The sequence below is a fragment of the Catellatospora paridis genome (genome assembly GCF_009720365.1).
In the GTDB taxonomy this organism is placed as follows: Bacteria; Actinomycetota; Actinomycetes; order Mycobacteriales; family Micromonosporaceae; genus Catellatospora; species Catellatospora paridis.
This window is the reverse complement of the sequence record NZ_WBZD01000016.1, coordinates 1-57274: the sequence shown is the minus strand read 5'-3', so window position 1 is coordinate 57274 and position 57274 is coordinate 1. Positions and strand designations below refer to the sequence as shown.

General features: G+C 72.3%; 55 protein-coding genes (1 of these 55 cut by a window edge). 45 read left to right on the top strand and 10 right to left on the bottom strand.

From position 1 onward, the window contains the following. Positions 1–1446 carry the 3' portion of an ATP-dependent DNA helicase RecG gene (gene recG, locus F9C41_RS29580; RefSeq protein WP_155390099.1) on the top strand. The gene continues 750 nt to the left of window position 1, outside the view, so 1446 of the gene's 2196 nt are visible here — the last part of the coding sequence; its start codon lies beyond the left edge, outside the window; its stop codon occupies positions 1444–1446. A 205-nt stretch (positions 1447–1651) separates the two neighbouring features. On the opposite strand, the gene F9C41_RS29575 is transcribed toward recG, so the two are convergent. Continuing rightward, positions 1652–3424 (bottom strand): LPXTG cell wall anchor domain-containing protein, encoded by a 1773-nt coding sequence (locus F9C41_RS29575; protein ID WP_155390098.1) that lies wholly within the window; start codon positions 3422–3424, stop codon positions 1652–1654. Positions 3425–3666: 242 nt separating this feature from the next. Between F9C41_RS29575 and rsmD the strand changes: the two genes are divergently transcribed. The 7 genes from rsmD (at position 3667) to mutM (ending at position 8331) form a co-directional block, all read left to right on the top strand. After that, entirely contained in the window at positions 3667–4263 is a 597-nt protein-coding gene (gene rsmD / locus F9C41_RS29570) for a 16S rRNA (guanine(966)-N(2))-methyltransferase RsmD (protein WP_155390097.1), read from the top strand. Positions 4264–4270: 7 nt separating this feature from the next. Continuing rightward, complete coding sequence (gene coaD / locus F9C41_RS29565; protein ID WP_155390096.1) at positions 4271–4759, top strand: pantetheine-phosphate adenylyltransferase; 489 nt, start codon at positions 4271–4273, stop codon at positions 4757–4759. 110 nt (positions 4760–4869) lie between these two features. After that, positions 4870–5364 (top strand): ATP synthase subunit B family protein, encoded by a 495-nt coding sequence (locus F9C41_RS29560; RefSeq protein WP_155390095.1) that lies wholly within the window; start codon positions 4870–4872, stop codon positions 5362–5364. Positions 5365–5543: 179 nt separating this feature from the next. Further along, the gene (locus F9C41_RS29555; protein ID WP_155390094.1) at positions 5544–6134 is read left to right on the top strand and encodes a YceD family protein; all 591 of its coding nucleotides are present in this window, start codon (positions 5544–5546) and stop codon (positions 6132–6134) included. Between the two features lie 115 nt (positions 6135–6249). After that, positions 6250–6423: a 50S ribosomal protein L32 gene (gene rpmF / locus F9C41_RS29550; protein ID WP_144120517.1), complete on the top strand. Its 174-nt coding sequence runs from the start codon at positions 6250–6252 to the stop codon at positions 6421–6423. A 122-nt stretch (positions 6424–6545) separates the two neighbouring features. Further along, positions 6546–7319 (top strand): ribonuclease III, encoded by a 774-nt coding sequence (gene rnc, locus F9C41_RS29545; protein ID WP_155390093.1) that lies wholly within the window; start codon positions 6546–6548, stop codon positions 7317–7319. Between the two features lie 154 nt (positions 7320–7473). Then, positions 7474–8331, top strand: coding sequence for a bifunctional DNA-formamidopyrimidine glycosylase/DNA-(apurinic or apyrimidinic site) lyase (gene mutM / locus F9C41_RS29540; RefSeq protein WP_155390092.1), 858 nt, complete (start codon positions 7474–7476; stop codon positions 8329–8331). Between the two features lie 3 nt (positions 8332–8334). Here the strand turns inward: mutM and F9C41_RS29535 are convergent, their stop codons facing one another. The 3 genes from F9C41_RS29535 to F9C41_RS41570 all read right to left on the bottom strand — a co-directional run bounded on the left by F9C41_RS29535 (position 8335) and on the right by F9C41_RS41570 (position 10378). Then, complete coding sequence (locus F9C41_RS29535) at positions 8335–8922, bottom strand: endo alpha-1,4 polygalactosaminidase (RefSeq protein WP_155390091.1); 588 nt, start codon at positions 8920–8922, stop codon at positions 8335–8337. Between the two features lie 4 nt (positions 8923–8926). Beyond that, positions 8927–9553, bottom strand: a complete 627-nt coding sequence (locus tag F9C41_RS29530) for a spherulation-specific family 4 protein (protein ID WP_196280009.1) — start codon at positions 9551–9553, stop codon at positions 8927–8929. A gap of 78 nt (positions 9554–9631) precedes the next feature. Further along, complete coding sequence (locus F9C41_RS41570) at positions 9632–10378, bottom strand: CAP domain-containing protein (RefSeq protein WP_230690116.1); 747 nt, start codon at positions 10376–10378, stop codon at positions 9632–9634. Between the two features lie 237 nt (positions 10379–10615). Here F9C41_RS41570 and F9C41_RS29520 point away from each other — a divergent pair, with 237 nt between their 5' ends. From F9C41_RS29520 to F9C41_RS29495, 7 genes are all read left to right on the top strand, one after another. After that, positions 10616–10810, top strand: a complete 195-nt coding sequence (locus F9C41_RS29520; RefSeq protein WP_155372087.1) for a hypothetical protein — start codon at positions 10616–10618, stop codon at positions 10808–10810. 292 nt (positions 10811–11102) lie between these two features. Further along, positions 11103–14642 (top strand): chromosome segregation protein SMC, encoded by a 3540-nt coding sequence (gene smc / locus F9C41_RS29515; RefSeq protein WP_155390089.1) that lies wholly within the window; start codon positions 11103–11105, stop codon positions 14640–14642. After that, positions 14639–15238 (top strand): HAD-IA family hydrolase, encoded by a 600-nt coding sequence (locus F9C41_RS29510; RefSeq protein WP_155390088.1) that lies wholly within the window; start codon positions 14639–14641, stop codon positions 15236–15238. Before smc ends, F9C41_RS29510 begins: the two co-directional genes overlap by 4 nt. A 186-nt stretch (positions 15239–15424) precedes the next feature. Next, positions 15425–16081 (top strand): ABC transporter ATP-binding protein, encoded by a 657-nt coding sequence (locus F9C41_RS29505; RefSeq protein ID WP_155390332.1) that lies wholly within the window; start codon positions 15425–15427, stop codon positions 16079–16081. Positions 16082–16164: 83 nt separating this feature from the next. Then, a complete protein-coding gene (locus F9C41_RS40875) occupies positions 16165–19170 on the top strand; it encodes an FtsX-like permease family protein (RefSeq protein WP_196280008.1) in 3006 nt (1001 codons plus the stop codon). Next, positions 19167–22130: an FtsX-like permease family protein gene (locus F9C41_RS29500; RefSeq protein ID WP_196280007.1), complete on the top strand. Its 2964-nt coding sequence runs from the start codon at positions 19167–19169 to the stop codon at positions 22128–22130. The genes F9C41_RS40875 and F9C41_RS29500 overlap by 4 nt, the downstream gene beginning before the upstream one ends. An 11-nt stretch (positions 22131–22141) precedes the next feature. After that, entirely contained in the window at positions 22142–23005 is an 864-nt protein-coding gene (locus tag F9C41_RS29495) for an ABC transporter ATP-binding protein (RefSeq protein WP_144119045.1), read from the top strand. Between the two features lie 53 nt (positions 23006–23058). Here F9C41_RS29495 and F9C41_RS29490 read toward each other — a convergent pair whose 3' ends face one another. Beyond that, positions 23059–24645 carry an alkaline phosphatase D family protein gene (locus F9C41_RS29490; protein WP_230690115.1) on the bottom strand — a complete coding sequence of 529 codons (1587 nt, stop codon included), beginning with the start codon at positions 24643–24645 and terminating at the stop codon, positions 23059–23061. 111 nt (positions 24646–24756) lie between these two features. Here F9C41_RS29490 and ftsY point away from each other — a divergent pair, with 111 nt between their 5' ends. From ftsY to proS, 8 genes are all read left to right on the top strand, one after another. Then, on the top strand, positions 24757–26010 hold the full coding sequence (ftsY, locus tag F9C41_RS29485; protein ID WP_155390086.1) for a signal recognition particle-docking protein FtsY: 1254 nt from the start codon (positions 24757–24759) through the stop codon (positions 26008–26010). A gap of 33 nt (positions 26011–26043) precedes the next feature. Beyond that, a complete protein-coding gene (locus tag F9C41_RS29480) occupies positions 26044–26850 on the top strand; it encodes an aminoglycoside phosphotransferase family protein (RefSeq protein ID WP_120318496.1) in 807 nt (268 codons plus the stop codon). Between the two features lie 248 nt (positions 26851–27098). Continuing rightward, complete coding sequence (locus F9C41_RS29475; protein WP_120318497.1) at positions 27099–28505, top strand: ammonium transporter; 1407 nt, start codon at positions 27099–27101, stop codon at positions 28503–28505. A gap of 24 nt (positions 28506–28529) precedes the next feature. Further along, on the top strand, positions 28530–28868 hold the full coding sequence (locus F9C41_RS29470; RefSeq protein WP_166386781.1) for a P-II family nitrogen regulator: 339 nt from the start codon (positions 28530–28532) through the stop codon (positions 28866–28868). Positions 28869–28901: 33 nt separating this feature from the next. Beyond that, on the top strand, positions 28902–31175 hold the full coding sequence (locus tag F9C41_RS29465; protein WP_155390085.1) for a [protein-PII] uridylyltransferase: 2274 nt from the start codon (positions 28902–28904) through the stop codon (positions 31173–31175). A gap of 311 nt (positions 31176–31486) precedes the next feature. Then, complete coding sequence (gene ffh / locus F9C41_RS29460) at positions 31487–33052, top strand: signal recognition particle protein (RefSeq protein WP_155390084.1); 1566 nt, start codon at positions 31487–31489, stop codon at positions 33050–33052. A 315-nt stretch (positions 33053–33367) separates the two neighbouring features. Beyond that, entirely contained in the window at positions 33368–34450 is a 1083-nt protein-coding gene (locus tag F9C41_RS29455) for an amidohydrolase family protein (protein ID WP_155390083.1), read from the top strand. A gap of 169 nt (positions 34451–34619) precedes the next feature. Then, positions 34620–36029 carry a proline--tRNA ligase gene (gene proS / locus F9C41_RS29450; RefSeq protein WP_155390082.1) on the top strand — a complete coding sequence of 470 codons (1410 nt, stop codon included), beginning with the start codon at positions 34620–34622 and terminating at the stop codon, positions 36027–36029. 55 nt (positions 36030–36084) lie between these two features. On the opposite strand, the gene F9C41_RS29445 is transcribed toward proS, so the two are convergent. Further along, a complete protein-coding gene (locus F9C41_RS29445) occupies positions 36085–36435 on the bottom strand; it encodes a hypothetical protein (RefSeq protein ID WP_155390081.1) in 351 nt (116 codons plus the stop codon). 198 nt (positions 36436–36633) lie between these two features. On the opposite strand from F9C41_RS29445, the gene F9C41_RS29440 reads away from it, so the two are divergent. The 14 genes from F9C41_RS29440 (at position 36634) to F9C41_RS29375 (ending at position 45487) form a co-directional block, all read left to right on the top strand. Continuing rightward, on the top strand, positions 36634–37284 hold the full coding sequence (locus F9C41_RS29440; RefSeq protein ID WP_155390080.1) for a ribonuclease FAU-1 family protein: 651 nt from the start codon (positions 36634–36636) through the stop codon (positions 37282–37284). 165 nt (positions 37285–37449) lie between these two features. Beyond that, positions 37450–38118, top strand: coding sequence for a DUF402 domain-containing protein (locus F9C41_RS29435; protein WP_155390079.1), 669 nt, complete (start codon positions 37450–37452; stop codon positions 38116–38118). A 121-nt stretch (positions 38119–38239) separates the two neighbouring features. Beyond that, entirely contained in the window at positions 38240–38710 is a 471-nt protein-coding gene (gene rpsP / locus F9C41_RS29430) for a 30S ribosomal protein S16 (RefSeq protein WP_155390078.1), read from the top strand. Next, positions 38682–38945, top strand: a complete 264-nt coding sequence (locus F9C41_RS29425) for an RNA-binding protein (RefSeq protein ID WP_155390077.1) — start codon at positions 38682–38684, stop codon at positions 38943–38945. Before rpsP ends, F9C41_RS29425 begins: the two co-directional genes overlap by 29 nt. Before the next feature lie 18 nt (positions 38946–38963). After that, positions 38964–39482: a ribosome maturation factor RimM gene (rimM, locus tag F9C41_RS29420; RefSeq protein ID WP_155390076.1), complete on the top strand. Its 519-nt coding sequence runs from the start codon at positions 38964–38966 to the stop codon at positions 39480–39482. 11 nt (positions 39483–39493) lie between these two features. Then, entirely contained in the window at positions 39494–40264 is a 771-nt protein-coding gene (gene trmD / locus F9C41_RS29415; protein WP_155390075.1) for a tRNA (guanosine(37)-N1)-methyltransferase TrmD, read from the top strand. A 160-nt stretch (positions 40265–40424) separates the two neighbouring features. Beyond that, positions 40425–40781: a 50S ribosomal protein L19 gene (gene rplS / locus F9C41_RS29410; protein ID WP_120318509.1), complete on the top strand. Its 357-nt coding sequence runs from the start codon at positions 40425–40427 to the stop codon at positions 40779–40781. Positions 40782–40955: 174 nt separating this feature from the next. Then, on the top strand, positions 40956–41840 hold the full coding sequence (lepB, locus tag F9C41_RS29405) for a signal peptidase I (RefSeq protein WP_230690114.1): 885 nt from the start codon (positions 40956–40958) through the stop codon (positions 41838–41840). Between the two features lie 35 nt (positions 41841–41875). Continuing rightward, the gene (gene lepB / locus F9C41_RS29400) at positions 41876–42511 is read left to right on the top strand and encodes a signal peptidase I (protein ID WP_155390074.1); all 636 of its coding nucleotides are present in this window, start codon (positions 41876–41878) and stop codon (positions 42509–42511) included. A gap of 54 nt (positions 42512–42565) precedes the next feature. Then, positions 42566–43207, top strand: a complete 642-nt coding sequence (lepB, locus tag F9C41_RS29395) for a signal peptidase I (protein WP_155390073.1) — start codon at positions 42566–42568, stop codon at positions 43205–43207. A gap of 53 nt (positions 43208–43260) precedes the next feature. Then, positions 43261–43725, top strand: a complete 465-nt coding sequence (locus F9C41_RS29390) for an NUDIX hydrolase (protein WP_155390072.1) — start codon at positions 43261–43263, stop codon at positions 43723–43725. Continuing rightward, on the top strand, positions 43719–44423 hold the full coding sequence (locus F9C41_RS29385) for a ribonuclease HII (RefSeq protein WP_155390071.1): 705 nt from the start codon (positions 43719–43721) through the stop codon (positions 44421–44423). Before F9C41_RS29390 ends, F9C41_RS29385 begins: the two co-directional genes overlap by 7 nt. A gap of 66 nt (positions 44424–44489) precedes the next feature. Further along, the gene (locus F9C41_RS29380) at positions 44490–44807 is read left to right on the top strand and encodes a DUF2469 domain-containing protein (RefSeq protein ID WP_020523399.1); all 318 of its coding nucleotides are present in this window, start codon (positions 44490–44492) and stop codon (positions 44805–44807) included. A 119-nt stretch (positions 44808–44926) separates the two neighbouring features. After that, positions 44927–45487: a murein hydrolase activator EnvC family protein gene (locus F9C41_RS29375; RefSeq protein WP_230690113.1), complete on the top strand. Its 561-nt coding sequence runs from the start codon at positions 44927–44929 to the stop codon at positions 45485–45487. A gap of 88 nt (positions 45488–45575) precedes the next feature. On the opposite strand, the gene F9C41_RS29370 is transcribed toward F9C41_RS29375, so the two are convergent. Genes F9C41_RS29370 through F9C41_RS29355 form a run of 4 tightly spaced genes read right to left on the bottom strand, consistent with a single transcriptional unit; the run spans position 45576 to position 49869 of the window. After that, a complete protein-coding gene (locus tag F9C41_RS29370; RefSeq protein WP_155390069.1) occupies positions 45576–46745 on the bottom strand; it encodes an aminotransferase class V-fold PLP-dependent enzyme in 1170 nt (389 codons plus the stop codon). Positions 46746–46756: 11 nt separating this feature from the next. After that, the gene (dprA, locus tag F9C41_RS29365) at positions 46757–47962 is read right to left on the bottom strand and encodes a DNA-processing protein DprA (RefSeq protein ID WP_230690112.1); all 1206 of its coding nucleotides are present in this window, start codon (positions 47960–47962) and stop codon (positions 46757–46759) included. Then, positions 47959–49479 (bottom strand): YifB family Mg chelatase-like AAA ATPase, encoded by a 1521-nt coding sequence (locus F9C41_RS29360; protein ID WP_155390068.1) that lies wholly within the window; start codon positions 49477–49479, stop codon positions 47959–47961. The genes dprA and F9C41_RS29360 overlap by 4 nt, the downstream gene beginning before the upstream one ends. A 30-nt stretch (positions 49480–49509) precedes the next feature. After that, positions 49510–49869, bottom strand: coding sequence for a YraN family protein (locus F9C41_RS29355; protein ID WP_155390067.1), 360 nt, complete (start codon positions 49867–49869; stop codon positions 49510–49512). A gap of 161 nt (positions 49870–50030) precedes the next feature. Between F9C41_RS29355 and F9C41_RS29350 the strand changes: the two genes are divergently transcribed. The 8 genes from F9C41_RS29350 to F9C41_RS29315 form a co-directional block, all read left to right on the top strand. Further along, entirely contained in the window at positions 50031–50885 is an 855-nt protein-coding gene (locus F9C41_RS29350; RefSeq protein ID WP_155390066.1) for a hypothetical protein, read from the top strand. A gap of 255 nt (positions 50886–51140) precedes the next feature. Further along, positions 51141–52022 (top strand): 30S ribosomal protein S2, encoded by an 882-nt coding sequence (gene rpsB, locus F9C41_RS29345; protein ID WP_155390065.1) that lies wholly within the window; start codon positions 51141–51143, stop codon positions 52020–52022. A gap of 78 nt (positions 52023–52100) precedes the next feature. Then, a complete protein-coding gene (gene tsf / locus F9C41_RS29340) occupies positions 52101–52928 on the top strand; it encodes a translation elongation factor Ts (RefSeq protein WP_155390064.1) in 828 nt (275 codons plus the stop codon). Positions 52929–53036: 108 nt separating this feature from the next. After that, positions 53037–53756 (top strand): UMP kinase, encoded by a 720-nt coding sequence (gene pyrH, locus F9C41_RS29335; RefSeq protein ID WP_155390063.1) that lies wholly within the window; start codon positions 53037–53039, stop codon positions 53754–53756. A gap of 331 nt (positions 53757–54087) precedes the next feature. Further along, the gene (gene frr / locus F9C41_RS29330) at positions 54088–54645 is read left to right on the top strand and encodes a ribosome recycling factor (RefSeq protein ID WP_120318523.1); all 558 of its coding nucleotides are present in this window, start codon (positions 54088–54090) and stop codon (positions 54643–54645) included. After that, positions 54645–55745 (top strand): phosphatidate cytidylyltransferase, encoded by a 1101-nt coding sequence (locus tag F9C41_RS29325; RefSeq protein WP_196280006.1) that lies wholly within the window; start codon positions 54645–54647, stop codon positions 55743–55745. The genes frr and F9C41_RS29325 overlap by 1 nt, the downstream gene beginning before the upstream one ends. A 108-nt stretch (positions 55746–55853) precedes the next feature. After that, positions 55854–56981 (top strand): dual-specificity RNA methyltransferase RlmN, encoded by a 1128-nt coding sequence (gene rlmN / locus F9C41_RS29320; RefSeq protein WP_155390062.1) that lies wholly within the window; start codon positions 55854–55856, stop codon positions 56979–56981. A 28-nt stretch (positions 56982–57009) separates the two neighbouring features. Continuing rightward, positions 57010–57274 (top strand): DivIVA domain-containing protein (locus F9C41_RS29315; RefSeq protein ID WP_155390061.1); only part of this gene is annotated, 265 nt, incomplete at its 3' end.

Genomic DNA, 57274 nt, shown 5'->3' with positions numbered 1-57274 from the left:
AGGCCCCGGCCGCGCCGCGACGGCGGCCTGCTGGCCGGATTCGACGGCACGCTGCCGTTCACGCTCACCGACGGGCAGCTCGCGGTCGGCGAGGAGATCGCCGCCGACCTGGCCGTGGCGCACCCCATGCACCGGCTGCTGCAGGGCGAGGTCGGCGCGGGCAAGACGCTGGTCGCGCTGCGGGCCATGCTCCAGGTGGTGGACGCGGGCGGGCAGGCCGCGCTGCTGGCCCCGACCGAGGTGCTGGCGACCCAGCACCACCGGGGCATCACCCGGATGCTCGGCCCGGCCGGGCGCGCCGACGAGCTCGACGGCGACCCGAACGGCACCCAGGTCGCCCTGGTCACCGGCTCGCAGGGGGCGGCCGCGCGGCGCAAGGTGCTGGCCAAGGTCGCCGACGGCAGTGCCGGACTGGTCATCGGCACCCATGCGCTGCTCTACGAGGGCGTCGACTTCGCCGACCTCGGCCTGGTCGTGGTCGACGAGCAGCACCGCTTCGGGGTGGAGCAGCGCGACGCGCTGCGGGCCAAGGCCGAACAGCCGCCGCACGTGCTGGTGATGACCGCGACCCCGATCCCGCGCACGGTCGCCATGACCGTCTACGGCGACCTGGAGGTGTCCACGCTGTCGCAGCTGCCCGGCGGGCGGTCGCCGATCGCCTCGCACGTGGTGCCGGTGGCGGAGAAGCCGGCGTTCCTGGAGCGGGCCTGGCGGCGCGTGGTCGAGGAGGTGCAGCAGGGCCATCAGGCGTACGTCGTCTGCCCGCGCATCGGTGACAACGCCACCGACGACGACACCCCGCCGCCCGACGACGCCGTCGAGGACGAGCGCCGCCCGCCGGTGGCCGTGCTGGACGTCGCCCCGCTGCTGGCCGAGGGGCCGTTGCGCGGCCTGCGGATCGGGGTGCTGCACGGCAGGCTGCCCGCCGACGAGAAGGACGCGATCATGCGCGCGTTCTCGGCCGGGCAGCTCGACGTGCTGGTCGCCACGACCGTGATCGAGGTCGGGGTGGACGTGCCCAACGCCACCGCGATGGTCATCCTCGACGCCGACCGGTTCGGCGTCTCGCAGTTGCACCAGCTGCGCGGCCGGGTCGGCCGGGGCAGCGCGCCGGGCCTGTGCCTGCTGGTCACCGAGGCCGTGGCGGGCACTCCCGCCCGCGAGCGGCTGGACGCGGTCGCCTCCACGCTCGACGGCTTCCGGCTCGCCGAACTCGACCTGGAGCAGCGCCGCGAGGGCGACGTGCTGGGCGCGGCCCAGTCCGGTCGGCGCTCGCACCTGCGCCTGCTGTCCCTGCTGCGCGACCGCGACCTGATCGGCGAGGCCCGAGCCGAGGCGGAGGCCCTGCTCGCCGACGACCCGGACCTGTCCGCACACCCGCTGCTGGCCGACCAGATCGCCCGCCTCGTCGACACCGACCGCGCCGAATTTCTCCAGAAGGGCTGACGCCCGACCCCGGCGAGGGCCGCACCCGGCGCTCCTCGAACGCCCGAGGCCGCCGGGCGCTCCTTGATCGTCCGACTTGCCGGGCACTTGTGCGAATCATGGGCAGCCATTGGACCGTCTGCCTGGCAAGTCGGACGATCAGGGCAGGTACGCAGAACGGGGCGGGTCCGTCAGGACCCGCCCCGTTCTCATGTGCCTATGGCTGTCAGACCTCGGTCATGTTCAGCCGGCGACGTCGCGCCAGCATGAACACCGCGAAGCCGACGGCGACCAGCAGCAGACCGGAGATCACGAAGATCGTGACGTTGGTACCGGTCTTCGGCAGGGTCGGCGGGGCCGACGGGGAGGGGGACGGCTTGTCGCAGTCCTTCGGCTTCTCCCAGACGATCTCGTCGACTACCTTGCCGTTGAGCGTGACCTTGACGGTCAGCTCCTTGTCGGCCTTGAACTCGACCTTCTTGGTCTCGCCCGGGTTGAGGGTGAAGCTGACGGCCTCGCCCTTGCTCGGGGTGAGCACCAGGTCGGTCTTGCTGCCGTCCTGCGGGTTCTTCAGGTCGAAGACCAGGCCGTCACAGGTGTCGGCGACCTCGCCGCCGATCGGCTCGCAGCCGGCCGGCTTCTTCCAGGTGATCGAACCGCGCTGCTCGCCGTTGACGGTCGTGTGGACCACCAGACCGGTCTCGCCGACCTCGAACTCGACGGTCTCCTTGGTGCCCGGAGCCACGGTCTTGGTGATGGCGTCGCTGCTCAGCGCCTTGACAGCCTGCTCGGTCTCGGCGGGGGCGGAGCCCTTGACCGGGGTCAGCACGACGGTCGCCGCGGCGCCGCCCGCCGGGTTGTTGATGGTGACGATGACCTTGTCGCAGGTCTGCTCGCTGGTGATGTCGACCGGGTGGCACTCGGTCTTGTCAGTCCAGGAGTAGGTGCCCTTCTCGATCGGGGTGCCGCTCTCCAGCACCGTGATCGACGAGGAGGCGCTCGCCGGGACGGTCACCGTGGCCGTACCGTCGGCCTCGACCTCGATCGGCTCGCTCGCCCAGTCGCCGGCGCCCTTGACCACGAACACGGCCTTCTTGGTGGCGCCCGCGATGTTCTTCAGGGTGACCGTGACCTCGCCGGAGCAGTCCGAGGCGAACGCGGCAGTCGGCTTAGGCGTGTTCTTGACGCAGGAGCCGTCGAACTCGACCACGCGAACCTGCGAGTCGGACTCGTTCTTCAGGAAGTTGGACTTCCACTCCAGCTGGACCTTCAGCCGCGCAGCCTTCGCGCTGCCTTCGACGACCTGGGTGGCGGTCTTCGCCTGACCGCCGTTGATCTTGTCGCCGTCCTTCAGGCCCACGATGACGTTCTCGTTTGCCAGGGTCACCCACTGGTTGTTGGCCTTCTTGATCGCAGACTTCTGCGAGTCGGGGCCGTCCTGCGTGATGATGTTGGCGGTCGCCTGGTCCGTGTAGTGCTTGTTGGCGACGGTCCAGGTCACGTTCCAGTTGCCGGTGTCGTAGTCGCACTTCGCCTTACCGAGGATGTCGACCTTTCGCTCGCCGCACTTGGAGCGGTCGAGCTTCACGATCTCCGGCTGCGCAGTGTGCTTGACGCCGTTGGACCAGGTGCCCTTCACGACGAGCTCGACCTTGTCGGTCGACAGCGGCACGCGCTGCTCGCCGACCAGCTCGCCCACAACCCACTTGCCGTTCTTCTTGCTCTTGCCCGGCAGGGTGGCGCCGTCGAGGTTGCTGCCGTCGACGATGCTCTTGATGGGAGTGTCGGGCTTGGCGACCAGGTCGACCGTGGCCGTCAGGTCCGTGTCCCAGTTCTTGATCGTCCAGGTGATGACCCACTCGGTCGGGGTGCACTGGGCGAAACCGCTGGGGTCGGTGTGGTGCGCCTGTGCGGGACTGGCCAGGGCCACCGCGCCCATGAGGCCGAGCGTCACGCTGCCGGTCACGGCAAGCAGGCGACGGAGGATGGGACGTTTCACACGTGCTCCAAGTAGGGGTGTTTTGGGACAGGAGATGAAGCTGTGAAGCGACCGCCTGACCCTAGTGAAGCCCGCGTTGGCGTACTAAGTCGTCGTCCAGCCAAAACATGAAAAGATGCTGAATCGTTATCGACTTTGGGTGACAGCGGTGATCCTCGTGGCGCTACGCAACCGCCCAGCTCAGATCCCGTCACCGTGGGCGTGACCCGGTCGGCCGCACGCGATGCCGTAGCGTCGAGATCGTGACCAGGATTGTGGCCGGCCGGTACGGCGGGCGCCGGCTCCATGCCCCCACCGGCCGCGACACCCGGCCCACCTCCGACCGCGTACGCGAGGCGCTGTTCTCGGCCCTGGAGGCCATGACGGACCTGTCCGGCGCGCGGGTGCTGGACCTGTTCGCCGGCTCGGGCGCGGTGGGCCTGGAGGCGCTGTCCCGCGGGGCGGCGCACGTGCTGCTGGTGGAGTCCGACGCCAAGGCCGTCCGGGTGATCCGGGAGAACATCGCCGTGCTGGGCGCGGGGGCCGCGGCCCGGGTGGCGGCGGCCAAGGCGACGACGGTGCTGGCCGGCGGGCCGGCCGACGGGGCCTACGACATCGTCTTCGCCGATCCGCCGTACGCGCTGGGCGAGGAGGACCTCACCGCGGTGCTGGCCGGACTCGCCGGCCACGGCTGGCTCGCCGACGACGCGGTGCTGGTCGTGGAGCGCTCCAGCCGGTCTCCGGAACCCGCCTGGGTGCAGGGCGTCACTGGTGAACGCGGCCGCCGTTACGGGGAGACCGCCCTTTGGTACGGTCGCGCCGTTGCGCAGAGTGGCGGAGCGGTCTTACCAGAAGGGTGAGCAGCTAGTGAGGCGTGCGGTCTGTCCCGGGTCCTTCGACCCGGTCACCCGGGGACATCTGGACATCATCGATCGGTCGTCGCGCCTGTTCGACGAGGTGATCGTCGCGGTGCTGGTGAACCAGAACAAGCAGGGCCTGTTCTCCGTCGAGGAGCGCATCGAGATACTGCGCGAGGTCACCAAGAATCTGCCCAATGTGCGGATCGAGTCGTTCCGCGGGCTGCTGGTCGACTACTGCCGGGACAACGACGCCCAGGTCGTGGTCAAGGGCATCCGCGCGGTCAGCGACTTCGACTACGAGCTGCAGATGGCGCAGATGAACTACGGCCTGTCCGGGGTGGAGACCCTGTTCATGCCGACCAACCCGCTCTACTCGTTCGTCGCGTCCAGCCTCGTCAAGGAGATCGCCAAGTGGGGCGGCGAGGTCTCCTCCTTCGTTCCCGAGCTGGTGGAGCGGCGTCTGCTGGAGAAGTTCCGGGACGTCGGAACCGACTGAACCGCAGGTCCGTCGCGGCGACGCGCCGCAGGGGTCCCCGGTCTGCCGTGAGGGTGGACGGGGGACGCATCATGGTGTGGACAACAACGCTGGACAAGGAGTGACCGTCGGTGGACCCACTCGACCGTATTGACGACATCATCGCGCTGGTGGAAGCCGCGCGATCGGTGCCGATGTCGCGTAACTGCATGGTCGACCGCGGTGAGCTCATCGGCGCGCTGGACCAGCTCCGGGCAGAGTTGCCCGGTGAGCTGCGGCGGTCCGCCGCCCTCCTGGAGGAGCGGGACAAGATCCTCGACTCCGGGCGGCGCGAGGCGGACCGCATCATCCACGAGGGTGAGCAGGAACACGCCCGGCTCGTCTCGGTGAACGAGATCACGGTCTCGGCCGAGCACGAGGGCTCGCGCATCGTCGGCGACGCCCGTGCCGAGGCGCAGCGCCTGCGCGAGGAGGTCGACGAGTACGTCGACACCGCGCTGGGCAACTTCGAGCAGTTCCTGACGCGTGCGCTGGCCTCCATCGAGCGCGGCCGGGACAAGATGCACGCACTGCGGGAGATCGGCTCGTTCGTCCCCGGCGACGACGACCGCCCGCTCCCGTTTTGACAGGAGCCCATCGGAGCGGCCGCTCGGTGTCATCCGTAGCACGGCGAAGGATGACACCGGTCAGGGCCGCGTAGCGGGTTCCGCATGCCGGAGCCGGTTCGACGGGGACCTGCCGCTTCAGGTAATCTTCTACGTCGGCCTGCGATAACGGCCTCCATCTAACTGCTCAGTGAAAGCTCATGCCTGCACACTCGACGAAACACCTCGACCCGCGCGCTCCGCTCGTCCTCGACACTCGGGACCTGCCGCGAGGCGCGGGGTCGATGCGTACCATCCAGCGAGTGGTGCCGGCACCGGCTGACCTGGGTCTCGCGCTGATCGGTGTGCCCGAGGGCGCGGACCTGACGCTGGATCTGCGGCTGGAGTCGGTGTCGGAGGGCGTGCTCGTCTCCGGGACCATCTCCGGCGAGGTGACGGGCGAGTGCGCTCGCTGCCTCACCGACATCGGCGAGCCGCTGACCGTGAACATCCAGGAGCTCTTCGCGTACGCGGACAGCGCCACGGACGAGACCACGGACGAGCACGAGGTGGGCCGGCTCCAGGACGACATGATCGACCTTGAGCCGACGCTGCGGGACGCGGTGGTGCTGGAGCTGCCGGTCAATCCGCTGTGCCGAGAGGACTGCCCAGGGTTGTGCCCCGATTGCGGGGTGCGCTGGGACGACCTGCCCGAGGGTCACACCCACGAGCAGATCGACCCGCGCTGGGCGAAGTTGAGCAAGCTGACCGGCTCTTCAGGGCCGGACGAGCCGGCTGAGCCGGCGCCCTAGATCGGCTGTTTGCCCGCCGCGTTCACCGCGGCGGGTGCCGAGACCCGGGTACGACGGCTGCGGCCGTACCGAGATAATGGTCGGCGACCGCCGACTACTACTGAGGAGTAAGACAGTGGCAGTCCCGAAGCGCAAGATGTCGCGCAGCAACACCCGTCACCGCCGGGCGCAGTGGAAGGCGACCGCGGTCGCGACCGTGGCCTGCCCGCAGTGCAAGTCGGCCAAGCTGCCGCACGCCGCGTGCAGCGTGTGCGGCACCTACAACGGCCGCCAGGTTCTCGAGGTCTGAGCATCAGGCTGATCCCGGTGCGTCCGGGAACCTGTGAAACGTCACGTCGCCGGCTGGTTCCCGCCAGCCGGCGACGTCGCCGTACCTGTGCTGCCCCTCAGCCGCCGGGAGGGGAGTGACTGATGGCCTCGAAGCCGTCGCAGGACACGCGGGCCGCCGAGCGGTCCGCGCAGCTCGCCGCGTCCGATCTCGCCGCGGCGTTCGGCGTGACGCTGGAGCCTGAGCTGCTGGAGCGGGCGCTGACCCACCGCTCGTACGCGTACGAGCACGGTGGCCTGCCCACCAACGAGCGGCTCGAGTTCCTCGGCGACGCCGTGCTGGGCGTCGTCATCACCGCCTCGCTCTACCAGGCGCACCCCGACCTGCCCGAGGGCCGGCTGGCGAAACTGCGGGCCAGCGTGGTCAATTCGCGCGCCCTGGCCGGGGTGGCCCGTTCCCTGGGCACCGCCGGCATCGGCCAGCACCTGCTGCTGGGCAAGGGCGAGGAGACCACCGGCGGGCGCGACAAGGAGTCGATCCTCGCCGACACGCTCGAGGCGCTGCTGGGCGCGATCTACCTCGAACACGGCATGGAGAAGGCCGCCGAGGTGATCCGCGCGCTGTTCGACCCGCTGATGGCGGAGTCCGCGCGCCGGGGCGCGTCGCTGGACTGGAAGACCAGCCTGCAGGAGCTGACCTCCGCGCACGGCTGGGGCGTGCCCGAGTACGCCATCGAGGAGCAGGGCCCCGACCACGCCAAGATGTTCACCGCCTGGGCGGTCGTCGGCGGCGAGCGGTTCGGCGGCGTGACCGGCCGCACCAAGAAGGACGCCGAGCAGCGTGCCGCGGAGGACGCCTGGCAGGTGCTGTCGCACCGGGCCGTGGACACCTCCCACCCGGAGGCCCGCGAGGCCTGACGGCGCTCGCCACCGCCCGCCTGAGGGGCTCGGGTGTCGGCGGGAACGTCGGTGGTGTTGTTCATGATGTGGAGTGCGCCCGGGCTCCGGCCCGCCGCGCACCCGATCACGTGTGGCCGGGCCGCCCGCGCGGCCGGCGAGGGAGGCTGGAGCCATGCCGGAGTTGCCCGAGGTCGAGACGGTCCGCAGCGGGCTGGCCCGCTGGGTGGTCGGCCGCACCATCGCCACCGTGGAGGTGCGGCACCCCCGTGCCGTGCGCCGCCATCCGGCCGGGGCGCAGGACTTCGCCGACGTGCTGGCCGGACGCACGATCACCGAGGCCCGCCGCCGGGGCAAGTACCTGTGGCTCCCGCTGGACAGCGGGGACGCGGTCGTCGGCCACCTCGGCATGTCCGGCCAGCTGCTGGTGCAGCCCGCCGAGGCGGCCGAGGAGAAGCACCTGCACATCCGGTTCGACTTCACCGACGGCGGCCCGCAGCTGCGCTTCGTCGACCAGCGCACCTTCGGCGGGCTGGCGGTCTCGCCGGGCGGCGCGACGCTGCCCGCGGAGATCGCGCACATCGCGCTGGACCCGATGGACGCCACGTTCGTCGCGGCGGACTTCCTGGCCGCGCTGCGGCGCCGGCGCACCGCGGTCAAACGGGCCCTGCTCGACCAGACCCTGATCTCGGGGGTCGGCAACATCTACGCCGACGAGGCGCTGTGGCGGGCCAAGCTGCACGGGGAGCGGCCCAGCGACGAGCTGACCAAGCCGGCCGCGTCGCGGCTGCTCGGGCACGTGCGCGACGTGCTCGGCGAGGCGATCGAGGTCGGCGGCACCACGTTCGACGCGCTGTACGTCAACGTCAACGGCGAGTCCGGCTACTTCGACCGCTCGCTCAACGCGTACGGCCGCGAGGGCGAGCCGTGCCCGAGGTGCGGCTCGCCGATCCGGCGCGAGCAGTTCATGAACCGCTCGTCGTACTCCTGCCCCCGCTGCCAGCCCCGCCCGCGCACGGTGGGCCGGGCCTGACCCTCAGCCCGGCGGCCGGTCCGGGAAGGCGGGCACGGTGAGGTCGGCGTCGTCGTGCACGGCGTCGAGCAGGCCGACCGGCAGCAACATCCGGTGCGCCTGGGTGACCAGGTCGTCGATGACGCTGCGCGGCGCGCCGGCCAGCTGGTCCAGCGCCGCGGCGTCGAAGCCCTTGTCCCGGCACAGCCGCAGCCGGTCGGTGAGGATCGGCGTGATCCGGGTGCGCAGCTCGGCCTCGGGCGCGTCCCAGCGCACCCGCCCGGCCGGGTCGGTCATCTCGGCGGGGAAGCGCGCGGCGTCGGGCCGGTCGCGCTCCACGGCGGCCAGCGGCAGGTAGCAGACCGCCCGGCGGCGGGCCCGGTGCAGGTCCTCGACGGTGGACGCGGCGGTGGTGAACCCGTCCAGCACGAACACGTCCGCAGCGGTCGGCTGCGGGGGCTCGGCCAGCGACCACTGCCAGCGCAGCCGCTCGGGCATCGCGGCCGGCGGCGGGGCGTCGTACCAGTGCGACGGCCGGGCCGGCGCGGCACAGGCGACGCAGCCCAGCACGACCAGCGCGCTGACCGGGACGCGCACCCCCGCGACACGCACGGCTCTACACCGGCACCGGCACGACCGCGGACGCGCCGTGGATGGAGGCCTCGTGGGTGGCCAGGCCGAACCGCGCGCCGCGGCCGCGCATCAACTCGTGGCAGGCCGAGATCTGGTCCAGCGGGACCGAGTGCACCAGGTGCGCGTCACCGGGCCGGACACCGGACTCGGTGCCGTGCCGGTAGCGGTCCCACGGGCCCTCGTAGGTGCACAGCACCGCGCCCAGGCCGCGGTAGATCGAGTCGGTGGGGCGGCCCGGGTTCACCAGCAGTGTGTCGAAGCCGATGCGGCGGGCCGCGCGCACGGCGACGGCGACCGGGCCGATCGAGTACGGGCTGGTCGGCGCCTGGTCGAAGAAGACGCCCCGGACCGGGTAGCCGGCCCAGCGGCCGAGCTCGGCCCGCACCTGCTCGGTCGGGCGCGCGCCGAAGGCCAGGTCGACGTAGCCGAGCAGGCCGGCCCCGGCGCGGACCAGCCGCGTGGTGGCCGCGGTCCAGGTCGGGTCGAGCCCGCTGCCGGGCCCGGCGTCGATGTTGAGCAGGACGGTGGCGCCGACGCCGGCAGCCTCGATCGTCGCCCACAGCTCCGGGTTCAGCTGGGGGTGTGCGGGAAGTGGCAGCAGGGGGGTCACGCTCGTACAACGACCGATATCGGTGCGCCGCGACTACCCGGAGGTGACTGTCGGCTAGCCGACCGACCCGGCCCGCGACTACTCGCGGCCGAACTCCTGTGTCCAGTACGCCGTGCGCCCCTGGTAGGACAGCCCCACCCCGGTCGCCTGCGCGTCGCAGTTCAGGATGTTGTTGCGGTGCCCGGTGCTGGCCATCCAGGCCTCGACGACGGACTCGGCGGTCGAGTAGCCGTAGGCGATGTTCTCGCCGGCCGCGTGCCGGCGCGGGTAGCCGGCGTCCTCCAGGCGGTCGACGAAGCTGCTGCCGTTGCGCCCGGTGTGGCTGAAGTAGTCGAGGTGGGCCATGTCGGTGCTGTGCCGGCGGGCCGCGACGCCCATGCGCTCGTCGGCGCGCATCCGGTGGCAGCCCGCCCGCTCCCGCTCCCGGTTGATCAGGATGGCGACCTGGTCCTCCAGGATGGTTATCCGGTCGCTTTCGGGGCTGGTGCGCGGGGCGGCGGCAGCCTGCGCGGCGGCGGGAGGGCTCGCGGCGAGCACGCCCGGCCCGGGGGCCCGCGCCGCGGCGGGCGCGGTCCGTGACACCTGCGGGGTGATCCGCGATGACGGAGTGTCACCGGAAAGGGAGACCGTGGTGTCACCCGTACCGGTGACATGGCCAGCGCCCGCGGTGGCGGCGGAGCCGGGCGCGGCGGAGATGGCGACCGGTCCGTCCAGGGCCAGCGCGCCGCCGAGCAGGGCGGCGACCAGCGCACCCGAGCCGACGAGCGCGGGCAACCACCACAGAGGCGCACGATGCCGGCCGGCGTAACGGCCACGAGGTGCCACCGCCTGACGCTAGCAAGCCGGGGCGGTTTGTCCCCTCTCGACACCTTCCGTGATGTGTGGCGCAGGGCAACTTGACGTGACGGTCGTATCGGCGGACTATGGATACGTCGCCAGTCGCGCCCGACCGCGCTCGCCAGCCATATCCGGAGAAACATTCCGGATGGCACGGGCCGGGAGCCGCGAATAACTGGGCGCGCGTTTGGCCGGCGAACCGGCAGCGCTTCACAAGGAGACGATATGGCGAAGGCCCTCTATGGCCACGTCACTGCTGCGCCAGATCGGCGTATGCTCGACGAGGTCACCCGGTTGCGTGCCACGGTGCGGGCACTGGAGTTCGAGGTAACCCGGTTGCGTGCGGAGAACGATCGGCTGGCGGCTGCTGCTGCCGAGGCCGACGAGTTCTTCCGAATTGCCGAACCGGCTCTCACCTGAGCGATCCCCGCGTCAGCGGGGCCGTGGCCATCCACATCATGTATGCGGGTCGCCACAGCGCACCAATCCTTATGCGCGCCTCCACTCCTGTGGCGGCGCGCTTCTTTCATGTCCCGGGCCGTTTTCGAGCCACCGGCCGTTTATCCGGTGGGCGGCGTAGGGCATACGACAGCCGCACCCGGCGGCGGCGTCTCCAGGGCCGATCTCCTCGCCGGGTACCCTGCTGCTTTGACCCGATAGCATGTGCCACCCGCCGACCGGCGGGATCGCTGATGATCATTTTCGGAGCGCCGTGCACCTCAAGAGCCTGACGGTGAAGGGCTTCAAGTCCTTCGCCTCCGCGACCACACTGCGGCTGGAGCCGGGCATCACCTGCGTGGTGGGCCCCAACGGCTCCGGCAAGTCCAACGTGGTGGACGCGATCTCCTGGGTGCTCGGCGAGCAGGGCGCCAAGGCGCTGCGCGGCGGCAAGATGGAAGACGTGATCTTCGCCGGCACGTCCGGCCGCCAGCCGCTGGGACGCGCCGAGGTCACTCTCACCATCGACAACGGCGACGGCGCGCTGCCGATCGACTACACCGAGGTCTCGATCACCCGCCGGATGTTCCGCTCCGGCGAGAGCGAGTACGAGATCAACGGCGACGCGTGCCGGCTGATGGACATCCAGGAACTGCTCTCCGACTCCGGCATCGGCCGCGAGATGCACGTGATCGTCGGCCAGGGTCAGCTCGACGCCGTGCTGCACGCCAAGCCCGAGGACCGCCGCGCGTTCATCGAGGAGGCCGCGGGCGTCCTCAAGCACCGCAAGCGCAAGGAGAAGGCGCTGCGCAAGCTGGACGCGATGCAGGCCAACCTGAACCGCGTCACCGACCTCACCGACGAGCTGCGCCGCCAGCTCAAGCCGCTGGGCCGGCAGGCCGAGGTGGCCCGCCGTGCCGCGACGATCCAGTCCGACCTGCGCGACGCCCGGCTGCGGCTGCTCGCCGACGACCTGTTCACGCTGCGTACGACCCTGGACAAGGAGGTCGCCGACGAGGCGGCCCTGCGCACCCGGCGCGAGCTGGTCGAGGAGGAGTACGAGCAGGTCCAGCTGCGGCTGTCGGCGCTGGAGTCGGCCCACGCCGCCGACGCGCCCGCGCTGACCCAGGCCCAGGATGTCTGGTACCAGCTGTCCGCGCTGCAGGAGCGCTTCCGCTCGACGGCCCAGCTGGCCGCCGAGCGCCACCGCCACCTGGCCGCGCCGACCGAGGACGAGCGGTCCGGCCGCGACCCCGACCGGCTGGAGGCCGAGGCCGAGGCGGTACGCGAGCAGGAGGAGTCCCTGCGCGAGGCGCTGACCGAGGACCAGGTGCGCCTGGCCGAGGCCGTCGAGCGCCGTCAGGAGCTGGAGCGCCAGCTCGCCGGAGCCGAGCGGGCGCTGGTCGCCGCGGTGAAGGCGATCGCGGACCGGCGCGAGGGCATGGCCAAGCTGTCCGGGCAGGTCAACGCGGCGCGCACGCGCACCGCGACCGCGTCGGAGGAGATCGAGCGCCTGTCCACGGCGTACGGCGACGCCGCGATGCGCGCCGAGGCCGCCCAGGAACAGGTCGACGCGGTTGCCGAGCAGACCTCCGACGCCGACCGGGACAACGCCGACCTGGACACCGCCCACGCTCTCGCGGTCGCCGCATACGACGAGGCCAACGCCGCGGTCAAGCGCGCGTCCGACGCCGAGCGCGCCGCCGAGAAGGAGGCCACGGGCTGGAAGGCCCGCGAGGAGGCGCTCGCGCTCGGCCTCAACCGCAAGGACGGCGCGGGCGCGCTGCTGGCCCGCGGCGGCGAGGTGCCCGGCCTGCTGGGCAGTGTCGCGTCGCTGCTGGCCGTCGAGCCCGGCTGCGAGGCGGCGCTGGCCGCCGCGCTGGGCGCGCTGGCCGACGCGGTCGCGGTGTCCGGCGTCGACGAGGCGGCCGAGGCGATGCGGCTGCTCAAGATCCAGGATGCGGGCCGCGCCGCGCTGCTGATCGGCACGTCCACCCCGCAGTCGCGGTCTGACGTGGCGCTGCCGCCGGGCGCGCGCTGGGTGCTCGACGTGGTGCGCTGCGCCGACACCATCCGCCCCGCGATCACCAGCGCGCTGCGCGACGTGGTGCTCGTCGCCGACCTGCGGGCCGCGTCCGCCCTGGTCGCGGCACACCCGTCGCTGCGCGCGGTGACCGCCGAGGGCGACCTGGTCGGCGCGTTCTCCGGGGCCGGCGGCTCGGCGAAGGCCCCCAGCTACATCGAGGTCCAGGCCGCCGTCGACGAGGCCCGTGCCAAGCGCGCCGCGGCCGAGGAGTCGATCGCCGTCCTGCGCGAGGAGATCGCCGAGACCCGCGAGGTCGCGACCGGCCGCAAGCGCGAGGTGGACGAGGCCGCCGCGGCCAAGCGTGCCGCCGAGGGCGAGCGCAACGCCGCCGCCCGCCGCCTGGCCGAGGTCAGCGCCGGGGCCCGCTCCGCGCAGGCCGAGGCGCAGCGCCTGGCCGCCTCCCGGGACAAGGCCGTCGCCGCCCGCGAGCAGGACCTCGTGCACCTGGCTGAACTCGAGGAGCGGCTGATGGCCGCGGAGTCGGTGCCGGTCGACGAGGACCCGTCCACCGGCGAGCGCGACCAGCTCGCCGCGCTGGTGCCGCAGGCCCGCCAGAACGAGGTCGAGGTGCGCCTCGCGGTGCGCACCGCCGAGGAGCGTGTCTCGCAGATCGCGGGCCGCGCCGACTCGCTGCTGCGCCAGGCCGCCGCCGAGCGCGCCGCCCGGGAGCGGGCCGCCGCCCGCCGGGCCGCTCGTGAGCGTGGCGCGGCCGTCGCCAAGGCCGTCGAGTCCGGCACCCGCGAGGTGCTGGCCAGGCTCACCGGTGCGCTGGAGGAGGCCGCGGAGCGCCGGGACACCATCGCCGAGGCGCGTACGGCCCGGGAGGCCGAGCTGGCCCAGGTGCGCAACGGCGCCAAGCGGCTCGGCGACGACCTGAACCGGCTCACCTCCGAGGTGCACCGCGACGAGGTGGCCCGTGCCGAGCAGCGCATGCGCATCGAGCAGTTGGAGACCCGCGCCGCCGAGGAGTTCTCGCTGGACGTGGAGACCCTGCTCGGCGAGTACGGCCCCGAGGTCCCGGTGCCGGTGGTCCTGCTCGGCTCCACCGAGTTCGCCGAGCCGGAGCCCTACGACCGGGCCATCCAGGAGAAGCGCGCCGCCAAGGCCGAGCGCGACCTGGGCCTGCTCGGCAAGGTCAACCCGCTGGCGCTGGAGGAGTTCGCGGCGCTGGAGGAGCGTTACAAGTTCCTCTCCGACCAGCTCGAAGACCTCAAGGCGACGCGCAAGGACCTGCTCACCGTGGTCAAGGACGTGGACGACCGCATCCTGGAGGTGTTCGCGACCGCGTTCGAGGACACCGCGCGCGAGTTCCAGGTGGTCTTCCCGATCCTGTTCCCGGGCGGCGAGGGCCGGCTGGTGCTGACCGACCCGGACAACATGCTCACCACCGGGGTCGAGGTCGAGGCGCGCCCGCCGGGCAAGAAGATCAAGCGGCTGTCGCTGCTGTCCGGTGGCGAGCGCTCGCTGACCGCGGTGGCGATGCTGTGCGCGATCTTCCGCGCCCGCCCCAGTCCCTTCTACATCATGGACGAGGTGGAGGCGGCGCTCGACGACGTCAACCTCGGCCGCCTGATCACCCTGTTCCAGGAGCTGCGCTCGCGCAGCCAGCTGATCATCATCACGCACCAGAAGCGCACCATGGAGGTCGCCGACGCCCTGTACGGCGTGACCATGCGCAACGGGGTGACCGAGGTGATCAGCCAGCGGCTGAAGGGCGAGGCCGCATGAGGCGCCGCCCGGCCGAGGCCCTGCTGATCGATTTCGACGGCGTGCTGCGCCACTTCGACGCGTCGGCGTACGGCGACTTCGAGGCCCGGCACGGCGTCGCGCCCGCGAAACTGCTGGAGTCCGGGCTGGAGTGGGCCCGTCAGCTGCTGGCCATCACCGGTCACTGGACCCGGCAGCAGTGGCTGGACGAGATCGCCGCGCACACCGGCGCCACCGCGGCCGCGCTGACCGAATGGGACGCGTACCGGGGTTACGTCGACCAGACCGTGCTGGCGTTCGTACGCGAGGTGCGCTCGTCCGGCCGCAAGGTCGGCCTGGCCACCAACGCCACTGACGACCTGCACGACGACCTGGCGCTGTTCGGCCTCAAGGACGACTTCGACGCGATCGTCTCCTCGGCGGAGCTGGGCGTGCACAAGCCGTCGAAGGAGTTCTTCAAGGCCGCCTGCCTGGCCCTGGAGACGCCCGCCGACCGCTGCCTGTTCCTCGACGACACCGACCGCAACATCCGCGGCGCCCGCGTGGCCGGCCTGTCCGCCCTGCGCTTCAGCGGTCCCGCCGACCTCCCCTACGCCCGTGCCGCCCTCGGTCTCTGACCGAGACCGCGGTGCGAATTTCTCTCGGGATGTGGAATCGGTAAGGGGCGGTGACAACCGGATCTCCATGCTGCGCGTGACTACTACCGGACTCTTGACGATCTCCAGGGCCGCCTCTCGCTGAGAGAGCGATCTCCGGTTGCCGCGAGGGTGCACATGACCCGATTCGGCGAGGGGAGCGCGGCGATGTCGTCGTCGCTGGTAGTGGACCGCGTGACGGTGGAGTACGCCGCCGGAGCGCCGGTGCTGCGTGACGTGTCCGTGACGGCCGTGGCCGGCCGGATGCTCGCGGTGACCGGCCCGTCCGGCGCGGGCAAGACCACGCTGCTGCGAGCCATGGCGGGCGTGCTGCGTCCGGTCAGCGGCGCGGTGGCGGTGGACGGCCTGGCGCTGCGCGACCGCGACGACGCGGTGTCCCGGCGGGTGGTGCTGATCCCGCAGGACAACGGCCTCGCGACCATCCTCACCGCGGGCGAGAACGTGCAGGTCGTGCTGGTGGCCAACGGGTTCTCCCCGGAGGACGCCCGCCGCGCGACTGCCGAGTCGCTGGAGCACGTGGGCCTGTCCGCGCAGGCCGGGCAGCTGGTCGAGGAGCTGTCCGGCGGCCAGCAGCAGCGTACGGCGATCGCGCGCGGCCTGGCGCTGTCCGGCGCGATCCTGCTGGCCGACGAGGTCACCAGCGAGCTGGACGCCGCCAACCGCGCCCGGGTGCTCGACCTGCTGCGCGCCGAGGCCGACCGGGGCGCGTGCGTCGTGCTGGCCACCCACGACCTGGAGGCGGCTGCGGCCTGCGACGCCGAACTGCACCTGCTCGACGGCGCTGCCGAGCTGGTCCGGGCCTGACGGCCGTCCGAGCCCACCTTTCGCCGACCGTGGAAGCGCTCCCCGCGCCGTTCCGGCAGCCGGACCCCCCGAAGAGGTAACACATGCTCCGCTTGGTGCTCGGCGTGCTGGCCAGCCGCCGCAGCCAGGTCGTGACCCTGGCTGTGCTGGCCGTGCTGGCGGTCGCCGCCGGCACCGCGGCTCCGCTCTACGCCTCCGCCGCCGACCGCGCCGTGGTCGCCGCGGAACTGCGCGCGGCCACCGCGGCCGAGCGCGCCATCACCTTCACCGCCGAGATCGCCGCGGCCAACGGGTATACCTCGCAGCTCGACAGCCTGCGCGGGCAGGTCGCCGAGCGCACCGACGGCAGCGGGCTGACCGAGGTCGTCGCGGTGCACGCGGACGGGCGGGTGCGCGGCGCGTCGCCGGTCGACGCTCCGCTGTCCATGCGCGCGGACGTGTGCGAGCACCTGGTGCTCACCGCCGGGACCTGCCCGGCCGCCGCGGGCGAGGTGGCGATCAGCGAACCCACCGCGCAGCGGCTCGGCGTCAGCACCGGCGGCGAGTTCGTCTACGAGGCCCACCGGGCCCCGGAGCCGGTGACGCTGCGCGTGGTCGCCGTGTACGACCCGGCGGGACCGCTGGCCGGCGGCGACCCGTACTGGGCCGGGCGGGCCGACTTCACGCCGCGGCCGCAGCGGGCGGGCAATCCGCTGTTCGTGGCCGCACCGACGGTGGCCGCGCTCGAAGCGAGCACCCTGATCGCGACCGTGGACATGATCGCCGGGGACGAGACCTTCACCTCCGGCAACCTCGACGGGCTGACCGAGGTCGTCAAGCCCGGCATGGGGCTGGTCGGCGTACGGATCGACAACGGCCTGCCGCGGCTGCTGCAGCGGATCGAGGACACCCGGGAGGTGCTGCGCCTGGCAGCCCCGCTCGGCGCGGTGCAGCTGCTGGTCGTGTGCTGGTTCGTGCTGCTGATGGCGATCGGCTACACCGCGTCGGAGCGGCGCAGCGAGCTGGCGCTGGGCCTGCTGCGCGGGGTGCCGCCACGGCACCGGGCGCTGCTCGCGCTGGGCCCCACCGCGCTCGTGCTGCTGGTCGCCGCGCCGTTCGGGGTGCTGCTGGGCTGGCTGCTGGTGCGCCTGCTGACCTGGGCGACGTTCGCGCGGGCCCAGGACGTCGTGCTCGACGACGGGGCGGTGGTGGCGGCCGGTGGCACGCTGCTCGTCGTCATGATCAGCGCGGCGATCGCCGAGCGCCGGGTGTTCTCCGGCTCACTCATGGAGGGGCTGCGGCAGGTGCCGACCCGGCGGCGGCGGCGCGTCGGGCTGGTCGAGCTGGCCGTGGCGGTCGTCGCCCTGGCCGCGATCGGGCAGTCGTACGCCTCCGACAGCCAGGAGGGCGGGCTGCCGCTGCTCGCGCCGCTGCTGCTGGCGATCGTGGTCGGCCTGCTCACCGCGCGGGTGGTGCGCTCCGCGGCGACCCGGTTCGGCGCGTCCCGCCTGCACCGCGGCAAGCTCGCGCACGGGCTCGCCGCGCTCCAGGTGGCCCGCCGTCCCGGCGCGGACCGCCTGGTCGCACTGACCGTCGTGGCGGTGGCCCTGGTCGGGTACACGGTGAGCGCGTGGGACGTGGCCGCGGGCGCGGCCCGGGAACGGGCCGAGCTGGCGCTCGGCGCGCCGCGGGCGCTGACCGTGTACGCGCAGTCGCGTACCGCGCTGCTGACCGCGGTCGCCAAGGCCGACCCGGCGGGGGACTGGGCCATGGCGGTGACCCGCCAGGACGACCCGGACATGACCCTGCTGGGGGTGGACAGCACCCGGCTGGCCGCCGTGGCGCTGTGGCCCGACGACGCGACCGTGTCCGCGGCCGACACGGCACGGCTGCTGCGCGCCCCCGCGGGCGATCCCGTGATGGTGGCCGGCAGCGGGCTGGAATTCGACGTGAGCACCACCGCGGACTTCGGCGGCCCCATGCGGCTGACCGCCGCCCTGGTCGGGCCGGACGGAGCGCCGGTCACCGGCATGGTCGAGATCGCGGACGGAGCCGGCCGCCGGCAGTACCGGCTGGACCTGCCGGCGTGCGCGGTCGCGCCCGGCTGCCGGCTGTTCTGGCTGAGCTTCCCCCAATCGCCTGACGGCTTCGGGCTGCACCGGCTGCGCCAGCTCGGCCCGGACCGCACCCTGCTGGAGGGCCGGGCCATCGGCGCGGCCTCGCGATGGCGGCCCGAACTGGGCGCCGAGCGAGAGGTCACGGTGCTCAACTTCGACGACGCGGTGGGCCTGCGCTACGTGCCCAGCGACCCGCGCCAGATCAGCACCGACAACAGGCTGTACGTATCCGACGCGCCCGTGCCGCTGCCGGTGGTCGCGGCCGGGCCGCCGTGGCTGGCGCACACGGGTGAGCTGTCCGAGATCGAACCGCTGCAGGCGCTGCCGCGGCCGGTGGACCTGCGCTGGGTGTCGCCGGTGCTGCCGGGCGCGGGCACCGCCGGGGCGCTGTTCGACCTGCAGACCGCCGACCGGCTCAGCGGCAGCCGGGACAACGCGATCCAGCTGCAGGTATGGCTGAACGCCGACGCTCCGGCAGACGCCGTGGACCGGTTGCGCGCGGCGGGCCTGGTGCCGGTGCGCGACGAGGCGGTGCCGGAGCGCATCGACCGTTACCGCGAGCAGGGTGCCGGGCTGGCGTTGCGGCTGCACCTGGCGGCGGCGGTGCTCAGCGTGCTGCTGGTGGCGCTGGCTGTGCTCGTGCTAGCGGCGACGGACCGGCGCAACCGGTCGGCCGAGCTGGCCGCCCTGCGCCTGCAGGGACTGCCCGCCGGTGCGGCCGCCCGCGCGGGCCGCCTCGGCAACCTCGCCATGATCGGAATCGCCGCGCCGGTGGGCGCGCTGACCGCCACCGCGGCCTGGGCTGTCAGCGGCCCGGCCCGGCAGATGTTGACCGCCAGCGGGGGGCTCGCGCCGCCGGGACCGGGTCTGCCGGTCGTCGCGGCAGCGGTCGTCGCGGCCACCGCGGTGCTGCTGGCGGCCGCCCTCACGGCCGGACGTTCGCTGGCCAGGGCCACCACCGGTCGCCCCGGCAGTCAGGAGGGACAGCGATGACGGCGCTGCTGTGGGCGATGGTGCGGGCCCGGCGCGGGTTGGCGGTCATCACGCTGCTGCTGACGGCCCTGGCCGCGGCCGCCGCCGCCGCGGGACCGCTCTACCAGGACGCGGCCGCCGAGTCGCTGCGCGGGGTCGAGGTCGCGGCGGCCAGTGTGGACGAGCGGGTGGTCACCGCGCAGACTTCGGACGACCCGCGCGGCGGCGACCAGCCGCTGCGCCCGTACGTGCCCGGCATGATCACGCTCAGCGGCACCTCGGCGCAGGTCGTCGTCACCGGGGAGCAGGGCGAGGAGAACGAGCAGGGCATGTTCCTGGCCACCCGGACCGGGATCTGCGAGCACCTGACGATCGTCCGGGGGCGGTGTGCCACCGGCGAGCGCGAGGTCGTGCTGCGCGAGGACGCCGGCCGCGACCTCGACGTGCAGCCCGGACAGGACCTGGAGTTCCGGGTGCCGCCGACCGGATCGCGGGAGGAGGAGCGCGCCCCGGTGCGCCTCACCGTCGTCGGCTTCTACCAGGCGGTCCGGCTCGACGACCCCTACTGGGGTGATCGCGAGATCCTCACCGGGCTCGACCAGCCCGCCGCGTTCGCCACCGAGCGCACCGTGGCGGCCGTCGAGGGCAGCCGGATGCGCATGGTGGACCTCCTGGTCACCCCCGCGGCGTTCGAAGACATGGACCGGCTGCGCGACGATCTGGACGCCGCCGAGTCCGAGCTGGACGCGGGCGGCTTCGGCGTCGACAGCGAACTGAACAAGCTCATCGCCCGGATCAAGGACGGCGAGTCGCAGCTCGCGTCGAGCCTGCTGCTGGCGGCCGTGCCGCTGGTGATGCTGTGCTGGCTGGTCCTGTTCATCGCGGTGGCCGGCGGGGTCGAGCAGCGGCGCGGCGAGCTGGGCCTGACCGCACTGCGCGGCGTGCCCGCCCGCACCCGGTGGTGGCTGGCCACCGCCGAGACGTCCGTGCCGGTGCTGCTCGCCGTGATCCCCGGCTACCTGCTCGGATACGCGGCGACCGCGCTGCTGGCGACGATCGCGCTGCCCGGCTCGCCGCCGGTGTACCTGAACCCGACGTCGGCGCTGTACACCGCCGCGGCGGTGCTCGGCGCGCTGCTGGCCGGGCTGCTCGCGCAGGTGCGCGCGCTCACCACGCCGGTGCTGGGCCTGCTGCGCCGGGCCCGGGTGCGCCGCCGCGGCGGGCTCGTCGGCGGCGTCGAGGCGATGGTCGGCGCGCTCGCGCTGGTCGCCGGCTACCAGGTCGCGGCGGGCGAGGACAACGGCGCGGGTGGCATCGGGCTGCTCGCGCCGCTGTGTATCGCGCTGGGCCTGGGCCTGGTCGCGGCCCGTGCGATCGGCGTGCCTGCCGAGCGGCTGGGCCGCCGGGCGCTGCGCCGCGGGCGGCTGCGTACCGGCCTGGCCGCGCTGACGCTGGCCCGGGGCGGCGGCACGCACTGGGTCGTGGTGCTGCTGACCGTCGTGTTCGGCCTGCTCGGGTTCGCGCTGTCGGCTCGGGATGTGGCCGCGCAGGCCTGGCACGAGCGGTCCGAGGTGCAGGTCGGTGCGGCCCGGGTGCTGCAGGTCGAGGGGCTGCCCGCGGCCAGCCTGCTGCACGCGGTGCGCGCCGCGGACCCCTCCGGCCGGTACGCGATGGCGGCCATGCGGGTGAACGTGAACAGCGAGACGAAGCTGCTGGCCGTGGACAGCTCCCGGTTCGCGGCGGTGGCGCTGTGGCCCGACGCGTACGGCGCCACGGCCCCGGCCGAGGTGGCGAGGCAGCTGCGACCCACCGAGGTGACCCCGCTGTCGCTGACCGCGGCCGAGATCGAGATCACCGTGACGCTGGACCGGATCGAGCCGGGCGCCAAGGCGGGCCTCACCCTGCGCCTGGTGGGCACCGGCGGGGCCCAGTCCACTGTCCGGGTGGACAAACTGCTGCCGGGCACGCATGCGTACCGGGTTGCCACGCCCCCCTGCGCGGCCGGTCCGTGCCAGGTCAGGCAGCTGCTGGTGGACCTGTTCACGCCCAAGCGCTACCTGGTCGACCTGACCGTCGGCGACCTGCGCGACCTCACCGGCAAGACGTTGCTGACCGGCGCGGAGCTGGCCGGACACCACTGGCGGCTGCCGCAGACGAGCGCCGCGCGGCCCGTGCCGGAGATGGCCCCCGCCGCCGGCGGCCTGCGGGTGTGGGTGGACAGCGTGCTCACGCCGGACATGCGTGCCGCGGCCGATCCCGCGCCCGACCCGCTGCCCCTGGTCGCCGCCGGTGAGCTGCCCCCCGAGCTGCTCGGCGCCGGCGGCACGGTGCGGGTCCCGATCGTCCGGGCGGGCACGCTGCCGCTGGTGCCCCGCAACGGCTCGCAGGGCGCGCTGGTCGACCTGCAGTACGCCGACCTGCGGGTGGGCGGCGAATCGGACGCGCAGGAGCCCGAGGTCTGGCTGTCCGCCGACGCGCCCGCCGACCTCGTCAAGCGCCTGGAGGCCAACGGGCTGAAGATGCTCGGGGAGCGCAACGCCGCCGGGCAGCTGCGCCTCTACGAGGAGCAGGCCCCCGCGCTGGCGATGCTGTTCCTGGCCGCGGCCGCGCTCGTCGGCGTGCTCTTCGCCGCGGGCGGCCTGCTGGTCACCGCGGTGCTCGAACGCGGCCGGACCGACGGCGGGCTGGCGACGCTGCGCGGGCAGGGCGTCAGCGAGCGGGTGCTGCGCAGCGCGGACCTGGGCGGCCGGTTCGCCCTGGTGCTCGCGGGCACCGTGATCGGCCTGCTGGCCGCGGTGCTGTCGTGGGCGCTGGCCCGCGGCGTGTTGCCGGTGTTCGGCGACGGGGGCACGGCCGTGCCCCCGCCCGACCTGCCCGGGCCGCTGGTCGCCGCCCCGATCGCGGCGGCCCTGCTGGTGCTGTTGACAACCTGCCTGCTCGCCACGAGGGTGGCCCGCGGGAGCGAGGGAGCGACGTCGTGAAGAACTCCAGCCTGACCGGCCTGGCCGTGGTGTGCCGCCGGGTGGTGCACATCTACCGTGCCGAGGGCGGCGACGTGGTGGCGCTGGCCGGCGTCGACCTGGACATCGCTCCGGGGGAGCGGGTGGCCCTGGTCGGGCCGTCCGGCTCGGGCAAGTCGACGCTGATCGCGCTGCTGGCCGGGCTGATGCGGCCGAGCGCCGGCCGGGTGCAGATCGGCCTGGTCGACATCGGCCGGATCAGCGAGGCCGAGCTGGCCCGGCTGCGCGGCACGGACCTCGGCGTGGTGCTGCAGGGGGCCCGGCGCAACCTGCTGCCGTACGCCACCGTGCTCAGCAACGTGTGGCTGGCGCAGCGCCGTGCGGCGCACGTGCGCCCCGCCGACCTGGAGCCGCCGGAGCGCATCCTGTCCCTGCTCGGCCTGACCGGGCTGGGCCACCGCAAGGTGCAGGACCTGCCGCCCGGCGCGGCACAGCGGGCCGCCATCGCGGTCGGCATGGCCGCCTCGCCCGGCCTGCTGCTGGTGGACGAGCCGACCAGCCAGCTCGACCGGACCGCGCGCGACGAGGTGCTGGCGGCGCTGGAGGCGGTCAACACCGAGCGCGGCACCACCATCGTCGCGGTCACGCACGACCCCGACGTGGGCGCGCGGCTGGGCCGGGCGGTGACCATCCGCGACGGCCGGGTCGGCTCCGAGGGCCGCGACGGCCGCGAGTTCGCGGTCATCGCCGGGGACGGCACCGTGCAGCTGCCACCGGACGTGCTGGACGTGCTGCCGCCCGGCACGCTGCTCTCGGTCGAGCACGCCAACGGCAAGGTCACCCTGGTCACCGACGACCACTCCGTGTCCGTGCCGGTCGCGTCCGAGCACGTCTGAGACCTCCCGCGGGGTGCACGTGTCGGAATGACGACACGAGCACCCCGCGGGCCTCAGGCGGTGAGGTCGTAGCGCAGCACGGGGGACAGGCTGGTCCCGGTGGCGGTGCCCTCGATGACCACCGAGGCGGCGCGGCCACGGTGGGTCAGCGTGGCCACGGCGCTGCCGAAGTACGGCCGGTCGTAGGCCTTCCAGCGCACGCCCGGCCTGGGTACGCGGAAGAGGCGCGCGACCAGTGCCGCGGGGCCGGACAGTGCCCGCCACCAGCCCACCCGCAGCAGGGTGCGCATGACGCCCTGGATGCTCTGGTGCAGTGGCGAGCAGGTGATCTGGTGCACGACCGCGGTCGCGCCCGGGATCGCGGCGCGGGCGACGTACGAGTGGTGCACGTCGCCGCCGAGCACGCTCACCGTGGCCGGTCCTCGTACGCCCGCGATCAGGGCGGTGAGCTCGTCGAAGGAGTGCCCCACTGCGGCCCAGTGCTCCAGGTCGTACTTCTGGCGCAGGCGCTCCATGCCGGGGCGCTTCGCGGCCAGCACCTCGATCACGGCCTCGCCGTGGTGGATCGCGGGCGCGAGCAGCCACGGCAGGGAGCAGGCCAGCACGAGGTGGTCGCAGTCGGCACGGGCCTGCTCGGCCAGTTCGTCCCAGTGCTCCTGGGGCCACATCCGGCGCTCGGGCCCGTCGATCACCCGGTTGCCGCGGCAGTCGAGCATGACCAGCCGGGTCCGGCCGACGTCGACGGTGTACCCCCACGGGTAGGGGTTCGGACCGGCGGGCGTGGCGACCCGGGTCGCGAACTCCGTGAGCACTGCGGTGGCGTCCTCGCCGGCCTGGATGCGCGCCCACACCGGGTCGCGGCGGAGCTGGGCGGGGGTCAGGTTGCCGAGGTGCTGGAACAGCCAGTAGGAGGCGATGCCGGAGGTGCTGCGCTCGTCCCACCAGGGCTCGCGGCGCACCTGTGCGAGCCAGGCGGCCGAGGAGTTCCAGTCATCCATGATCTCGTGGTCGTCGAAGATCATCACACTGGGCACGGTGGACAGCAGCCAGCGGACCGGCTTCTCGTTCCACGACTCGTGGTAGAGGTGCACGTACTCGGCGAAGGTCACCACGTGCCCGTCCGGCGCGGACCGCGGCCGGGTCTGCTCGGCCAGCCAGCCGCGGGTGGGCGCGGAGAGGCCGTCGGCGTAGATCTGGTCGCCGATCAGCGCCAGCAGGTCGGGTAGCTCGGCCTGCCCGGTCCGGGCCTGCGCCAGCAGCCGGTGCCCGAGCGCCTCCAGGGCGTCCGGGTCGTGCCCGGCCTCGGTATGCGTCGACGCGCTGGCCTCACGGCAGGAGCCGAACGCGATCACCGCGTCGGCCCGCCCCGGATCGCGGATGGTGATCACAGAATCGGGGTATCCGGACAGCGGCCACACGGCCGCGCCGTCGAGTTCGACGGCGTACGCGGTCGCGCCGGCGGGCAGCCCGGCCAGCACCACCAGCCCCACATGCACTCCGAACGCCTCGAACGTGTCCGACGTCACGGTGCTGTCACCGGCTCGCACGCGCACCCGCGCGGGTTGGTCGGTCTGTACCCAGATGACCGCCTGGTCACCGTCGACGCGGCGCAGGAGCGGGCCGAGGAGGAGGTTCGCCACGCGGACATCCTCCGGGATCGGCGCGGCCGGGGCCAGGGCGGAGGCTGTCGTATCGGCGCGCGCGGCCTCCGGTGTGCGCCGGACGGCCCCAGGTTTGAGAGGATGCCGAGCATGAAAGACGCGCTCGTCCCCGTACTCGTGGTCATCGGCCTGCTGCTGCTGGCCGGGCTGACGCTGTTCCTCGTCCGCCGGCCGCGCCGCGGCGCGCTGCCGCCCACCGAGCAGCAGCGCCCGGGGATCGAGCGCGGGGAGCAGATCCCGCCGAGCGTGATCACGGCCCCCGCGCCGGAGAAGCCCGCGCCCGAGAAGGCGCCGGAGAAGGCGGCGCCGGGCAAGCCGGCCGTCGTGCCCGCGCCGGCCCCGCCCGCGCCGGGAGAGACGGCCCCGCCGGTCGAGGTCGCGCCGCCGAAGCCGGCCGAGCCGGAGATCGAGACGCCGGAGCCGACCGCGGGCCGCCTGGTGCGGCTGCGCGCCCGGCTGTCGCGCTCGCAGAACGTCTTCGGCAAGGGCCTGCTCGGCCTGCTCTCCCGTGACCACCTCGACGACGACGCGTGGGACGAGGTGGAGGAGAGCCTGATCAGCGCCGACGTGGGCGTGCAGGCGACCACCGAGATCGTGGCGAAGCTGCGCGAGCGCACCCGCGTGCTCGGCACCCGGACGGCTGGGGACCTGCGGGCGCTGCTGACCGAGGAGCTGACCGAGGCGCTGGACCCGAAGCTGGACCGCTCGCTGCACACCGGGGTCGTCGACGGCAAGCCGTCGGTGATCCTGGTCGTCGGCGTGAACGGCGCCGGCAAGACCACCAGCTGCGGCAAGATCGCCCGGGTGCTGGTGGCCGACGGTCACACCGTGGTGCTGGGCGCGGCCGACACCTTCCGCGCGGCCGCCGCCGAGCAGCTGGCCACCTGGGCCAGCCGGGTCGGCGCGCAGGTCGTTCGCGGTCCGGAGGGCGGTGACCCGGCCGCCGTCGCCTTCGACGCGGTCAAGAAGGGCATCGACGCGGGCGTCGACACCGTGCTCATCGACACCGCCGGCCGGCTGCAGAACAAGGTCGGCCTGATGGACGAGCTCGGCAAGATCAAGCGGGTGGTGGAGAAGCACGGCCCGGTCTCGGAGACCCTGCTGGTGCTCGACGCCACCGCGGGACAGAATGGGTTGAGCCAGGCTCGGGTCTTCACCGAGGTCGCCGACGTCACCGGCGTGGTGCTCACTAAATTGGACGGCACGGCGAAGGGCGGTATCGTGATCGCGGTGCAGCGTGCTCTCGGCATTCCGGTGAAGCTGGTCGGCCTTGGCGAGGGTCCCGACGATCTCGCACCCTTCGACCCAGCTCAGTTCGTCTCCGCCCTGCTGGGCGACGAGTGACGAGCCGACGAGCGACGAGCAGCTGACGAGTCCATGGTGACAGCCCCTTTCCAGGATCCCACCGAGATCCCGCTGCGTGGCGGAAACGTCAGCACGGTGGTGCGGGTCGGCGAGACGGTCCGGCGCAACGCCGGACCGTGGACCCCGACCGTGCATGCCCTGCTACGCCATCTCGAGTACGCCGGTTTCACCGGTTCCCCCCGTGCCCTGGGCATGGACGAGCACGGCCGTGAGGTGCTGTCCTACCTGCCGGGCGAGTGCGGGGAATACCCGCTGGCCCCGCACTGGGTCACCGACGAGGCGCTGGTCACCGTCGCCACCATGCTGCGCATGTTCCACGATGCGCAGGCGGGTTTCCGCACGCCGCCTGGTGGGGTGTGGCGCTCGTTCGGGCCGCCGCCGCCGGACGCGGAGATCATCTGCCACCACGACGCCGCCCCGCACAACGTCATCTGGCGGCCGGACGGCACCCTCGCGATGATCGACTTCGACCTCGCCTCGCCCGGCTCGCGCATCTACGACGTGGCATACGCCGCCTGGACCTGGGTGCCGATCTTCAGCGACCGCGACTCGATCACGCTCGGCTGGCACCGGCCCGACCGGCCCCGCCGGCTGCGCCTGTTCGCCGACGCGTACGGGCTGATCCCGCGCGACCGGCACCGTCTCGTGCGGACCATCCGCAAGCGCATCGTGGACCACGTCGAGGGCATCCGCCGCCTCGCCACGGCGGGGGAGCCGGCGTTCGTACGTATCGTGCAGAAGGGCCACCTTCGTCGTCCGCTTCGCGACCTTCGGCTGATTGACTACGAGCGGTACACGCTGGAGCACGCGCTGCGCTGAAACGCGCCATGAATGGTCTCCTCACGTGTGAACATTTCTTCACACGTACGAAACAGATCGTGACGTGCCGGAAACCGAGCAGCGTCATTGCGCGAAACAGGGGTTGGCGATGCTGCCCCCCAACCAGCACCGATGGCACTGCGGCGATCGGTCGGGGATGACACGACGAGCGGCCCGCCGACACGGCGGCGCCACGACGGTCGACCTCGGGGCTGGCTGGGAGGAACCCACTCACTTAGGAGGGCAGCGTGCTGCTCGTCGAAGATCCACCGACGATCGACACCGGCAACACAGCGTGGCTGCTGGTCTCGTCCGCTCTGGTGCTGCTCATGACTCCGGGTCTGGCGCTGTTCTACGGCGGCCTGAACCGTGCCAAGGGCGTCCTCAACATGATGATCATGAGCTTCGCCTCGATCGGGCTCGTCTCCATCATCTGGGTCGTCTATGGCTTCACGGCCGCGTTCGGCACGAACGAGAACGCGGACCTGAACTCTTTCATCGGTAACTTCTCCACCTACCTGGGGATGCCGACCGACAAGACGGGCGAGATCTGGTTCCTGGCCGGCGCGTCGACGGGTATCCCGACGTACGTGTTCGCCATCTTCCAGATGATGTTCGCGATCATCACGGTCGCCCTGATCAGCGGCGCGATCTCGGACCGGGCGAAGTTCGCCGGCTGGCTGCTGTTCGCCTTCGGCTGGGTCACCCTGGTCTACATCCCGGTCGCGCACTGGGTCTGGGGCGGCGGCTTCATCGGCGCCAAGATCTTCGCGCTCGACTTCGCCGGTGGCACCGCGGTCCACATCAACGCGGGTGCCGCGGCACTCGGTGTGGCCCTGGTGCTCGGCAAGCGCATCGGCTGGCCGAAGGACAAGTTCAAGCCGCACAACGTGCCGTTCGTCGCCCTGGGCGCCGGTCTGCTGTGGTTCGGCTGGTTCGGGTTCAACGCGGGCTCGGAGCTGACGGTCGACGCCATCACGGGTGTCGCGTTCCTGAACACCCAGGTGGCCACGGCCGCCGGTCTGCTCGGCTGGATCATCGTCGAGTGGTTCCGTGACGGCAAGCCGACCCTGGTCGGCGCGTCCTCCGGCGCGGTCGCCGGCCTGGTCGCGATCACCCCGGCCTGTGGCTTCATCCCGACCCTGCCCGCGGTGCTGCTCGGCCTGGTGGCCGGCGCGGTCTGCGCGCTGGCGGTCGGCCTGAAGTACAAGCTCGGCTACGACGACTCGCTCGACGTGGTCGGCGTGCACTTCGTCGGTGGCTGGATCGGCTCGCTGTTCATCGGTCTGTTCGCCAGCACCGAGCTGAACTCCTTCATCACCACGCTGGGCGGCCAGGACGGCCTGTTCTACGGTGGCGGGGTCACCCAGCTCGGCCGGCAGGCGCTGGCCAGCGGCATCGTGACGGTCTTCTCGTTCGTCGTCGCGGCGCTGCTCGCGTTCGTCATCGACAAGACCATCGGCTTCCGGGTCAAGCCCGAGGCCGAGGTCGAGGGCATCGACGTGGCCGAGCACGCGGAGAGCGCGTACGAGCTGTCGTCCTCGGCGGGCGGCGGCAGCGCCGGCGCCTTCGCTCTGGCCGGTATCGGTACGCCCAAGGCCCCCAAGGCCGATGTGGAAGAGACGGCACCGGCCACCGAAAAGGTGTCCGGCTAAGGTTCCCAGATGGAGGGGTTGAGCATGAAGCTGGTCACCGCCGTCATCAAGCCGTACCAGTTGGACGCCGTGAAGGAGGCTCTGCACGCCATGGGCGTCGCCGGGCTGACGGTCAGCGAGGTCCAGGGTTACGGCCGGCAGAAGGGCCACACCGAGGTGTACCGGGGTGCCGAGTACACGGTGGAGTTCCTGCCGAAGATCCGGATCGAAGTGGTCACGGACGAGCTGGACGTGGAGAAGGTCGTCGACTCCATCGTCACCGCCGCCCGGACCGGCAAGATCGGGGACGGAAAGGTCTGGGTCACCGAGGTATCCGAGGTGGTCCGGGTCCGCACCGGCGAGCGCGGACTCGACGCGCTCTGAGGCAGTAGTCGCAACAACCTGAAAGAGGACCACATGGGCCCGGGGAACGTCGTAGCTTCCGCATCGGACAGCGCGGCGGGCCCCGGGCCCGACTATGCGCGGCTCGCGCTGCGGGAACAGTCCTCCATCGGCGCGGACGCCCGGCTCGCCCGGGCCGACGCGCTCGACGCCTGGCTGCGCCGGCTGCTGCCGGACACCCCCGGCGTCGCCCTGGTGGCCGTCGGCGGCTTGGGCCGCCGCGAGTGCACGCCGCACGGCGACCTGGACCTGATCCTGGTGCACGCCGGGGTGCCGCGGGTCGACGAGCTGGCCGCGTCACTGTGGTATCCGATCTGGGACGCCCGGATGGGCCTGGACCACTCCACCCGCACCGTCGCCGAGTCGCTCGACGCGGCGCACGACGACGTCAAGGTGGCCCTCGGGCTGCTCGACGCCCGCCACATCGCCGGTGACCCGGCGCTGTCCGCCCAGCTGGGCCGGGCCGCGGTGGACCAGTGGCGGCGCACCGCGCGCCGCCAGCTGCTGCGCCTGCGGGAGCTGGTCGAGGAGCGCCACGCGGCCCACGGCGAGCTGGCCTACCTGCTCGAAGGCGACGTGAAGGAGGCCGCGGGCGGCCTGCGCGACGTCGGCGTGCTGCGCGGCATCGGTGTCGCCGGGGTGGCCGACGCACTGCCGCCCCAGGTGCGCGCCGCCGCGACCCGGCTGCTCGACGTACGCGACGCGCTGCACGTCAGCATCGGCCGGCGCAACGACCGGCTGCGGGCCCAGGAGCGCCTGCAGGTGGCCGAACTGCTCGGGCTGGCCGACGGCGACATGCTGCTGCGCCGGATCGGGCTCGACGCCCGGGCCGTCTCGTGGTCGCTGACCGACGCCTGGCGCTCGGTGCAGCGCTGGACCGCGGCCGGGTCCCGCCACGGTGACCCGCGCACCCGCGAAGCGGTGACCGTACGCCGCCCGATCGCCCGCGACGTGGTCGCCGCCGACGGCGAGATCGTGCTGGCCCGGGCAGCGGTCGGCCCGCACCCCGACCCGTCGCTGTCGCTGCGGGTGGCCGCCGCCGCCGCCCAGCACCAGATGCCCATCGCGCGCGCCACCCTGGAGTGGCTGGCCCGGTTCTGCCCGCCGCTGCCGACCCCGTGGCCCGCCTCGGCCCGCACCGCCCTGCTGACCCTGCTCGGCGCGGGCACCGGCCTGGTCGCGGCCTGGGAGGCCTGCGACCGCTTCGGGCTCACCTCGGCCTGGCTGCCGCAGTGGACCCGGCTGCGCGGCACCCCGCAGCACCACCCCGTGCACCGCTTCACCCTCGACCGGCACCTGGTGCAGGCCGCCGCGAACGCCGCCACCTGGTCGCGCGAGGTGGCCCGGCCCGACCTCCTGGTGCTCGGCGCGCTGCTGCACGACGTGGGCAAGGGCCTGCCCGGTGACCACAGCGAGGTCGGCGCGGAGCTGGCCCGCGAGATCGCCACCGCGATCGGCCTGCCCCCGGCCGACGTGGACACCATCGCCACGCTGGTGCGATACCACCTGGTGCTGCCCGACACCGCGACCCGCCGCGACCTCGACGACCCGGCGACGATCAACCACGTCGCCAAGCTCGTCGGGGACACCGGCACGCTCGAACTGCTGCAGATGCTCGCCCGTGCCGACGCCCAGGCCACCGGCCCGGCCGCCTGGTCGGCCTGGAAGTCCAAGCTCATCGACGACCTGTGCGCGCGGGTGCGCAAGGTGCTCGGCGGCGGGCAGCTGCCCGAGCCGACCCTGCCCGACCCGGCGCTGCTGGCCGGGCCGCTGCCGGTGGTGCAGGTCGCCGACGACTGGGTGGCGCTGGCCGCGCACGACCGCGTCGGCCTGCTCGCCGCGGTCGCGGGCTGCCTGGCCACGCACAAACTGGAGATCGTCGCCGCGGGCACGTCCACGATCGGTGAGCGCGCGATCATCGAATGCGCCGTGAACAACCGCTACGGCGCCCCTCCGGACCGGGAGCTGCTGGCCGCGGACCTGCGCCGGGTCGGGCTGGACCAGCTGCCGCTGCCCCGCCGCCTGGGCAGCGCGGGTGGCCGCAAGCCGGTGACCGGCGCCGAGCCGCGGGTCATCTGGGGTGAGGCGACCGGCGCGACGCTGCTGGAACTGCGCGCCACGGACTCGCCCGGCCTGCTCTACCGGGTCACCTCGGCGCTGGCGGAGCTCGGCGTCGACGTGCGCACCGCCCGTGTCTCCACCCTCGGCGCCGACGTCGTCGACGCCTTCTACCTCGTCGGCGACGTCGACCGCGACACCGTCGAAGCCGCCGTCCTCGCCGCCGCCTGATCCCGCCGCGGTGCCCTACTCGGCCGTCGCGCGGGTGGTCCTTGATCATCCGACTTGCCTGGTACCTGTGCGTATCTTGAACCCGCTTTCGCCCATGTGCCAGGCAAGTCGGGCGACCTTGCGCGGCCGGTCGGCCGTCGGCGCGGCGGCGGGGGTCAGGGTCGCGCGGGTGGGCGGTTCGGGGGGTCGGCGGGGTGGGTATGCGTGACCGGGCGGCAGTGGGATCGGGCGGTGAGGGCAGCGGCTACCCTTACCAGGGCTGCCTGTAGCCGCTCATTCAGACGAACTCGACCAATTGGGGATGTTGCGCTGTGTTTGACACCCTGAGCGACCGGCTCTCCGGCATCTTCTCCAAGCTGCGGAGCAAGGGCCGGCTCACCGACGCCGACGTGGACGCCACCGCCCGGGAGATCCGGCTGGCGCTGCTGGAGGCGGATGTCGCCCTGCCGGTGGTGAAGGCCTTCATCTTCCGGCTCAAGGAGCGGGCGCGCGGCGCGCAGGTCTCGCAGGCGCTCAACCCGGCCCAGCAGATCATCAAGATCGTGCATGAGGAGCTGGTCGCGGTCCTCGGCGGGGAGGCTCGGCGGCTCCAGTTCGCCAAGCAGCCGCCCACCGTGATCATGCTGGCCGGTCTGCAGGGATCCGGTAAGACCACGCTCGCGGGCAAGCTCGCCCGCTGGCTCAAGGCCCAGGGCAACCAGCCGCTGCTGGTCGCCTGCGACCTCCAGCGCCCCAACGCGGTCAACCAGCTGCAGGTGCTCGGCCAGCGCGCGGGCGTCGAGGTGTACGCGCCGGAGCCCGGCAACGGCACCGGCGACCCGGTCCAGGTCGCCAAGGACTCGATCGAGCACGCGCGCCGCCACATGCGCGACATCGTGATCGTCGACACCGCGGGCCGCCTCGGCATCGACACCGAGATGATGGCGCAGGCCGCCGCGATCCGCGACGCGGTCAACCCCGACGAGATCATCTTCGTCATCGACGCGATGGTCGGCCAGGACGCCGTGGCCACCGCGGAGGCGTTCCGCGACGGCGTCGGCATCACCGGTGTCGTGCTCTCCAAGCTCGACGGCGACGCCCGCGGTGGCGCCGCGCTGTCCGTGCGCGAGGTCACCGGGCAGCCGATCCTGTTCGCGTCCACCGGCGAGAAGCTGGAGGACTTCGACGTCTTCCATCCCGACCGGATGGCCAGCCGCATCCTCGGCATGGGCGACGTGCTGACCCTCATCGAGCAGGCCGAGCAGGCCTTCGACGAGGAGCAGAAGGAGAAGATGACGGCGAAGCTGCTCGGGGGCGAGCAGTTCACGCTGGAGGACTTCCTGGACCAGCTCATCGCCGTACGCCGGATGGGTCCCATCGCGAACCTGCTCGGCATGATGCCGGGCATGGGCCAGATGAAGGACCAGCTGGCCGAGCTGGACGACAGCCACTTCGACAGGGTCACCGCGATCATCCGCTCGATGACCCCGGGCGAGCGCACCACGCCGAAGATCCTCAACGGCTCGCGCCGGGCCCGCATCGCCCGCGGCTCCGGAGTCACCGTCACCGACGTGAACCAGCTGCTCAACCGCTTCGAGCAGGCGCAGAAGATGATGAAGCAGATGGGCGGCATGATGGGCCTGCCCGGCGGCGGCCGCCGCAAGGCGACCAAGTCGCCCAAGAACAAGCGCAAGGGCACCAAGAGCGGCGGCGGTCCGCGCGGCGGTTTCCCGGCCGGTCTGCCCGGCATGGGCGGCGGCATGCCGCAACTGCCCCCGGGCATGGACCCGGCCGCGCTGGAGCAGCAGATGGGCATGGGCGGCGGCAGCCCGTTCAAGGCTCCGAAGCTCGACTTCGGCAAGCTGATGAAGGGCGACGACAAGGACAAGGACAAATAGGTCCGGTCCGTCCCGCACGGTTTTTGAAGATCGCCACCTCAGGGTCCGCTACCGGTCACCCCCCGACGCCGGGCCTGAGGTGGCGATCTTCGTCTGCATGGGATCGATGCATGCAGTCGGGGAGGCGCCGGCACAGTTGCTGACTGCCATCACTCAGCTGTGCCGACGCCCCGCGCCTGCATCCATTATCGAACATGTGTTCGAACAAAAGCAAGGGACCGTCCTCGATCCTGCGACGCACGACCCGTTCGGGTGGCGGCGGCGACCCGTCACGCCGCCGTCGCGGAGATCCAGTCGTATGGGACAGTGCGAGGCATGGCGACGGCGCTGCATGTGCGGGGCGTGGTGCTCCCCGACGACGAAGTCCGTGATCTGTGGCTGGTCGGCGACCGGGTGTCGCTGACCCCGGTGTCCGGGGCGCAGACGGTCTCCACCGGCGGCTACGTGCTGCCGGGACTGGTGGACGCGCACTGCCACATCGGCATCGCGCCCGGCGGGGCCCCGGTGACGAGCCTGGCGCAGGCGCGGGAGCTGGCCTTCGTCGACCGGGACGCCGGGGTGCTGGCGATCCGGGATGCGGGCTCGCCGTATCCGTACGCCGAGCTGGACGACGACCGCGACGTGCCGCGACTGGCCCGCGCGGGCCGGCATGTCGCGCCGCCGCGGCGGTACCTGCCCGAGATCGGGGTGGAGGTGCCCGCGGACCAGGTGGTGGCGGAGGTGACCCGGCAGGCGGCGGCGGGCACGGGCTGGGTGAAGCTGGTCGGCGACTGGATCGACCGCGACCGCGGCGACCTCGCGCCCGCCTGGGACGAGGCCACGCTCACCGCGGCCGTGGGCGCGGCGCACGCGGCCGGGGCGCGGATCACCGCGCACTGCTTCGAGGAGTCGAGCGTCGCGACGCTGGTGCGCGCGGGCATCGACTGCGTCGAGCACGGCACCGGGCTGTCGACCGACCTGCTCGACGAGATGGCGCGCCGGGGCACCGCCCTGGTCCCGACAATGATCAACATCGAGACGTTCGGGCACATCGCCGAACGGGCCGAGGCGAGGTTCCCCGGGTACGCCAAGCACATGCTCGCGCTGCGCGACCGGTTCCCGGCGGTGGTGTCCGCGGCGCACGAGGCCGGGGTGCCGATCTACGTCGGCTCCGACGCCGGCGGCGGCATCGCACACGGCCTGGCCGCACAGGAGATGCTGCGCCTGCACGCGGCCGGAATGTCCGCGTCCGACGTGCTCGCGGCCGGTTCCTGGCGCGCCCGCGACTGGCTCGGCTTCCCCGGCCTGACCGAGGGCGGCCTGGCCGACCTGGTCGTCTACGACGAAGACCCCCGCCGCGACCTGCGCACCCTGCTCGCCCCACAACGCATCGTCCTGCGCGGCCGCGTCATCCACTGACCGGTTCATGATCGCCGGACTTGCCGGGCACGTGTGCGTATCTTGGGCGCGCTTTCGCCCATGTGCCAGGCAAGTCGGGCGATCTTGAGCACTTCGGGCGGCGGGGTGGGGCGGGACACGGGCGGGCTGGGGGGAGCGGGCGCGGCGTGGGTCAGTAGGATGACCCGCTATGGCGCGTGTGCTCACTCCCCGGGCGGAAGACTTTCCCCGCTGGTATCAGGACCTGATCTCCAAGGCTCAGCTGGCCGACAACGGCCCGGTCCGGGGCACCATGGTCATCCGACCGACGGCCTACGCCATCTGGGAGCGGATGCAGGCCGACATGGACTCCCGGATCAAGGCGGCGGGCGCGGAGAACGCGTACTTCCCGCTGTTCATCCCGGAGAGCTACCTCAAGCGCGAGGCCGAGCACGTCGAGGGCTTCTCGCCCGAGCTCGCGGTGGTCACCCACGGCGGCGGCAAGCAGCTGGCCGAGCCGGTCGTGGTGCGTCCCACCAGCGAGACCGTCATCGGCGAGTTCATGGCCAAGTGGGTCGACTCCTACCGTGACCTGCCGCTGCTGCTCAACCAGTGGGCCAACGTGGTCCGCTGGGAGATGCGCCCGCGGATCTTCCTGCGCACGTCGGAGTTCCTGTGGCAGGAGGGGCACACTGCCCACGCCACCGAGGCCGACGCCAAGGCATACACCCTGAAGATCCACCACGAGGTGTACGAGCGCCACATGCGTGAGCTGCTCGCCATTCCCGTGGTGCTGGGCCGCAAGACCAACCGCGAGCGCTTCGCGGGCGCCACCAGCACGTACACGCTGGAAGCGATGATGGGCGACGGCAAGGCGCTGCAGATGGGCACCTCGCACGAGCTCGGCCAGAACTTCGCCAAGGCGTTCGACGTGGCGTACTCGTCGCAGGCGGGCACCCGCGAGCACGCCTGGACCACGTCCTGGGGCACCTCGACCCGCATGCTCGGCGGCCTGATCATGTGCCACGGCGACGACAACGGCATGCGCGTCCCGCCGGCGCTCGCGCCGATCCAGGCGATCGTCACCGTGGTCAAGGAGACCGACGGCTCGATCACCTCCGCCGCCCGCACGCTGGTCGAGGACCTGGCCGCGGCCGGTGTCCGGGTCAAGCTGGACGACCGGGTCGACACCCCGTTCGGCCGCCGCGCCGTCGACGCGGAGCTGAAGGGCTACCCGATCCGGATCGAGGTCGGCCCGCGCGACCTGGCCGAGGGCCGCGTCGTGCTGGTGCGCCGCATCGATGGCTCGAAGACCCCGATGCAGCTCGGTGAGGCGGTCGGCGCGGTCACCGCCGCGCTGGAGGCCGACCAGAAGGCGCTGTACGACGAGGCGCTGGCCCGCCGGGAGGCGAACACCGTCGAGGTGTCCACCCTGGACGAGGCCCTCGAAGCGGCCGGCACCGGCTGGGCCCGGGTGCCGTGGTCGGCGGTCGGCGTCGACGGCGAGGCGCTGGCCAACGAGCGCGCCATCACGGTGCGCTGCCTGTTCCGGGCGGACGGCTCGGTCCCGGCCTCGCAGGACGAGCCCGACCTGACCGCGATCCTGGCCCGCTCGTACTGACCCGAACGACACGAAAGCGGCCCCCGGCCAGGCTCCGGGGGCCGCTTTCGTCATCTCACGCGGCCGGTTGCTCCGGCAGCCGCGACAGGATCACCCCGAGCGTGTCCTTGATCAGCGACACGTCGGTCTTGAGCGTCGACACGTCGGTCTTCAGCCCGGCGACGTCGTCGTCCAGTGCCGAGAAACGGGTGTTCATCTCGGCGCGGGTGTCCTCCAGGTCGCGCCGCAGCCCGGTCAGGTCGGACCGGTGCTGCTGGTGGTACACGGTGTGCCGCTCGAGCATCGCGGTGTGCTTGCGCTGCGTTTCGGCGATCTCACCGACCTGCACGATGACCGTGGTCGCATCCTCGTCGATCTTCCGGATGCGCTGGTGCTCGACGTGGTGCTCTTCGACGGGAATCGACATTCCCACGTCCTCCTGAGTCTGACTGCAAAGGGACTACTCAGGAGCGGCCACACTCCCAATCCGGTCCGGTCGCCCGGTGTGAGCCGCCCGTTCCCGCTCTCCCATTAGCGGCCGGGGGTGGTGCTGTGGTGCTGTGGCGTCCGGTCGACTCTAGTGTCGTACGACTTGGTCAATCAAGTTCTTCGCTAGGGTTGGCACATGCGTTTCGAACCCGGACGGGTGATCCTGCACCGCCACTTCCACGGCCACCGGATCGGCCTGCTCAAGACCGCGGTGGTCGCCGCCGACGACGAGCAGGGCCTGCTGCTCTGGCTGCCCCGCGGCGCGCCGATGCTGGACCGGCTCGCGGTCGACCGGCGGGGGCTGCGGGCCATGCCGTTCGCGGAGTGGATCGAGACGGAGACGAAGCTCTGGGACGTCACCTGGTCGGGGCCGAGCCTGCTCAAGTGGCTGCCGCGCGGCGAGGACCACTCGGTCTGGTTCTTCCGCGACGACGCCGGCCGGTTCACCCGCTGGTACGTCAACCTCGAGGAGTCCGGGGTGCGCTGGGACGACGGTTCCGTCGCCGGCGTCGACATCGTGGACCAGGACCTCGACATCGTGGTCGCGCCCGACCTGTCCTGGCGCTGGAAGGACGAGGAGGAGTTCGCCGAGCGCCTGGCGCACCCGCAGCACTACTGGGTGGCCGACGGCGAGGCGGTGCGGGCCGAGGGCGAGCGGGTGGTGAAGCTGATCGAGGCGGGCGCCTTCCCGTTCGACGGCACCTGGTGCGACTTCCAGCCCGACCCGGCCTGGACGGTGCCCGCCGAAGTCCCGGCCGGCTGGGACCGCCCCCGCGCTCGGCCGTGACCGCCGTCCCGCGGCCGTGACCGCTGGGTTGCGGCCGTGATCGCTGTCTCGTGCCGAAAAGTCAGGTCAGGCCATCGGTCTTGGCGCCAGACGGTGATCATGAACCGGGGGCTGACGTCCAGGCGGGGCCGCGCGGGCTGCGCTAGGCCGGTAGCGTCGCGGCGCATGTACTTCGAGACGGGGCAGACCGTGCTGCGGCGGTGCTGGCGGGGTGGGCGGATCACGTTCCTCCAGGCGACCACGGTGGTCGAGGACGGCGAGCGGGGCCTGCTGCTGTGGCTGCCGGCGGGCACGACGTACTGGCGGATCATGACCGGGGACGGCCGCAGCCACCATGACGGCACCCTCGACGAGCTGGGGCCGGACGCGATCCTGCGCCCGCTGGTGTGGGCCGGCAACGATCTGCTGATGTGGCAGCGGCCTGGCGAGCCGTGGTCGGTGTGGTGGTTCTTCCCGGGCGGGCGGTTCGGCAGCTGGTACGGCAACCTGGAGGACCCTTTCGTCCGCTGGCGTGACGGGGACGTGTGCGGCGTCGACTTCGCCGACAACGCCCTCGACGTGCTGGTGGAGCCGGATCTGAGCTGGCGCTGGAAGGACGAGGGCGAGCTCGCCGCCAAGACCGGTCATGCGGACTACTGGGATGAGGCGGGCGCCGCCCGGATCCGGGCCGACGGGGCGCGGCTGATCGAGATCGCCGAGGCGGGGCGATTCCCGTTCGACGGGACCTGGTGTGATTTCCGTCCCGATCCCGCCTGGCCGGTGCCGCGGCGCACAGCGGGTTGGGACCGCCCGCGTGCGATCCGGCCCGTTCCGTCTGGCACAATGACTAGCTGATATTCGGTGCGTTTCCGGCTGCCCTCTAACTTCCGGGGCGCGGCGATGTCTCGAGCAACGGAGCCCGGCAACCCCACGCAGGGCGATGGCGCTCACCTCAAACCCACAGGAGTGTAAAACCGTGGCCGTTCGTATCCGGCTTCTGCGGATGGGCAAGATCCGCAACCCGCAGTACCGCATCGTCATCGCCGACTCGCGCACCAAGCGCGACGGCAAGGCGATCGAGTACGTCGGTATCTACCAGCCGAAGGAAGACCCTTCGGTCATCGAGGTCAAGTCGGACCGGGTGCAGCACTGGCTGTCGGTCGGCGCGCAGCCGAGCGAGTCCGTGATCGCCATCCTCTCCAAGACCGGCGACTGGCAGAAGTTCAAGGGCCTGCCGGCCCCGCCGCCGCTGCTGATGGCCGCGCCGAAGGCCGACCGCAAGGCGACCTACGAGGCCGCCGCGCAGGCTGCCGCGGGCCTCGAGCCCGCCAAGGCCGCCCCGGCCAAGAAGGCCGCGAAGGCGGAGAAGCCGGCGGCTGTCGAGCCGGTGGCCGAGGCCAAGGCTGAGGAGCAGACTGTTGCGGCCGGCGACGAGCAGCAGAGCTGACGCCGCGCTCCGGCCCGCGCTGGAGCACCTCGTCAAGGGCATCGTGGACCACCCGGACGACGTCCGGGTGCGTATGGTCGACAACCGCCGCGGGCCGCGGCTGGAGGTCCGGGTTCATCCCGAGGACCTCGGCACGGTCATCGGCCGTGGTGGTCGCACCGCGCGGGCCCTGCGCCAGGTGGTCGGCTCGGTCGGCGGCAAGGGCATCCGTGTCGACATCGTCGACGCGTTCTGACGGCGGATCAGCATTCCCATGCTTCTGATCGTCGGACATGTCATGCGCGCGCACGGCATCCGGGGCGAGGTCCTGGTGCATCCGCGCACTGACGAGCCCGCGTTGCGCTTCGCGGTGGGCTCGACGCTGGTCGTCGAGCCCACCGTGGCGGGACTGCCGGGCAAGCTCACGGTGGAGGAGGCGCGCCCGCACTCGGGCGAGCTGATCGTCACCTTCGCGGAGATCACCGACCGCAACACGGCCGAGCTGGCCAAGAGCGCGGTCCTCAACGTCGACTCCGCCGAGGTCCCCGCGCCGGAGGACCCGGACGAGTTCCTCGACCACCAGCTGGTAGGCCTCGACGTGTTCACCGTCGGCGGCGAGCCGCTGGGCAAGGTGGTCCGCATCGACCACGCGCCCGCGTCGGACCTGCTGGTGGTACGCATGCCCGACGGCCGCACCGGCCTCATCCCGTTCGTGAGCACGATCGTGCCCGAGGTGGACGTGCCCGGCGGCCGGATCGTCGTCGACCCGCCCGGCGGGCTGTTCGACCTGTGACGGGGCAGGGTTTGCGCGTCGACGTCGTCACCATCTTCCCGGAGTACTTCGCCCCGCTGGAGCTCTCGCTCATCGGCAAGGCGCGCACCACCGGGGTCCTCGACCTGCACCTGCACGATCTGCGCGGCTGGACGCACGACGTGCACCGCACCGTGGACGACACCCCGTACGGCGGGGGGCCGGGCATGGTGATGCGGCCGGAGCCGTGGGGCCAGGCCCTCGACGAGCTCGTGCCGCAGGGCACGCCGGCGCGGCTGGTGGTGCCGTCGCCGGCCGGCGCCCCGTTCACCCAGTCCACCGCGTACGCGCTGGCCGCCGAGCCGCACCTGGTCTTCGCGTGCGGCCGCTACGAGGGCATCGACCAGCGGGTGCTGGACCATGCCGCGGAGCGCATGCCGGTCAGCGAGGTGTCGCTGGGCGACTACGTGCTGTTCGGCGGCGAGGTCGCGGTGCTGGTGATGCTGGAGGCGATCACCCGGCTGATCCCCGGGGTGCTCGGCAACGCCGACTCGCTGGCCGACGAGTCGCACGCGCACGGCCTGCTGGAGACGCCGGTCTACACCAAGCCGCAGTCGTGGCGCGGGCATGACGTGCCCGACATCCTGCGCTCCGGCGACCACGGAAAGATCGCCCGCTGGCGGCGCGACCAGGCGCTGCTGCGCACCGCCGCCCGCCGCCCGGACCTGCTGGCCGCGCTGGACCGGGCCGCGCTGGACAAGCGTGACCTCGCTCTACTCGACGGGGCTGGATTTCCGGCCCACCCGGTCGATGTGGCAGAGTAGAGGGGTTGCCGTCCGCGGACGGTGACGTCTGCCGTCTGTCGGGCACGCCGTGCGCGACGACGAGGACTCAAGCCCACCCCGCCCCGTGCGGCGCCCGCCTGGGTCAGTATCGCCCACACGCGTATCGGCAGCCGATGCGCTGAGATTCAAGGATGCAGCGATGAACACGCTGGACGCACTTGACGCCGCCTCCCTGCGGACCGACCTCCCGATGTTCCGGGGCGGTGACACCGTCAAGGTGCACGCCCGGGTCGTCGAGGGCAACCGTTCCCGTGTGCAGGTCTTCCAGGGCGTCGTCATCCGCCGCCAGGGCTCGGGCCTGCGCGAGACCTTCACGGTCCGCAAGCTGAGCTTCGGCGTGGGTGTCGAGCGCACCTACCCGCTCCACGGGCCCGCCATCGACCGGGTCGAGGTCGTGACCCGTGGTGCCGTGCGCCGCGCCAAGCTCTACTACCTGCGCGACCTTCGCGGCAAGAAGGCGAAGATCAAGGAGCTGCGCGAGGCCAAGGTCGCCTGAGACCACGCTTACGCCGGAACGGGCGGTGACACCTTCGGGGGTCGCCGCCCGTTTCGTGTACCCACCGGTCTGTTAAAGCTCGTATCACTGACTGAACGGGACTCCCGAAAAGTTCTCCGTTCTTCTAGGCTTGCGGCCGACATCAAGTGGCGAACTTCACGAGCGGCGGCAGTTGTGGCACTCCTCCCCACCAACAGGGCATCCCACGACGACGGGTTCACGGGCGAGCAGTGGAAGAAGCGCCGCCGCCGCCGCCGCGGCCGCAAGGGCATGCCGCTGTGGCAGGAGCTCCCGCTGCTGCTGGTGGTGGCGTTCTGCCTGGCGGTCCTCATCCGCACCTTCCTGATGCAGGCGTTCTACATCCCCTCCGGCTCGATGGAGGACACCCTGCTGGTCGGCGACCGGGTGCTGGTCAACAAGGTGGTCTACGAGTTCCGCGACCCCACCCGCGGCGAGGTCATCGTCTTCAAGGGACCCGACAACTGGGCCCCGGAGAACGGCGCGGACCCGGACGCGGGCTTCTTCTCCAAGCTCGGCCGGACCGTGGGCGACCTGGTCGGCATCAGCCAGCCCGGCGAGAAGGACTTCATCAAGCGCGTCATCGGCCTGCCCGGCGACCGGGTGTCCTGCTGCGACGTCGAGGGTCGGATCTACGTCAACGGTGTTCCCATCGACGAGCCGTACGTGATCCGCAACTCCCCGCGCGGCGAGGCGGGCGACAAGACCTGCAACTCGCGTGACTTCGACGAGGTCATCGTCGAGCCCGGCATGCTGTTCGTGATGGGCGACCACCGCCTGGTGTCGCAGGATTCGCGCTGTCAGGGACAGGTGCCGATCGACGACGTCATCGGCAAGGCGATGGTCGTCGCGCTGCCGTTGAGCCGCTGGGGATCGGTGGCCCACCAGGAGGTCTTCGACAAGGTGCCGGACACGAATTCGGCTGCGGGCGCCGCCGCGCCGGACTCCGGCGCGTCGGTGTCGGTGGCCCTGCCGCTGCTGCTCGGGGCGGTCGTGGTGCGCCGCAGGCTTACACGCGACAGGGCAACACAGCACGGGTGATCGTCGTTTCCAGTTTCGCCGCGTAGGCTCCGTGCGTGATTGACGAGCAGACCAAAAGCAGCAAAGGGTCGTTCTGGCGTGAGCTGCCGATCCTGCTGGGTGTGGCCATCATCGTGGCATTCCTGGTGCGGCAGTTCGTGGTGCAGACGTTCTTCATCCCCTCCGGGTCGATGGAGCACACTCTGGACCTCGACGACCGGGTGCTCGTCAACAAGCTCGTCTACGACTTCCGCACGCCCGAGCGTGGCGAGATCATCGTGTTCGTGTCACCCGAAAGCTGGCGTAACACCCCCGAGCACGAGGATTACATCAAGCGGGTGATCGGCGTGCCCGGCGACCGCGTCGTGTGCTGCGACCCGCAGGGACGCATCCAGGTCAACGGCCACCCGCTCGACGAGCCGTACGTCTACCCGGGCAACAAGATGGCGCCCGAGGATTTCGACGTCACCATCCCCGAGGGCCGGCTGTGGGTGATGGGCGACCATCGCGAGGCCTCGGGCGACTCGCTGGCCAACTACAACAACCACGGCCAGAACATCGAGGAGGCCACGATTCCGCTGGACTCCGTGATCGGCCGGGCCTTCGTGCTGTTCTGGCCGTTCAGCAGGACCACCTGGCTCACGGTCCCCGACACGTTCGCGGGTGTGCCGGAGCCGACGTCCGGAGGCTGACACAGGGTAGAGGTGGGGTCACCGGACGCGCGCGTGCCGCGTAGGCTCCGGCGCATGATCGACGACGAGAAGAAGCCGCGTGCCGGCCGGGGATCCTTCTGGAAAGAACTGCCGGTCCTGCTGGTGGTGGCCCTCGTCGTCGCCCTGCTGGTGCGGCAGTTCGTGGTGCAGACCTTCTGGATCCCCACCGGCTCGATGGAGCAGACGCTGCTCATCGACAACCGGGTGCTGGTGAACAAGCTCGCCTTCGAGTTCGGCGAGCCGGCGCGCGGCGAGATCGTCGTCTTCGAGGCCCCGGAGAGCTGGCGCAGCTCCACCGAGCAGGAGGACTTCATCAAGCGGATCATCGGCCAGCCCGGTGACCACGTGGTCTGCTGCGACGCGCAGGGCCGGATCACCGTCAACGGGCAGCCGCTGGACGAGCCGTACGTCTTCCCGGGCAACAAGGCGGCTCCGGCGCCGTTCGACATCACGGTGCCCGCGGGCCGGGTGTGGGTGATGGGCGACCACCGCGAGGCCTCCGCGGACTCGCTGGCCAACTACAACGGCCACAACCAGGACATCATGCAGGCGACGATCCCGCTGGACGCGCTCGTCGGGCGGGCCTTCGTGCTGTTCTGGCCGTTCGACCGGGCCACCTGGCTGACCGTGCCGGAGACCTTCGACGCCGTGCCGGACCCGTCGCCCGGCAAGTGAGGCCCCCGCGCCCGGCGTGTGCCGGGCGGGTCGCACGAATTAGGCTGCATCACATGCAGGCAGAGCGCCGGTCGAGGCGGGCCGGACGGGTGCTGTTGGTGGACGCGGCGGAACGGGTGCTGCTGTTCCGTGGCAGCGACCCGACTCACCCGGACGTGTACTACTGGTTCACCCCCGGCGGCGGCCTCGACGACGGCGAGACGACCGCGCAGGCGGCCGCCCGTGAGCTGTACGAGGAGACCGGCCTGGCCGTGCCCGCGGCCGAGCTGGGTGCCGCAGTGCACTCCGAGGTCGCGCTGTTCTCGTTCGACGGCGTCGCCTACCGCCAGGAGCAGGACTTCTATCTGGTACGGGTGCCCGAGTGGCACGTCGACACCAGCGGCTTCGACGAGGTCGAGCGGCAGTGGGTGCACGCCCACCACTGGTGGAGCGTGCCGGAGCTGCGCGAGACCGGTGAACTGCTCTATCCGGCCGATCTCGTCACGGTGCTGGACGGCGCGGGGGTCGGCCCGTGCTGAGCCCGTCGCGCCCCGTGCTGCGCGTGGACGGCGGCGTGTACGCCCTGGAGCGCGCGCTGCAGCGGCGCGGGTTCGCGGTGGTGGCCGGAGCCGACGAGGCGGGTCGTGGGGCCTGTGCGGGGCCGCTGGTGGCCGCGGCGGTGGTGCTGCCCGACGCCAAGCGGGCCGAGATCGAGGGCCTGACCGATTCGAAGCTGCTCACCCCGGCCACCCGTGACCGGTTCTTCGACGTGGTGCAGGCGACCGCGCTGGCGTACGCGGTGGTGGTCGTCGGTCCCGACGAGATCGACGCGCGCGGGCTGCACGTGTGCAACGTGGCGGCGATGCGGCGCGCGCTGGCCGCGCTGTCGGCCCGCCCGTCGTACGTGCTGACCGACGGCTTCCCGGTGGACGGGCTCGGCGTGCCGAACCTCGCGGTGTGGAAGGGCGACCAGGTCGCGGCCTGTGTCGCGGCGGCCAGCGTGCTGGCGAAGGTGTCGCGCGACCGGATCATGACACAGCTCGATATGGTGTACCCGCAGTACGGCTTCGCGCTGCACAAGGGGTACAGCACCGCGGAACACCAGGCGGCGCTGGAGGAGCACGGGCCGAGCCCGGTGCACCGCCGCTCCTACCAGAACGTGGCACGCGCGGAGCGGGGTCGCGACGGGCGAAGCGGGGTGGCCGAGCTGGCGGCGGCGACCGGCCTCCGTGGCTAAACGCGCGCCGCTGGGCGCGGCGCGGTACGGTTCATCGGCAGGATGTGGGCCGCAGGAGGGCGAACGATGAGCGCAGAGGATCTCGAGAAGTACGAGACCGACATGGAGCTGCAGCTCTACCGGGAGTATCGCGACATCGTGCGCCAATTCTCCTACGTGGTGGAGACTGAGCGACGGTTCTACCTGGCCAACCAGGTGGACCTGCACGTGCGCAACTCCGACGGCGAGGTCTACTTCGAGGTCGAGATGCACGACGCCTGGGTCTGGGACATGTACCGTCCCGCCCGGTTCGTGAAGAATGTCCGGGTAATGACCTTCAAGGACGTCAACGTCGAGGAGCTGGAGAAGCCCGACATCTCGCTGCCCACCGAGGGCGGGTTTTGAACGTCCGGTCCTAGCACACCGGGCACGTGATCGGGCGGTTGTCCCCAACCGCCCGGTTGTCCACAGGCACGCCCGGCCGCCCCTCGCGAGCAGGCCCCGCCGCCGGGCACGCTGCCGCCGTGAGGACCATCGCGCCGACTGCGGCGCTTCTACTGATCATCGGCGTATCCCCGCCTGTCTCGGGCGCGCACGCCATCACGGCGGGACATGTCCCACCGTCGCGTTCCGCCGGTCCGGCGGCCGAACTGCCGGCTCCGAACGTGTGGCGGTGGCCGCTCGCGGGCTCGCCCCGCCTGGTCCGTGGCTTCGATCCGCCTCCGCAGCCCTGGCTGCCGGGCCACCGCGGCGTCGACCTGGCAGCGGCACCGGAATCGCCGGTGCTGGCCGCGGGCAGCGGGACGGTCGTCTACGCGGGGATGCTCGCCGGGCGCGGCGTCGTCAGCGTCGACCATCCGGGCGGTCTGCGCACCACCTACGAACCCGTCACACCGCTGGTCAAGGCCGGTGACACCGTCACCGCGGGCATACCGCTGGGCACCCTGACCGCGGGGCACCCCGGCTGCGCAGGGACCGCCTGCCTGCACTGGGGGCTGCGGCGTGGCACGGTCTACCTCGACCCGCTGGCCGTGCTCGGTCTCGGCCGGGTGCGCCTGCTGCCCGGCGGCAGCTCAACTCGATGAAGATCGCCGTTTGCGGTCTGAACCTGCGCTCGAACCCCGTGTTCCGACCGCAAACAGCGATCATCCTGCGGACCGACCGCCCAGCCGGTCAACCGCGCAGCAGGCCTGGCAGCCCGGCGGCGAGCCGCTCGTAGTCGGCGGCGCTGTTGTAGATCTGGGCGCTGATGCGGATGAAGGCACAGTCGCGCCACCACATCACGTTGGGCTCGACCCCGAGCTCGACGCTGATCCGGGTGCGCAGCGCGGCCGTGTCGGCGAGGTCGCGAACCGCGCCCGCGGGCAGCGGGAGCAGCCGCATGGGCACCTCCGGGCCCGGGTCGGGCAGCGTGTCCGGGTCCAGGCCCAGCGCCTGCCCGAGGACCCGCTGGCCGTACGCGGCGAGCGCGATGTTGTGCCGCTGGATCGCCGCGAAGCCGTACCGGTCGAACACGTCGAGCCCGGCGGGCACGGCCAGCCAGGGGCTGTGGTCGACGGTGCCCTGCTGCTCCAGGAACAGCGGGAAGCCGTCCGGCTGGGAGTGCGACACCACCAGCGGCACCATCCGGTCCCGCCAGTCCGGGGCGACCTGCAGCAGCGCGGCCCCCGGCGGGGCGAACGCCCACTTGTGCAGGTTGCCCACCCAGAAGTCGGCCACCAGCCCGGCCACCGGGCGGTCCAGCATGCCGGGCGCGTGCGCGCCGTCGACCAGCAGCGGCACGCCCCGCTCACGCAGCGCGCCGGCGATCGCGTGCACGGGGTGGCGCTGCGCGGTCGCCGAGGACACCTGGTCGACGATCACCAGACGGGTGCGCGGGCCGACCCGGTCCAGCACCGCGGCCACCGTGTCCGCCTCGGGCGCGCCCAGCTCCACCGGCGCCGTCACCACGCGTACGCCGCGCCGCCGGCGCTGGTCGTCCACGGCCAGCTCGACGGCGTGGTAGCCATGGTCGGTGACCACGATCTCGTCACCCTCACCCGCTGCGACCGCCGCCAGCACCAGCGAAGTGCCCGTGGTGGCGTTGGCGACGAACGCGCTGCCGGCCGGATCCGCCCCGCAGAACGCCGCCGCGGCGTCGCGCGCCCGCCCCACCCGCTCCCACAGACTCGCGGTGACGAACCGGGTGGGATTCGCGTCGTGCTCGTCGATCAGCCGTTGCCGGGCCTCGCGCACCGGCACCGGGACCGCGCCGAACGAGCCGTGGTTGAGATGAGCGACGGCCGGGTCGAGCGCGAACAGCTCGCGGGCGCCGTCCAGCGGGGCGGGGGGAACACCGGTCATGTACCCGGAGTCTAGGGCTTCCGGCCGGTCGGCACGGGCCTGGCGAACCCGCCGCCGTGCTCGCGCAGGTGCCCGCGCAGCGCCAGGGACGGCAGGATCGCGAGCGCGGCGCGCAGGGACACCCCGGCGTCGGCGGCGATCTGCTCGGGGTACGCCCCGCCCCGCCGCGGCACCGCGTCCACCAGCTGCCGTTCCACCGGGTCCAGCGCGTCCAGCGGGCGGTCCGCGCCGCGCGGCACCGGGGCCAGCTCGCCGATGCCGCCCACCTCCTCCAGCACCTGGGCCACCGTGGCGACCGGCCGCACCGGCTCGTGCGGCTCGCGGCGCAGCTCCTCGTGGCAGCCCACCGACATCTCCGAGGTGATCGGGCCGGGCACCGCCATCGCGGCGCGGCGCAGCTGCCGGGCCCGGCGCAGGGTCTGCCGGGCCCCGCTGCGTGCGGCCGCCTCGACCAGCACGGTGCCCCGCGACAGCGCGGCGATGACCCGGTTGCGCACCAGGAAGCGCACCTTGAACGGGGCGGTGCCCGGCGGCCACTCGCTGATCAGCAGGCCCTCCTCGGCGATCTGGTCGAACAGGGCGTTGTTGCTCAGGGGATACGGCCGGTCCACGCCGCAGGCCAGCACCGCGACGGTCACGCCGCCCGCGGCCAGCGCGGCCCGGTGCGCGACCGCGTCGATGCCGTACGCGCCACCGGACACCACGGTCCAGCCCCGCTCGCCCAGCCCGTAGCCCAGCTCGGTCGCCGCGTACGCCCCGTAGTCGGTGTTCGCCCGCGCGCCGACCATGGACACGGACCGCTCGACCGCGTCGTCGAGCCGGTGCGGGCCGCGCAGCCACACACACTGCGGCGGGTAGGTGTCCCGGTCGATCGTGTGCGGCCCGTCGACGCTGATCTGCCGCAGATCGGCCAGCCGTGCGGGCCACTCGCCCGACTCGGGCGTCAGCACGCGTACGCCCAGGCGGTCGGACCGTTCCCACAGCCGGGCGGCGAACTCCGCGGGCGGCCGTCCGTGCAGGCGCAGCGCGGCAGCCTCGGCGAGCTGCCCGCTCTCGCGGCCCGAGGCGAGCCGGTCCAGCGCCTCGACCGGGCCGTGGGCGGCGACCAGCTCGTACAGGCGGCGGCTGCCGGGTTCGACCAGGGTGCCCAGCACGATGCGGGCGTTGCGGACCGCCTGCTCGTCGGCGGAGCCGGCGGGTTCGTCGAGGATGTTCACGGTGTGCCTCCGCTGCGCAGGTTCAGGGCGATGTTGATCTCTTCTTTGCCGGGCCGGTCCAGGCCCGCCAGGTCGCTGAGGGTCCAGGCCATCCGCAGCACCCGGTCGTGGCCGCGAGCGGACATCTCGCCGGTGTCCAGCCGCCGGCGCAGCCCCTCGGTGACGTCGTCGGGCAGCCGCCAGCGGCGCTGGCGCAGCACCGTGCCGGGCACCTCGCCGTTGCAGCGCGCGCCCAGCCCGGCCCAGCGCGCGGCGGCCGTGTCCCGCGCCGCCGCCACCCGTTGCGCCACCACCTGAGAGGACTCGCGCACGGACGCGTCGGTGAACAGATGGGCCGCCTTCAGCGGCAGCAGCGTCAGCCGGATGTCGATGCGGTCCAGCAGCGGCCCGGAGATGCGGCCCAGGTAGCGTCGCTTCACCTGCGGTGTGCAGGCGCACCCGGCGTCGCCGGACGGGCGGGCACACGGGCAGGGGTTGGCCGCGAGCACCAGCTGCACCTGCGCCGGATACACCACCACGCCGCGCGAGCGGCCCAGCGTGACGACCCCGCCCTCCAACGGCTGGCGCAGCGTGTCCAGCGCATGCCGGGTGAACTCGGGCGCCTCGTCGAGGAACAGCACACCCCGGTGCGCCAGCGACAGGGCGCCGGGCCGGGCCAGCCCGCTGCCGCCGCCCACCAGCGCCGCCACCGAAGCGGTGTGGTGCGGTGCCTGGTAGGGCGGCCTGCGCAGCAGCGGCTCGCCCGGCGCGAGCATCCCCGCGATCGAGTGCAGGGCGGTGACCTCCAGCGAGGCCTCGTCGTCCAGCTGGGGGAGCAGGGAAGGCAGCCGCTGCGCCAGCATGGTCTTGCCCGCGCCGGGCGGCCCGAACAGTGCCAGGTGGTGCCCGCCCGCGGCGGCCAGCTCCACCCCCAGCCGCCCCAGCTCCTGGCCCGCGACGTCGGCCAGGTCAGCCTCCGGCCCGACCGTGCGAGCCGGCGCCTCCGGCGGTTCGAGCAGGGCGCACCGGCCGCGCAGGAAGCCGATGACCCGGCCCAGGGTGTCTGCGGCCAGCACTCGCATCCCCGGCACGAGCGCCGCCTCGGCGGCGTTGCCGACCGGCACGATCGCCTTGGCGACCCCCTGCCCGGCGGCCGCGGCGACCATCGGCAGCACCCCGCGCACCGGGCGCACCGAGCCGTCCAGGCCCAGCTCGCCCAGCACCAGCACGTCGTCGAGCCCGGCCAGCGGCAGCGTGCCGGTGCCCCCGAGGATCGAAAGCGCGATGGGCAGGTCGAACGCCGAACCTCGTTTGCGCAGGTCGGCAGGATCGAGGTTGATGGAGATGCGCTGCTGCGGCCAGCGCTCCCCGGAGTTGGTGATCGCCGCGCGCACCCGCTCGCGGGCCTCGTTGAGCGCCGTGTCGGGCAGCCCGCTCAGCACCACCACCGGCAGGCCCGGAGCCAGGTCGGCCTCGACCCGCACGAGCTGCCCGGTGACCCCTTCCAGCGCGGCGCACAGCACCATCGCGTAGCTCATCGGCGGGTCGCCCCGTTCTGCCCGCGCATGTCAGAACGCGCCACGGAGGTGCTCGACGACGGGGTCGGCGTCGCGCGGCGCGTGGACGCTGATCACGTCGAAACGCACCTCGGCGGGGCGTATCCCGCTGACGGCCAGCCACTGCGCGGCCAGCTGCCGCAGCCGCCGGACCTTGGCCCGGGCCACCGCCTCGGCGGGTGTGCCGTACGTCGCACCGCGGCGGGTCTTCACCTCGCAGAAGACCAACGTGTCACCGTCGCGTGCCACGATGTCGATCTCCCCGGCGGCGCCCCGCCAGTTCCGGTCGAGCAGCACCATGCCCGCGGCCAGCAGATGTGCTGCTGCCAGGCGTTCTCCCCAGGCGCCGAGGGCCTGTGTCACCTTCGTCATGAGGGCTGAGCGAACACCGTGCACGGCCCGGATCGCCACGACGCAGGGGCGTCGGCTGTGGACGGTGGGTCACTTGTGGATATGCGCCTGATCATGCGGTTGATCTGTTAGGGCGGCCGCTCGTTGGCGCGAAGATGAAATCTGCTCTACGGTTTGCGGCCGTGGACGGACATGACGACTTCGCCGACTGGCCGAGCCCCTTTCGCGAGCAGCGCGGCGGCCGGGACGACCGGCGCGCACCGGACCAGTACGCATACGACTTCGACGGCGAATCCCGGGTGCCGGCACCTCGCTCCGGCGACAGCCGATACTCCTCGCTCGCCGACCTGAGCGCCGGACCCGGGCCCGGCGGCGGCCGCGACGACCGCGAGTGGGACCGAGGCGGCGACCGCTACCAGGCCCCGCCGGACCCGGACTTCGTGCCCCGCGGCCAGCGCTCCGGGCAGCCGATGCCGCCGGCCGACCAGGACTTCGCCCCGCGCGGGTCCCGGTCCGGCGCGCCGCTGCCCCCGCCGGACGCCGACTTCGCCCCCCGTGGCCCGCGCCAGGCCGAGCCGATGCCGGACATCGACTTCGCCCCGCGTAGCCCGCGCGAGCGCGGACCGGTGTCACCGCCCGCGCTCGCCGGTCCGCCGATGGGCCACCCGGATCCGATCCAGCAGCCGACCTCGACGGTCGACGCGGCCGCGGTGCGCCGCTCGGTGGCCGAGTCCGACGGGCTGTACCGCAGCAAGCGCCCGGCGCTGCTGGTGGCCTTCTGGGCGCTGGCCGGGCTCGGTGAGCTGCTGATGGTGCGTCCGCTGCTGGCGGGCCTGTTCAAGACCGAGGCGGGCCTGGCACTGGCCCCGCTGCTGGCGATGACGGCCTTCCCGTTCCTCGCCCTCGGCCTGTACGCGCTGACCACGGGTGCCGCCACCGCGGTGCAGTTCCAGGGTCCGCGGGTCTGGCTGCGCACCCCGCTGGCATACCTGCTGGTGGGTGCGGCACTGATGCTGGCCGCGGCGACCGCCTCCTGAGCGGGCGCCCCGGCGTTGGCGGTGTCCCGGGCGAGGGTGACCCGGGGCACCGCGTACACTTGGGTATCGCGACCACTTCACGTGGTCGACTTCGCGCGCCCTCCCGCCTTTGACAGGCAGGGCGGCGGCCTCCCTGGTCCCCGTTCGCGGGGTTCCACCATGGCCGACGACCGGGCGCCAGGCGGCAGCCGCCGGCTGCCGGTTCAACCAGGGAAAAGCACGGGCCTGAGCCCGTGCCGAGAGATAGGCCTACACATGGCTGTAGTCAGCATGCGCCAGTTGCTCGAGAGCGGCGTTCACTTCGGGCACCAGACCCGTCGCTGGAACCCGAAGATGAAGCGCTTCATCTTCACCGAGCGCAACGGCATCTACATCATCGACCTGCGCCAGACCCTCGAGTACATCGAGAAGGCGTACGCGTTCGTCCGCAACACCGTCGCCGAGGGCGGCACCGTGCTGTTCGTCGGCACGAAGAAGCAGGCCCAGGAGGCCGTGGCCGAGCAGGCCGCGCGCGTGGGCATGCCCTACGTCAACCACCGCTGGCTGGGCGGCATGCTCACCAACTTCCAGACGGTGTACAAGCGGCTGCAGCGGATGAAGGAGCTGGAGTCGATCGACCTGACCGGCACCGCCGCGGGGTACACCAAGAAGGAGACCCTGCAGCTGTCGCGGGAGAAGACCAAGCTCACCAAGACCCTCGGTGGTCTGCGGGACATGACCAAGCTCCCGTCGGCGGTCTGGATCGTGGACACCAAGAAGGAGCACATCGCCGTCGACGAGGCCCGCAAGCTGGGCATCCCGGTGATCGCGATCCTGGACACGAACTGCGACCCGGACGAGGTCGACTTCCCGATCCCGGGCAACGACGACGCGATCCGCTCGGCCGAGCTGCTGACCAAGGTCATCGCGACCGCGGTGGCCGACGGTCTGATCGCCCGCTCGGGCAAGGCCGCGCGTGGCGGCGACGTGAAGCCGGAGCCCGGCACCGTCGCGGCCGACGAGCCGATGGCCGAGTGGGAGCAGGAGCTGCTGGCCGGGGACAAGCCGACCGCCGAGGCTCCGGCCGTCGAGGCCCCGGCCGCCGAGGCCGCTCCGGCCGAGACCGCGCCCGCCGCGCCCGCCGCTGCCGCTGAGTGACCCGCTGTCACACGGTGCGGGTGACAAACCCGCACCGTGTGGTACGACTTGCGAAGTCTTCTACCAAAGAGGGAACTGATGTCCACTATTTCCGCTGCAGACGTCAAGCGGCTCCGTGAGCTGACCGGCTCCGGCATGATGGACTGCAAGAAGGCGCTCGAGGAGTCCGAGGGCGACTTCGACAAGGCCGTGGAGATCCTGCGCGTCAAGGGCGCCAAGGACGTCGGCAAGCGTGCCGGCCGCTCCACCGCCAACGGTCTGGTCGCCCACAAGGGCACCGCGCTGCTGGAGCTCAACTGCGAGACCGACTTCGTCGCCAAGAACGACGCGTTCATCGCGCTGGCGGAGCAGCTGGTCGCCCACGTCGCCGAGACCAAGCCGGCCGACGTGGAGGCGCTGCTCGCCTCGAAGATCGGTGACGGCACCGTCGCCGACCTGATGCAGGACCAGTCCGCCAAGATCGGCGAGAAGCTGGTCATCGGCCGCTTCGCGGTGCTGGAGGGCGCGGTCGCGGTGTACATGCACCGCAAGAGCGCCGACCTGCCCCCGCAGGTGGGTGTCGCGGTCCAGTACAGCGGCAAGTCCGACGAGGCCGGTGCGGACGACGCCCGCTCGGTCGCGATGCAGATCGCGGCCATGCGGCCGAAGTACGTCACCCGTGACGAGGTGCCGGCCGAGGTCGTCGAGTCCGAGCGCCGCATCGCCGAGCAGACCGCTCGCGAGGAGGGCAAGCCCGAGGCGGCCCTGCCGAAGATCATCGAGGGCCGGGTGAACTCGTTCTTCAAGGACTTCGTCCTGATCGAGCAGCCGTCGGTCACCGACCAGAAGAAGACGGTGAAGCAGGTGCTGGCCGAGGCCGGCATCGAGGTCACCCGCTTCGCGCGGTTCGAGGTCGGACAGGCCTGAGCCGCCCCGAGCGGAACGCACTAAGGAGGGAGGTCGCTGGTGGCAGCCAACGGCCTCCCTTTTCCCTACCGTCCGCGGGGTCGCCGACGGTGAGACGAAAGGTCGCTGATGTCCGGACACCAGTTCAACCGGGTCGTGCTGAAGCTCTCCGGCGAGGTCTTCGGCGGTGGTGAGGTAGGCGTCGATCCGGACGTCGTGGCCGGGGTCGCCCGCCAGATCGCCACCGTGGTGCGCCGCGGCGTGCAGGTCGCCGTGGTCGTCGGCGGAGGCAACTTCTTCCGCGGTGCCGAGCTGCAGAAGCGCGGCATGGACCGGTCCCGCGCCGACTACATGGGCATGTTGGGCACCGTGATGAACTGCCTGGCGCTGCAGGACTTCCTGGAGAAGGAGGGCATCGAGACGCGCGTGCAGACCGCCATCACGATGGCCCAGGTCGCCGAGCAGTACATCCCGCTGCGTGCCATCCGGCACCTGGAGAAGGGCCGCGTGGTGATCTTCGGTGGCGGTGCCGGCATGCCGTACTTCACCACCGACACCGTGTCAGCCCAGCGCGCGTTGGAGATCCACGCAGACGTGGTGCTGATGAGCAAGAACGGCGTGGACGCGGTGTACACCGCCGACCCGCGCACCAACCCCGACGCGGTCCGGATCGACCAGATCACGTTCAGCGAGGTGCTGCGGCAGAACATCCGGGTGGCCGACGCCGCCGCGTTCAGCCTCTGCGCCGACAACGGCATGCCGATGCTGGTTTTCGGCGCCGAGGGCGACGACACCATCGTCCGCGCCGTCAGCGGCGACAAGATCGGCACCCTGATCACCGCCTCCTGACCTTGTCCGCCCCGCCTCCGCCGGGCGCCGGCGCGGTGGGACGGGGGTGGACGGGTGGGGTGGGACGCCTCGCGCAGGGACGGACGTGACGGGCGGTACCCTATGGCCGCGTGGCGGACGGGTTCCGGGCGTGGCACGGGTGCGCTGGGTGCGGACACGTTCACGCGGGCTCGGACGTGATGCGAGCATCACGCCGCCGTCAGGCGGATGATCGAAGACAGAGCACAGCACGGAGTCAGTGCCCGGCGACCAGGTCGCCGCGGAACGGGGCCCACAGGCTGCCGCGCCGCCACCGGTCGGACGCGGCACACGATCAGAGACGGAGAAGCCCGTGATCGACGACACCCTCCTCGAAGCAGAGGAGAAGATGGACCGGGCGGTCGAGCACGCGAAGGAGGAGCTCGCGGCGATCCGCACCGGCCGTGCCAGCGCGGCGATGTTCTCCAAGATCGTTATCGACTACTACGGCACGCCCACCCCGCTGCCGCAGATGGCGTCGATCGGGGTGCCCGAGCCGCGCATGGTGATCATCAAGCCGTACGACACGTCCCAGCTGGGCGCCATGGAGCGCGCCATCCGCGACTCGGACCTGGGGGTCAACCCGGGCAACGAGGGCACCCAGCTGCGCATCCTCGTGCCGCCGATGACCGAGGAGCGCCGCCGCGACATGACCAAGGTCGCGCGGAGCAAGGGCGAGGACGCCAAGGTCGCCGTACGCAACGTGCGCCGCAAGGGCAAGGAGGAGCTCGACCGCATCGTCAAGGACGGCGAGGCGGGCGAGGACGACGGACGCCGGGCGGAGAAGGAGCTCGACGACCTGACCGCCAAGTACGTGGCGCAGATCGACGAGCTCATCAAGCACAAGGAAGTCGAGCTGCTCGAAGTCTGATGAGCGAGCCATACGACACGGACCCTCGCCGGTCCGGCGCTTCCCGGGCGCGGCAGCCCTACGATGCCGCGCCCGACGCGTATACCGACCCCTCCGACCGGCCCGGCGAGGAGTCTCGGGGCGGCCGTCGCCGCCGCGAGGAGGCCTCCGCACCCGCCGAGCACGGTGCCGCGGCCGGCCACGGCGACCCGGGCGACGACGGGACCGGCGGACACGACCGGGCCGGGACGCCCGGCGGCGACGCCGACGACGGTGGCGAAGGTGAGCGGGCCGCGGCCGCCAAGGACTACGGCCGTGCGGGCCGCAACGTGCCCGTCTCCATCCTGGTCGCGGTCGGCCTCCTGCTGGTCATCCTGACCCCGCTGTTCTTCTTCAAGCCGCTGTTCCTGGTCATCCTGGTGGCCGCGGCCGGGCTGGGCATCTGGGAGATGACGCGCGCGCTGCGCACCTCCGGGGCGCGTCCGCCGCTGATCCCGTTGCTCGGCGGCGGCGTGGCGATGATGTGTCTGGCCTGGTTCTCCGGCGTCGACGCGCTCAGCATCGGCCTGCTGATCACCGTGCTGGCGACCATGGTGTGGCGGATGGGCGACGGCCCGGCCGGCTACCAGCGGGACATGGGCGCGGCGGCGCTGACGATGGTGTACGTCCCGTTCCTGCTCGGCTTCGCGGCTCCGCTGACCACGCCCGAGGACGGGCAGTGGCGGATCCTGGCGACCCTGGCCGCGGTGGTGCTCTCCGACACCGGCGGGTTCGTGGCCGGTGTGCTGTTCGGCAGGCATCCGATGGCTCCCACGATCAGCCCGAAGAAGTCCTGGGAGGGCTTCGCCGGCTCGATCCTCGCGACCGGGGCGGGCAGCGCGGCGATCCTGTGGGCACTGCTGGACGTGGCGCCCTGGAAGGGCGTGCTGTTCGGCGTGGTGGTCTCCGTCGCGGCGGTGCTCGGCGACCTTGCCGAGTCGCTGCTGAAGCGGGACCTCGGCATCAAGGACATGAGCAACATCCTGCCCGGCCACGGCGGCATCATGGATCGACTCGACTCGATCGTGTTCGCCGTGCCGACGGCCTACCTGTTGCTGTCCGTGCTCGCCCCGTCGGCGTGAGGTGAGACACAGCGCGCGGCGCAGGCAGGCGTGGCACGACCCCGAGCAGCACTGTTGGCACCATCGAGGGCTGTCGCCCTCGTGCGGACGTGGGACACTGGACCAGTCATGACGAGCCTTCCGTTGATTTCCGTTACCGATGGTGACGGCGCGACCGCGCGCCGCTCCTCCATGCCTCCGCGCCACCTCGCCGACCTGGATCTCGCGGGTCGGCGCAGCGCCGTGTCCGACCTCGGTGAGCAGGCCTTCCGTGCCACCCAGCTGTCGACGCACTACTTCGGGCGGCTGGAGCGCGACCCGGCCGGCATGACCGACATCCCGGCCGCCGCGCGCGAGCGCCTCACCGAGCAACTGCTGCCCAAGCTGCTCACCCCGGTCCGCGAGCTGGCCTGCGACGACGGCGAGACGCGCAAGGCGCTGTGGCGGCTGCACGACGGCGCGCTGGTCGAGAGCGTGCTGATGGGGTATGGCGACCGGGTCACCGTCTGCATCTCCAGCCAGGCCGGCTGCGGCATGGCGTGCCCGTTCTGCGCCACCGGCCAGGCGGGGCTGACCCGCAACCTGTCCACCGCCGAGATCGTCGACCAGGTGGTCTACCTCGCCGGGGTCGCGCAGTCGGGCGTGATGGGCGGCGAGGCCCGCCGGTTGAGCAACGTGGTCTTCATGGGCATGGGCGAGCCGCTGGCCAACTACAACCGGGTCATCGCCGCGGTGCGCCGCCTGACCAGCCCCGCGCCGGAGGGCCTGGGGCTGTCCCAGCGGCACGTCACGGTCTCCACGGTGGGTCTGGTCCCCGCGATGCGCAAGCTCGCGGAGGAAGACCTCTCCGTGACTCTTGCGCTCTCGCTGCACGCGCCCGATGATGACCTTCGCGACGAACTCGTGCCGGTGAACCAACGGTGGAAGGTCGCCGAAGTGCTCGACGCCGCGTGGGCGTATGCCGCCCGCACCGGTCGCCGGGTCAGCATCGAGTACGCCATGATCAGGGACGTGAACGACCAGCCGTGGCGGGCTGACCTGCTGGGTCGCCTGCTTGCGGGGCGGCTGGCGCACGTCAATCTCATCCCGCTCAACCCCACGCCGGGCAGCAAGTGGGACGCCAGTCCCAAGCCGGTGGAGCGGGAGTTCGTCCGGAGGTTGCGTGCGGCCGGAGTGGCCACTACGGTGCGTGACACCCGGGGACGCGAGATTGACGGCGCATGTGGACAGTTGGCTGCGAGCGAGGTTGAGGCATGAGCGGCATGAAGAGGATTGAGGTTCCGGCGTGAGCTCGCATGGTCAGCGGTTCCGCCGCCGGGCGGTCCGTCGCGGTTACAAGGTCGACGAGGTGGACACGTTCCTCGACCGGGTGGAGGCGACGCTCAACGGCGCCCCGGTCGGTCCCGAGATGAGGTCGCAGGAGGTCCGGGACGTCGTGTTCCGGGTGCGCTTCGGCGGATACGACGAATGGCAGGTCGACCTGCACCTCGACCGGGTCGAGCGCCAGCTCGCCGAGTTGGAGGAGCGTCCGGCCGCCCCTGGTCGCGGCG

What these genes read in the sequence shown, in the direction of transcription:
- ftsY (WP_155390086.1), top strand. Translation starts at nt 24,757, where the DNA reads ATGAAAGACGCGCTCGTCCCCGTACTCGTGGTCATCGGCCTGCTGCTG.
- tsf (WP_155390064.1), top strand. Translation starts at nt 52,101, where the DNA reads ATGTCCACTATTTCCGCTGCAGACGTCAAGCGGCTCCGTGAGCTGACC.
- F9C41_RS29465 (WP_155390085.1), top strand. Translation starts at nt 28,902, where the DNA reads ATGGGCCCGGGGAACGTCGTAGCTTCCGCATCGGACAGCGCGGCGGGC.
- F9C41_RS29500 (WP_196280007.1), top strand. Translation starts at nt 19,167, where the DNA reads ATGACGGCGCTGCTGTGGGCGATGGTGCGGGCCCGGCGCGGGTTGGCG.
- pyrH (WP_155390063.1), top strand. Translation starts at nt 53,037, where the DNA reads ATGTCCGGACACCAGTTCAACCGGGTCGTGCTGAAGCTCTCCGGCGAG.
- F9C41_RS29355 (WP_155390067.1), bottom strand. Translation starts at nt 49,869, where the DNA reads ATGACGAAGGTGACACAGGCCCTCGGCGCCTGGGGAGAACGCCTGGCA.
- F9C41_RS29470 (WP_166386781.1), top strand. Translation starts at nt 28,530, where the DNA reads ATGAAGCTGGTCACCGCCGTCATCAAGCCGTACCAGTTGGACGCCGTG.
- F9C41_RS29370 (WP_155390069.1), bottom strand. Translation starts at nt 46,745, where the DNA reads ATGACCGGTGTTCCCCCCGCCCCGCTGGACGGCGCCCGCGAGCTGTTC.
- F9C41_RS29435 (WP_155390079.1), top strand. Translation starts at nt 37,450, where the DNA reads ATGTACTTCGAGACGGGGCAGACCGTGCTGCGGCGGTGCTGGCGGGGT.
- F9C41_RS40875 (WP_196280008.1), top strand. Translation starts at nt 16,165, where the DNA reads ATGCTCCGCTTGGTGCTCGGCGTGCTGGCCAGCCGCCGCAGCCAGGTC.
- F9C41_RS29440 (WP_155390080.1), top strand. Translation starts at nt 36,634, where the DNA reads ATGCGTTTCGAACCCGGACGGGTGATCCTGCACCGCCACTTCCACGGC.
- mutM (WP_155390092.1), top strand. Translation starts at nt 7,474, where the DNA reads ATGCCGGAGTTGCCCGAGGTCGAGACGGTCCGCAGCGGGCTGGCCCGC.
- rpsB (WP_155390065.1), top strand. Translation starts at nt 51,141, where the DNA reads ATGGCTGTAGTCAGCATGCGCCAGTTGCTCGAGAGCGGCGTTCACTTC.
- F9C41_RS29505 (WP_155390332.1), top strand. Translation starts at nt 15,425, where the DNA reads ATGTCGTCGTCGCTGGTAGTGGACCGCGTGACGGTGGAGTACGCCGCC.
- rplS (WP_120318509.1), top strand. Translation starts at nt 40,425, where the DNA reads ATGAACACGCTGGACGCACTTGACGCCGCCTCCCTGCGGACCGACCTC.
- F9C41_RS29455 (WP_155390083.1), top strand. Translation starts at nt 33,368, where the DNA reads ATGGCGACGGCGCTGCATGTGCGGGGCGTGGTGCTCCCCGACGACGAA.
- lepB (WP_155390073.1), top strand. Translation starts at nt 42,566, where the DNA reads ATGATCGACGACGAGAAGAAGCCGCGTGCCGGCCGGGGATCCTTCTGG.
- F9C41_RS29390 (WP_155390072.1), top strand. Translation starts at nt 43,261, where the DNA reads ATGCAGGCAGAGCGCCGGTCGAGGCGGGCCGGACGGGTGCTGTTGGTG.
- F9C41_RS29325 (WP_196280006.1), top strand. Translation starts at nt 54,645, where the DNA reads ATGAGCGAGCCATACGACACGGACCCTCGCCGGTCCGGCGCTTCCCGG.
- F9C41_RS29510 (WP_155390088.1), top strand. Translation starts at nt 14,639, where the DNA reads ATGAGGCGCCGCCCGGCCGAGGCCCTGCTGATCGATTTCGACGGCGTG.
- rnc (WP_155390093.1), top strand. Translation starts at nt 6,546, where the DNA reads ATGGCCTCGAAGCCGTCGCAGGACACGCGGGCCGCCGAGCGGTCCGCG.
- F9C41_RS29380 (WP_020523399.1), top strand. Translation starts at nt 44,490, where the DNA reads ATGAGCGCAGAGGATCTCGAGAAGTACGAGACCGACATGGAGCTGCAG.
- F9C41_RS29520 (WP_155372087.1), top strand. Translation starts at nt 10,616, where the DNA reads ATGGCGAAGGCCCTCTATGGCCACGTCACTGCTGCGCCAGATCGGCGT.
- rimM (WP_155390076.1), top strand. Translation starts at nt 38,964, where the DNA reads ATGCTTCTGATCGTCGGACATGTCATGCGCGCGCACGGCATCCGGGGC.
- F9C41_RS29445 (WP_155390081.1), bottom strand. Translation starts at nt 36,435, where the DNA reads ATGTCGATTCCCGTCGAAGAGCACCACGTCGAGCACCAGCGCATCCGG.
- F9C41_RS29555 (WP_155390094.1), top strand. Translation starts at nt 5,544, where the DNA reads ATGCCTGCACACTCGACGAAACACCTCGACCCGCGCGCTCCGCTCGTC.
- proS (WP_155390082.1), top strand. Translation starts at nt 34,620, where the DNA reads ATGGCGCGTGTGCTCACTCCCCGGGCGGAAGACTTTCCCCGCTGGTAT.
- F9C41_RS29480 (WP_120318496.1), top strand. Translation starts at nt 26,044, where the DNA reads ATGGTGACAGCCCCTTTCCAGGATCCCACCGAGATCCCGCTGCGTGGC.
- rlmN (WP_155390062.1), top strand. Translation starts at nt 55,854, where the DNA reads ATGACGAGCCTTCCGTTGATTTCCGTTACCGATGGTGACGGCGCGACC.
- F9C41_RS29360 (WP_155390068.1), bottom strand. Translation starts at nt 49,479, where the DNA reads ATGAGCTACGCGATGGTGCTGTGCGCCGCGCTGGAAGGGGTCACCGGG.